Here is a 57,671-nt window from a genome sequence, read left to right as displayed (position 1 = left end):
CAAGCTATTTTCATAAGTTAACCATTCATTTAGGAGCCAAGAAAAATGGCTCCTTTTTTCTTTGGTACGCAATTTGGACATCCTTTTTGTAAACATGTCCAAACCAAGTACTCAGTTTGTCCATACACTGTTATTAGTCAGTAGCTATTGAGGAGTGAAATCAAATGGGATGTATCATTCGAGGACCAGTGGTTATTACAAACAATAGTGGGACAGTCGTACAGTGTGCTAACGTCATTTCTCCCATTTCTGTTAGTAAGACTGTAAGCGGGTCCGGCGGTGGCAATACAGGATCATTCATGATTATCAATAATTTTTATAGCATTGCAAAAGGTGTTAAGTTAGGTAAATAGGTATCATTATTCTTTATACGCAGTTAAACCAATCGTTTATCGATTGGTTTTTTCAATTTCTTCCCGTCTGACGGAACGATTCCTTTATGCCATAATGAAGGAGAATTGATTCGGATCAGAAAGGCGGTAAAGAGTATGGAGAAATTGTTTTATGGTGAAAATGAAAACCAATTCGGTGAGCTACGTCTTCCAGAAGGTGAAGGACCTTTCCCCGTTGCTGTTGTGATACATGGGGGCTTTTGGAGAAAACCGTTCACTCTCGAAATTATGCGTGAAGTAGCGGAGGATTTAACGAAAAGTGGATTTGCTACCTGGAATATTGAATATCGTCGAACCGGACAAGAAGGTGGCGGCTACCCCGGAACACTGACAGACGCTGCACAAGCAACTGACTACATAAGAGAGCTCGCTAAATCTTTCCCGCTTAATCTTGAGAAGGTTGTCACGATTGGGCATTCCGCTGGCGGTCATCTTGCCACATGGCTTGCTGCACGCAACCGAATTGACAAGAATAACGAATTATTTATCAAGAACCCGCTTCCTCTTCACGGAGTGGTTAGCCTAGCAGGTGTGAACGATCTCGAGATGATGTATGGTGTCCACAATTATAGAGATCAAGCTCTTTCTCTTGATCCCAACAATCCAACGGCTGAGCTGATAGGTGGTTCACCAGAAAATTATCCAGAGCGGTACAAAAATGCATCACCCATTGAACTTCTCCCACTCAGTGTGCAACAAATTCTTGTTCACGGTGCATTAGATATAAACGTTCCCATCGGTATTAGCGACTACTATCAGCGGGAAGCTGAAGGTGAAGGTGATTTCGTAAAACTAATTGAGCTTCCTTCCGCAGAACATTTCATGTTAATCGATACAACATCTTTCGCATGGGAAACGATCAAAGAAGAAATAAAGCTATTGGTTGAACACTAAAATACAAACCCCCTGCACGCTTCTAGAGCGCGCAGGGATAAGCATTCATGCAGACTACTCACTATTTAGCTGAAATTATAGATGAGCTAAATCGTTCAGTAGATCTCATTGCTGACGAAGAAGCTGAACAGCTAGCGAACGAAATTCTCGAAGCAAACAAGGTTTTCGTTGCTGGCGGTGGCCGATCTGGCTTCATGGCAAAATCATTTGCTATGCGTATGATGCATATGGGAATTGATGCTTACGTTGTTGGCGAAACGGTCACACCAACCTTTGATGAGGGTGATCTAATCATTATCGGATCAGGTTCTGGTGAAACGAAACAGCTCGTTTCCATTGCCAATAAAGCTTCTAACATTGGTGGAAAGATCGCCGCTGTTACAATTAATCCCGATTCTACAATCGGTGAATTAGCAGACATTATCGTATCATTACCAGGATCACCAAAAGACCAATCTGGTGATTATGAAACGATTCAGCCAATGGGATCTTTATTTGAACAAACTCTTTTACTTTTCTATGATGCAATTATTTTACGATTCATGGAGAAAAAGGGGTTAGATACGAATAAGATGTACGGGAAACATGCAAATCTAGAATAGTTTTTCAGCCTCGAAATCCTTAACAGAGATTTCGAGGTTTTTTTTGTTTAGTCTACCTTTTGGAAAAAATTATCCGTATAATGAAAAAGGTATTTTTTAGAAGAAAGGTGAAGGCAATGAACAGAAACAGAAAACAAACCATTTTACTTACTACTCTACTCATCGCAAGTTTGGCCATTATCATTTTTATTACTAGAGGCATCTTACAAAACGGTTCATTCCAATTAGACGCAGCACTTTCAAAGTATTTCACACGCACCATAACGACTGATTGGCTACACATTCTGGAAACATTAGCACTTTCCGCATCTAAACCTGCAATGATTACGATTTCTCTACTTGTCATCGGAATTCTCTGGATTAAAAAAAGGGATTACGCTGGCATGATTACGGTGTTTGTATTTGTAATGGGTGGAAACATCGTTAATAAGCTCATTAAAAGCTGGACTCAACGCGAACGCCCAACCGGAAACATGTTGGAAGATGGTTTCAGTTTCCCTAGCGGGCATGTGATGGTTGGTTTCATCATGTATGGGCTTATTGTGTATTTCATTTACCATTACACATCTAATGCAATCATTAAAAACACAAGTTTCCTAATCGTATCCTTATTACTTATTTGCATTGGAGTAAGTCGTGTTGCTGCTGGGGAACATTATGCGACTGACGTGATTGCAGGTTACGCCTTTGGTGGGTTTTTTCTGGTTATCGCAATTAAAGTGTATCAGTTAATGACACAAGAACGGAATGCTATCCAACAAGTTCATAGAGATGTTTAATGATGCTTTTTCCAATCATCCCCCAGCAAACCCATGACATTTATCATGGGTTTGTCCTGACGTTTATGTCTTACACTATGACACCACTTCCTCTATCATTAGGCTTAACGTTATATTAACTATGCCTAAAAAAAGGGGTAACCATATGAATGAACAAAAACAAAAACAAAAAGAATTGAAAAAAAGTGTATCAACTTTCGCTAAACCCGACAAGGTCGTAGGGGTACGACAGCTCTTGAACACCCTTCTTCCATTCTTATTGCTATGGTTTCTGGCTTATCAGAGCTTAAGCGTTTCTGCCTGGTTAGCCGTTCCACTTGCGATGATCGCAGGAGGATTTGTTGTTCGAATGTTTATTATTTTTCACGATTGCACACACGGTTCTTTCTTCAAAAGCCAAAAAGCCAACAAAATTGTTGGAACAATTACTGGGATCATCACACTCTTTCCATTTGAAAAGTGGAAACGCGAGCATAATATTCACCACGCTACGAGTGGAAACCTAGATAAGCGAGGAACAGGCGATATATGGGTGATGACGGTTGAAGAGTATGCGGCAGCGACCTTCTGGGGAAGACTCGCTTATCGTCTGTACCGAAATCCCATCGTGATGTTTGGACTTGGTCCAATCTACTTGTTCCTAATTGCTAATCGGTTTAACCGGAAAGACGCGAAACGAAAAGAGCGTATGAACACTTATATTACAAACGCATCAATCGTTGCAATCTATTCCCTATTGATTCTAGCGATTGGATGGGAAGCGTTCCTTATCATTCAACTTCCAATCCTTTACGTTGCAGGCTCACTTGGAATCTGGTTGTTCTACGTACAGCACCAATTCGAGGACTCGTATTATGAAGACGAATCAGAATGGGACTTTGTAAAAGCTGCAGTTGATGGAAGTTCTTACTACAAGCTTCCTAAAATTCTTCAGTGGGTATCAGGAAGCATTGGTTATCACCATGTGCACCACCTGAGCCCAAGAGTACCTAACTATCATCTTGAGAAGGCGCATGAATCAACACCGCCCCTTCATAAGGCAACGACAATTACATTACGATCAAGCCTTGAGTCGATCCGATTCCGCCTTTATGATACAAAGAACAAAACATTTGTTACCTTTAAAGAGGTTAAACCTTATCTTAAAAATCCCAGCAAGTTTGGGATGATAAATACAAAACGTCCAAGTCTCCAAGAAAAATAGCATCACCTGAAAAACCCATTCAGCTTTGAATGGGTTTTTCAAGTGCCATGGCAACCTTTATACTAGAATTGAAACCATTATTTGATATATCCTGTAATCAAAGTCTACTATCAGAAAGGAGATGCGTATGCAGAATTGGTATCATATTATTCCTAAGAATACTGGAATTAGCTCTTATGTTTGGATTATCTTTTGTCTACTCCCCTTCTTCTTTATATTCAGATCATCGTCTGTTATTGAAATTACCGTTGGCATCTTCGTCATTTTATTATTTTTCTTATCTTACCGTCTATCATTTATTTCAAATAGCAAGCTCGTGTATTTATGGGTCAGTATTGAAATGTCTATCAGTATTGTGATGACGATCTTGTTTGGCTACGTATATTTTTCTCTCTTCTTAGCCTTTTTTATAGGAAACATAGCGAATAAAGCAGGGTTCTTGTCGCTATACATTGTTCATCTCACAACTACGATCGCAGCAACGGTAATTATTTTCTTTACGAACAACGAGTCCCTATTTCCACAACTTCCATTTATTTTCGTGTGTGTCCTGGGCGTAGCGCTATTACCTTTCACCATTCGCTATCGTAATAAACAGCATCGTTTAGAAGAACAGCTTGAAAATGCGAATGAGAAAATATCGCAGCTAATGGTAATTGAAGAACGGGAACGAATTGCACGTGACTTACATGACACACTTGGACAAAAGCTGTCGATGATTGGTCTTAAAAGCGATCTTGCTAGAAAGTTAATCCCAGTTAAGCCTGAGGCAGCAATTAATGAAATTCATGACATTCGACAAACCGCTCGAACAGCTTTAAAAGAAGTACGTGAAATGGTTTCTAATATGAGAGGAGCAAAGGTTGAGGACGAATTACTCCGCGTTCAGCAACTATTAAGTGCTGCAGAGATGGAATTTCGTTTCGAAGGAAAGCAAGCTCTTGATCATACACCTTTACTAGTAGAAAACGTTCTTAGTATGTGCCTCAAAGAAGCTGTAACTAATATTGTAAAACATAGCAATGCCACTTGGTGTCGGGTCATTATTAAACAATCTCTTAACGAAGTCTTTATTCAGGTCGAAGATAACGGAGAAGGCATGCCAAAAGGAGCTAGCTCCTTCAAAGGAAATGGACTTCAAGGTATGAGGGAACGTCTAGAATTTGTTAATGGGTCTCTAGAAATACAATCAAACAATGGAACAATATTAAACATTCGTGTACCAAATGTCGTCCAACAAAATGAACAGGAGGGATCGGTGTGATACGCATCGTATTAGCAGAAGATCAACGCATGCTGCTTGGGGCGCTAGGCTCCTTACTTGATCTTGAAGAAGGAATGGAGGTTGTCGGGCAGGCAACAAACGGAGAAGAAGCTTGTTCCCTAGTGAAAAAACTAAAGCCTGATGTTTGCATCATGGACATTGAGATGCCTACAAAAAGCGGACTTGATGCTGCTGAAGAATTAAGTAACGAATCATGTAAAATTATTATCCTAACCACTTTTGCTCGAGCTGGGTACTTCGAAAGAGCACGTAAAGCAGGCGTAAGCGGTTATCTCCTTAAAGACAGTCCAAGTGATGAGCTCGCAAGCTCTATTCGTAAGATCATGGAGGGCCAGCGGATTTTCTCACCTGAACTAGTTGACCTTGCTTTTGGTAATGAAAATCCTCTAACAGAACGTGAGAAGCAAGTTATTCAGCTAATGGCAGACGGCAAGAATACGAAAGATATTTCGAGTGAGCTATATATTACTCCTGGAACTGTTCGAAATTATATCTCCGTTATACTCGATAAGTTAGAGGTCACAAACCGGATTGAAGCCATTTCTAGGTTTAAAGAAAAAGGTTGGTTTAAATAATTTATTGATCATTTAATTGATAGAAGGACTGCTATTCATATAGTAGTCCTTTTATTTGTGAATAATATTAAAATTAACCTATCTTAAATAGAACTAGTCCATCACCTATTCACCAGAGCATTCTCCTTCATACAATAAAGTAGATTCAATGAGAGGAGATGATTATATGAGTTACGGTTATGGATGTGGATATGGAAACCAAGTTGGACCAGCTAACTGCGGCCCGGTTGGTGGCGCAAGATATGGTAACGGGTTTGCATTAATCGTTGTATTGTTTATCCTTCTTATCATTATTGGCGCTTCTTTTATTAAAGGAGAAGATTGCTAATTTTTCATTGCAACCACTGAAGAAGAATCTCCAGTGGTTGTTTTTACATTAGTTTAAGAAATATTTGGAAAAATGACCTACAATAGTCATAGTTTCTGATAAAATACAATTGCTAGTAACTACCATATCAAAGGAGTTCTTATATGAAACATCGTTCCACCTTCTTATCAGTTGGTATTCTTTGCATTACTCTTCTCACCTCATGTGCGAGCAGCGACTACCAAAATGCAATGGGTAAAGGAATTGATAGTATTGGTCAGCAAGATTATCATCAAGCAGCCATTTATTTTGAAGTTGCTTTATCAGAACAAGCAAACAATAAAAAAGCCCTTACTTATTTCGAACAAGCAAGTCAAATGGAAGAAGGTATTGATCTCTATCATCAAGAAAAATACGTTTCTTCTCTAGATGCCTTTAAAGCGATTGCAAATCAAGATGATGGATTAATAACTGTTCAAAAAGAGGCAAGGAAATGGCAAATGACGATTCTAGATGAACAAGAAGAACTTGTTGCTACAGAAGAGACAATAGATACAATTAACCAACTCATTTCAATAGAAGAATATAATCGCGCCCTCGAAGAAATTCAATCCCTTAATATGAAACTTCAGTCTGAAGATGCACTTTCTTATTACAAGGATGAATTAGCGAAGCTTACTAAAAGAGTTCATAAGTCTTTAGATGAGTTGGAAGACGTAAATGTTTCCGCCTCTACAGACCAAACAGAAGGTAAAGCCGCTACTACAAAAAAAGATACTGAGAAAGTTGATGAAGGAATAACTTACACTTCCTACACTAATGAAAGATTCAGATTTAAAATTGAGTACCCATCGTATTTAACAGCGGGATCTCCACCAACAAATGGAGATGGATTAACATTCTATAATGAAGAGTTGGAAATCACAGTTTTTGGTTCTCATAATGTTAGGGATGAAACAATCGAGGATATCTATCAGCAATCGATAGACACTATTTCAGTTCCAATCGCTTATGATCGATTGGCAGATAATTGGTTCGTGCTATCTTATGTAGAAAATGGAATGATTATTTATGATAAGTTTTTCTATGGTAATGACGTATTCAACCGGTTTATTATTACATATCCTGAAAACAAACAGGACGTTTATGGTCCAGTGACGACTCATATTTCAGATACATTTGTTCCATCTGCAAACTAATAAACCCTCTATCGTTTAGGTAATTTACTAAAAAGAATAAATACCCTTCTTGTGGAAACGCTAGTATGGAATACATACTGGGAGCGTGATGTTTTGACTAATCAAGATGGTAGACATATTACCCTTACTTCCTCTGAGCTCGGTGAGCTATGGAAAAATTATATAGGTGAGTCGTTGTTAAACTGTGTATATACGCATTACCTTTCTAATGTAGACGATGAACGCATCAAAGCCATCCTTGAAAAAGCCAGTAATATGACAAAGCAGCATATGATGAAGTTAGAAGATCTATTCAATAAAGAAAGTTTTGCGATTCCAGCAGGCTTCGGAAAAAACGATGTTAATGATCAAGCCCCGGCTGTTTTTACCGATAAATTCTACCTCTTTTACTTAAAGGAAACGTCTAGAATTAACTTACTTCAGTTCTCTAATGCTCTAACCGTATCGTTCAGAGCCGATGTTAGAGAATACTTTTCTCAATGTGTTAAAGATATGAATGATTTATATCAAGAAACGATGGATGCAATGTTAGCAAAAGGGTTAATTATAAGGTCTCCATTTATCCCAGTTCCTACTGAAGTGAAATTCGTTGAATCAAAAGATTTTCTACACAAATTAATTGGTAAACAAAGACCGATGACCTCTACAGAAATAACGAGCATGTATGTGAATTTAGATTCAAATCAATTAGGAAAGTCCCTAATGATGGCATTTAGTCAGGTAGTTCAATCGGAAGATATCAAGAAGTATATATTGCGAGGAAGAGATATATCACATAAAAACATCGTTATTCTTCAAGATTTTCTTACAAAAGATCACTTACCTGCTCCTCAGCTATGGGATCCTGAAGTGTTAGAATCAAAAGTTGCTCCTTTCTCAGAAAAGCTAATGCTTTATCACGTTGCATTAGCTAATGCGGGAAGCTTATTCAATTATGGGATTGGTTTAACATCGACATTCAGATATGATATTTCAGTAGATGTTGCAAGATTAGTTACAGAAATCGCCAAATTCTCAAATGACGGTGTTAAAATGCTGATCGAAAGAAATTGGTTAGAACAACCACCGATGGCTGCTGATCGAGATGAATTAGCAAAGTAAAATCTAATTAAGCATCTGCCCTGCAAATGCTTGTTTTTTCAAATCTGTAAAATAAAATCAATTAAATACAAATTATCAAGACAAAGCAATGGCCCCTTGTATGAATTATACAAGGGGCCATTATTACTCTATTAGAGTGAATCGATCTCGTCCTTAATCGAATTCGTTCCTGTTACTACTTGAAATTCTTTGCCAATCGTCGCATCATTTTCTAAAGTAGCCACAATCACACTCGCCACATCTTCGCGAGGAATTTCATTTCTTTCTACTCTAGATGCGGCATTCACTTTTCCTATACCATCGTCATTTGATAGTGCACCTGGGTGAATGATCGTGTAATCCAAATCAGTCGATTTCAACCATTCATCTGCATAATGCTTTGCTGCTACGTAAGGTGCAAAAGATGACGGTGCTGATTGGATGGCTTCACGCGTCGTATCGAAAGAACTAATCATGACAAAGCGCTTCACGCCAGCCTCTTCTGCTGCCTTCATTGTTTTAACAGCACCATCTAAATCAACTAGAATGGTTTTGTCTGCCCCAGTGTTTGGTCCAGAACCTGCTGTAAAGACAATCGCATCTACTCCCTCAGCCGCTTTCGCTATCGCTTGAACATCTTCCTCCAAATCAACAACCGCGGTTTCTGCACCTAACTCTTTAAAAGAAGCTGCTTGCTCCTCCTTACGTATCATTACTTTCGCTTCTAAATCGTTATGATCTTGAATAAATGAAACAAGGTGCTTTCCTATCTGACCGTTTGCTCCAACAATTAGAACCTTCATTCTCTACATCCTTTCTATACATAATAAGAATCAAACTGAACTACGGCACTCTCGTGTTATACGAATTTTTACGTTTACTGCTACACATTTGTACTATACCCGCTAGTACTTTGATTAAAGCATGATCTACTAACCTATAGATTTCCTATTTGTTTGAACGCTTAAGAATACTCTTGAAGTGCGAGAATGTATCGAAGCTCGCTTTACCATGATAAGCTCCCATTCCACTATTCCCAACACCACCAAATGGTAGATAGTGTGTTGTCATGTGATTAATTGCATCATTAATCGCACCACCACCAAATGAAATCTTCGTCAATACGTCATCTTGTACTTTTTCATTATCAGTGAACAGATAGAGAGCTAATGGCTTAGGGCGCTCCACGATTGCATCAATTGCTTTAGGCAATTCATCGTACACAAGAACAGGTAAAATTGGGCCGAAAATTTCATCTTGCATAATAGAATCTTCCCAAGAAATATGATCTAAGATAGTAGGTTCAATGAATAGGCGAGATCTATCTGAATTACCTCCCACTACGGTCTCCCCATCATTTAAGAATTGGTGTAAACGATCAAAGTGTCGTTCACTTACAACATGTGGGAACTCAAGATTTTCCGAAACGTTTTCTCCGTACGTTGCTGTAATCACTTCCTGCATTTTAGCAATCAACTGATCTTTTACGCTACGGTGTACGAGAAGGTAATCTGGAGCAACACAAGTTTGACCAGCATTCGCAAATTTACTTCGCGCAATTCGGGTTGCGGTCTCATCTAGGTCAGCATCCTCATGGACAATAGCAGGGCTCTTACCGCCTAACTCTAATGTCGTAGGTGTTAAATGTTTTGCTGCCGCTTCCGCAACGATTTTCCCTACGCCTGTACTACCTGTGAAGAAGATGTAGTCAAATTTCTCTTTTAATAGAGCAGTACTCGTTTCCACTTCTCCTTCAACAACACGCAAATATTCTTCAGAGAAATTCTCATTAATCATTTTAGCTAAAAGACTAGATGTGTGAGGTGTTAACTCAGATGGTTTCAATACAGCGCAGTTTCCTGCTGCAATAGCTCCGGCTAATGGAGCGAGGGCAAGTTGAATCGGATAGTTCCATGGTGCAATAACAAGGGCTGATCCATAAGGTTCAGAAATTATAAAACTCGTAGCACCTTCATGAGTAGAAGGAGTTTCTACTTCTTGAGTAGTTGCCCAAGAAGACAAGTTCTCAATCATAAAGTTAATTTCACCGATTACAAGACCAATTTCTGCACGCTTTGTTTCGACTTCTGGTTTATTAAGATCGGCTTTCAAAGCGTCTAGAATTTCTTGCTCATGTGACGTCATTATTTCTTTCAATTTAGTTAATGCATTAAGACGATATTGCACATCTTTGGTTTTCCCGCTCTGGAAAAATGTTTTTTGCTTTGCTGTAAGTTCTTGATAGTTCTCCATTGTGAACTCTCCTTTAATTCGTTAATGTACTTAATATATAGAAATATAATGTTGGAACAATACCTATGCTCCAAATGGTTATAGGTGTATATGATAACTGTAACTAAAAAAAGCACAGTTAAGTGATAAGTCCAAAGATACTTCCCTTGATAAAGATGGTCAATAATTATGCTTCCTAAAGGTCATTCCTTTGAATTACACGACGCTGTCGTTCAGACCTTCCTTCTTTTACTAGGGTGAATCCAACACTTTACCAATATACCTTCTATTCCCGTAAAACCTATTCTTCCAAACATTCGTCCCCTATTTCTACTGAAATCTAGTAGAATGTATAAAGAATATCGAAAAAGAGAGGGTTATTTAACTTGGCTTACAAAATGATTGTATTAGATTTAGACGATACATTGCTGAATAGTGATCAAACGATTTCTGTTCGTACTAAAGAAGCTCTTATGAAGGCTCAACAAGAAGGAAAGAAAGTAGTTCTTGCATCCGGTCGGCCGACATTTGGAATGAATTCATTTGCTGAAGAACTGCTTCTTGCTGACTATGAAAGCTATATCCTTTCATTTAATGGCGGTAAAATTATTAACTGCGAATCCAAAGAGGAATTTTTCAGTTCGACTTTAAGTCTAGAAGCTGTTCAAAGACTGTATGAAATTAGCGTTCAAGAAGACGTTTATATTCACACTTATGTTGGGGATACAATTATTACCACAGAAGAGAATCCATACACAACAATTGAGTCTAATCTTACAGGTCTACCAATCACACTCGTGGATTCATTTGTCGAAGGTGTAACCGAACCAGTTGTGAAAGTGTTAATGGTTGGCGAACCAGAGCATCTTAAAAAGGTAGAAAAGAAACTGCAAGAGAAGTTAGGAGAAGAATTCAGCGTGATGCGCTCCAAGCCCTATTTCCTAGAATTTACTGATAAAGGCATTACAAAAGGGACGAGTATCGAAAAGCTCATTAACGAATGCGGCATCAAACGAGAAGAAGTCATAGCGGTTGGAGACAGCTACAATGATCAAGAAATGATTGAATTTGCTGGACTTGGCGTTGCGATGGGTAATGCTCCAGATGACATCAAAAAGATTTCTGACTACATTGCAGATACAAACAAGAATGATGGAGTTGCAAAAGTAGTTGAAAAGTTTCTATTACAAGATCAGCTCATAACAAAATAATTTTAAGAAAAGAGAGACGGCTTAAACACCGTCTCTCTTTTTCTGTTAATGGATGTGCTCTTAACTGTTTTTTGAAAGAGGTAAACTCGTAATAAAATCGAAAGTATTAATAGTAGGTTGAATGAACCTGAAGCAATTGCGCTTCTTCCCTTTCGAGCCTACCCATATTCATTACTAGTCTGTTATTTAGGCTCTTTTCTAAAAGATTGTTGCTTTTTCATCAGTTTTTCAAAACCACACTTAGCAAATTGGAGCGGAAATTAACTACTATCTAATATCAAAAATGCCTACGAAAAGAGCTATTGCTTAAAAGAGTTACATTTTATTAGTTGTAACCCCCCTATCCAACGAGGTTTTGAAATTATTTTGCAAAAATTAGTGCATAACTCTTCCAAAATGATTATTAATTTATTATAATTATAATCTAATAGAGGTTATAATTTATTTTCTTAATTTCGAAAGGAGATTTTAAATATGGATAAAAACGAAATGCACGATAGCCAAGCTGGAAAGTGCCCTGTCTCTCATGGAAAAACGAAAGAAGAGAGTGCTATCACCACTACTAAAGTTGGCACAACAAATAAAGACTGGTGGCCAAACCAGTTAAATTTGAATCTTCTTCAACAACACGATAGAAAAAGCAATCCAATGGGTGAAGACTTTAACTACGCAGAAGAATTTAAAAAACTAGATTATTACGAATTGAAGCAGGATCTTCGTACATTAATGACAGATAGCCAGGACTGGTGGCCTGCTGATTACGGACACTATGGTCCACTTTTCATTCGTATGTCATGGCACGCGGCTGGTACATATCGTACTGGTGATGGACGCGGCGGCGGTGCAACTGGATCGCAACGCTTTGCTCCACTTAACAGCTGGCCAGATAACGCAAGTCTTGATAAAGCACGCCGTCTCCTATGGCCAATTAAGCAAAAGCACGGAAATAAGATTTCTTGGGCAGACTTACTGGTTATCACTGGTAATGTCGCACTGGAATCAATGGGCTTAAAGACATTTGGTTTTGGCGGAGGACGCGAAGATGTTTGGCATCCAGAAGAAGATATCTACTGGGGTACTGAGAAAGAATGGCTAGGCGATAACCGTTACTCAGGCGACCGCGAGCTTGAAAGTCCGCTTGCTGCTGTTCAAATGGGACTTATCTATGTTAATCCAGAAGGACCAAATGGAGAACCAGATCCTCTAGGCAGTGCACGCGATATTCGTGAAACATTTGCTCGCATGGGAATGAACGATGAAGAAACGGTTGCCCTTATTGCCGGCGGTCATACGTTTGGGAAAGCACACGGCGCTGGAGATGCTGAAGCACATGTTGGAGCAGCTCCCGAAGCGGCTGATATTGAAGAGCAAGGATTAGGTTGGAAAAATACGCACGGAAGCGGTAAAGGCCGTGATACGATTACAAGTGGCATAGAAGGCGCTTGGACTGCGAACCCAACGAAGTGGGACAACGGTTACTATGATTTACTATTCGGTTATGAATGGGAACTAACAAAGAGTCCTGCAGGTGCTCACCAATGGAAGCCTGTGAATCCTACAGAAGACCATCTTGCTCCAGATGCTGAAGATGCATCAATAAAAGTCGAAACTATGATGACAACAGCGGATATGGCTCTTCGTGAAGATGAGATCTATGAAAAAATTTCACGTCGCTTCCACGAGGATATCGAATACTTCGCTGACCAATTTGCACGTGCATGGTTTAAATTACTTCACCGTGACATGGGTCCTAAAGAAAGATACCTTGGTCCTGAAGTGCCACAAGAAGATTTGATCTGGCAAGATCCTATCCCGAACGTGGACTATGAACTAACTGCTGCTGAAGTAGAAAACATTAAGGCAAAAATTCTTAACTCTGGGTTAAGCATTAGCGAGCTTGTTACAACTGCATGGGCTTCTGCAAGTACATTCCGCAGCTCTGATAATCGTGGTGGTGCTAATGGCGCTCGCATTCGCTTAGAGCCACAAAAGAATTGGGATGTAAACGAACCTGAGCAGCTTTCACGAGTACTATCCGTTTACGAAAAGATCCAAAACGAGCTTGATAAAACAGTTAGCCTAGCTGATTTGATTGTTCTTGGCGGTAGTGCAGCTGTTGAAAAAGCAGCAAAAGATGCTGGTGTTGAGATCACAGTCCCATTTGCTCCTGGACGTGGTGATGCAACGGAAGAGCAAACAGATGTAGAAAGCTTTGACGTTTTAGAGCCAATGGCTGACGGATTCCGTAACTATCAGAAGAAGGAATACACGCTTAGCCCCGAGGAATTACTGGTAGACAAATCACAGCTTCTTGGTCTTACTGCACCTGAAATGACCGTTCTAATTGGCGGCATGCGCGTGCTTGGGACAAACCATAACGGCACGAAGCATGGTGTGTTTACTGACCGCGTTGGTACACTTACGAACGATTTCTTTGTGAACCTACTCGACATGGGTGTTGAATGGAAACCAGCTGACTTCAATGAATACGAAGGACGCGACCGCAAAACTGGAGAACTAGTACGTACCGCATCACGTGTTGACCTTGTATTCGGTTCAAACTCCATCCTCCGTTCTTATGCAGAAGTATATGCACAAGAGGACAACAAAGAGAAATTTGTACGCGACTTCGTATCCGCATGGGTTAAGATTATGAACGCTGACCGTTTTGATCTTAAAACAAGTAAGGATAAGATGACGACGAACGCGTAATAATGAAAAAAAGCACCTTACCATTCGCTTCAAGGGCGTCTGGTGAGGTGCTTTTTTTATATTATTAAATTATCTACTTCTTTTTTAAGCAGGTTACACACTCCACGCGTGCTGAGTAGACAGCTTGAACAAATCAAATAAAAAGGAATAGCACTTGCGTCTTTTTTGTCAAAAAACGAAACTTTTATGGTAATATAATCCTTAAGAATTACTAGTGAGGGGGATTACATGTCTATTTTGGAAATGTTACCTGTTATTCCATCTAATCGAAATTATTGGTTAGTAAGAACTAATAGTGGAAAATTTTACGAGAATTTCATTAAGGGTAGCTATATAGGAATTGGTTGGAACAAAATTAAAGCTGAAGATATCTTCATTAATTTTAAGAAAGACAAAAAATCATTAAAGCCCATTGAAAGTATTGCTGAAAAAGTACATGAATTATATCCAGATACACAACAAAACAAGCATTTAGCCAATCAACTAGCTAAATTTTCTACTGAAATTAAACAGGGAGATATTGTATTAATACCTAGTAAAAACTCAGATATCATCACTTTCGGGGAAGTTGAAAGCGATACTATTTATACAGAAGAAGTCTCCGAAAAGGAAATTGTTTGTGAAAAAAGAAAGGAAGTAAAGTGGTTAAAAAGAGTAAGCAAAGCATCTCTTGACCCATACCTCTATAAATTAATTTATTCTCATCATACAATAACTAATGCAAATGAATATGCCACATTTATTGACAGAACTATTAACGACTTTTTCGTTAAAAATGGCGAGGCTCATTTGATATTAGAAGTTACTACAGACAAAAAAATCAATGCAAATGATTTATTCGGCTTAGGTAATAACCTTCTCAATTCAATTGAGGATTTTAATAAAGTGATGAATGCCAACCTAGACTCGGGCAATATTGAAGTAAAATTAAATCTTAACTCACCTGGTAAAATAGAGCTTATCGGGAAAGTGAAAACAATTGGTGTAGTTGCACTTTTAATCGTTCTTATTAATGGTGGGGGATTTACGGTAGGGTATCAAGATTTTAATGTAGATCTGCACACCGACGGTATCATAAAGAATGTAATCGAGTATCAGAATAATCATCAAGAGAGAGAACTAAAAGAAGCATTAACTAAAAAGTTAGATAACATGAAAGTCCTTTCACCTGACGAATTAGTAAAGCTTATGGATGCATCTACAAGAAGTACAACTGGTAATGCAGAAGAACCTAACGATCCAGATTCTAAAAAGTAAAGAAGTTAATTATTATCAAAACGGATGTTACACTGTATATTATTTCTTCAACGTGGAACAATTTAATTTTCCTTTTATTAAATAGAGATAATTTTCCGATGGTTATTTTTTGTAAAAGAAATAATAAGCAAAATGCCAATATTATGGATGAAGAATATGAAATTAATGCGGAAAAATCGCTTATCATTTTGCTCTCCTCCAACAATAATTTATTAATGTCTATTTTAATATATGCGTAAGAAAAAGGAAAGTGATTCTTATTGTCAGTAAATCACTTTCCTTTTTATATTTTTATATGTAGAAGTGCCAATATTATACCACAAGACTATTTATGTGCCTTGATTAAAAAATACTGTTCGTATAAAACGTCTTTATGGTTTTGCACACAAATGGGTAATGAAGTTCAGTACATACTGTTTACTGAACTAAAGAACCTAGAAAAAGAACTTGAAAAGCCGAATAATCAAATCAACACTTTACTACTCTTACACTCTTAAGGTGCAATTACATCTGAACAGTTTAAACTTCAGAATGAACGTCTCACAGATAGCTTACAGATATTAACCACTAAAAAAGGTGAGCTTCAAGCTAATTTGGAGATAAAAAATAATACTGCAAAGCAATTGAAAGAATTAAAGCGTGATATTGACCGCCTTGCAGCATTAGATATCGATGATGACAAAGTGTCAAAACAAGTTATTCATCGACTTGTAAAATCAATAGAAGAAGAGATTAAAATCCACTATAACCTCTCTCCATCAAGAATTTTAATTAATACATTTGCTTAAACTATGTCCTTTTTTTAAGTAACACTGTACACTCAACGTGCGTCGTATGTGGGAACATATCAACCGGTTGAACTTCCTTCGTTTTAAATCCACCATCTTCTAAGATCCGTAAATCCCGTGCAAGTGTCGCAGGGTTACATGATACATAGACAACTTTCTCTGGCTTCATATCAATAATCGTTTGTAGAAGGGATTCTTCACAGCCTTTACGTGGCGGATCAACGACGATGACGTCTGGCTTGATACCTTGCTCTTTCCACGCTGGAATAACATTCTCTGCTTCACCAACAGCAAACTCCGCGTTTGTGATGCCGTTTAACTCGGCATTACGCTTCGCATCTTCAATCGCTTCTGGTACAATTTCTACGCCGTACACTTGCTTCGCTTTTTGGGCAAGGAAAAGGGAGATCGTTCCGATACCGCAATACGCGTCGATAACCGTTTCATTACCTGTGAGTCCAGCATATTCGAGTGCCTGGTCATAAAGCACCTTTGTTTGATCTGGGTTTACTTGATAGAACGAGCGCGCTGAAATCGCGAATTTAATGTCGCCAATTGTGTCGTAAATGTATGGAGATCCCCATAGGACACGTGTTTCGTCACCGAAGATCACGTTAGTGCGTTTGGGATTTACATTCTGGACGATTGATTTCACTTTCGGAAGTTTCTCTGTGATGTCATTTATGATATGTTTTCGATTCGGTAAGTCTTTGTTCTTTGTGACAATAACGACCATGATGTCGTCTGTTTGCTTACCGTATTTCGCAACAACGTGTCTTAGCGTTCCACGATGAGAGCGTTCGTCGTATGCGCGGATGCCGTATTTTTCAGCGATCTCTTTTACGACGCGAAGAACTTCGTCGTTCTCCTGCTCCTGAATGAGACACTGGTCCATGTCGATAATCTGGTGACTGCGCTGCTGGTAGAAGCCGGCAACAATCTTGCCATTCTCTTCTCCAACAGGAACCTGTGCTTTGTTACGGTAGCGCCATGGGTCTTCCATACCTAGGACAGGGTGAACAGGTACATCTATCTTCGCGATGCGCTCCATCACGTCTTGAACCTGCTTGTGCTTGAACCTCAGTTGGCTATCGTACGTAATGTGCTGTGTTTGGCAGCCTCCACACTGATAGAAGATCGGACACGGAGGCGTATTGCGATCTTCACTCTCAACTTTGACATCAACGAGTTTGCCGAAACCAAATCCTTTTTTCGTTTTAATTACTTTTACATCAGCTGTTTCGCCTGGTATACCATAGGGCACGAACAAGGTGTAGCCGTCTACTTTAGCGACACCAGCGCCGTCATGTGAGATATCAACAAACTCCACTTCCACAACATCGTTCTTTTTTACAGGTATATCTTGAATACTCATTTGATTTCCGTCCTTTTCCGTTCGATTTCATGTACAAAAATTGTACCACAGTGTGATTCGATCGCGAAATATAACAACATCACTTCAAAATCGGGAGACTTTTAACGCCTTGGTGAGGTGAAAGTCATTTTATTGTCCAAATTTCTACTATATTGGCTAAATTCTCGATATATTGTCCAAATCAAAGATTTATTAGCTAAATTTTCATTATATTAGCCAAAAGCGATCAGCAATAGAAAAAGCCAGAGATCAAAAAATCTCCGGCTTCTCTCAACGTTACTACTCACCAGAAGCAGCACGCTGCGCTGCTTCTTCTTCGTTTGTATGTTTCTCGCTCGTTTCTTTTGGAACGATCATCGTAATATGGCGATATAAGTTCGTAAACTCCGCAGGAAGTGGACCACCGTACTCACCGTCAAGGTTAAGTTGCATTTTATCAACTGATTCTACTCGAATGTGACTTGCTTTCTTGTAAATAACGTTCGGATCCTTAATATGATCACCGCGTAGAGCACTGCTTGCAATGCGAATGAATTCAGCGATATTGGTTTTTTTCAATATCATAAGATCGAATAGTCCATCATTCAATGAAGCATGTGGTGCTAGCTTCTCAAATCCACCGATTGAGTTCGAGTTTGAGACGAGGAAAAGCATGATCTCATCTTCAAAAAGTTTTCCATCATATTCAATTCGTGTCTTAGTAGGCCGAATGGATGGCAGCATCTCGATTCCTTTCATATAGTAAGCAAGTTGGCCAAGCATTGTTTTAAGCTTGCTTGGTACTTCATACGTTAATTCAGTCAACCGTCCGCCACCTGCAATATTGATAAAGTAATGTTCATTTACCCGACCAATATCAATTGGCATTTCAAGGCCATTGCACAGGACATCCATTGCACCTTCAACAGTGCGTGGAACACCAATCGCACGCGCGAAATCATTCGTTGTTCCAACTGGAATAATTCCCATTTTGGGGCGATACGGCTGCTCAGCAATTCCGTTAATCACTTCATAAATGGTTCCGTCTCCCCCAGCAGCAATAACGAGATCAAACTTTCGCTCAACGGCAATACGAGCCGCCTCTGTTGCATCCCCTTCACACGTAGTCGCATGAGCTGACGTTTCGTATCCATTTACCTCAAGACGTTCAAGAATATAAGGCAGTGACCTCTTTACCTGTTCTCTTCCGGACGTTGGATTATAGATCAGTCTTGCACGTTTCATCCTTCATCATCCTATCTTCTCTATCCGATTCTATGCTTCTTATCATCTGTTATTAATTGGTTGTAAAGACATCATCATTAGTAAATTATATGATAGTCACAAACAAAAAACGCCCACATTCTCGTGACCGTTTTCCACCGCGTGACCTTCTGTTATGATTATAGGCTTTTCCCTAAAAAAAAGCAAAATGAAAAAGAAAACGTTACATGATATTTATGGAATTGTGAACAAAGCTCCACTACCAACATACAGAAAAACCCCTCCATCTAGGAGGGGTCACTTCTTATCGCTTATCCATTTCTTCTACAATTAGCTTGTTAACCATTGGTGGATTCGCTTTACCTTTAGTTGCTTTCATTACCTGACCTACTAGGAAGCCGAGAGCTCGGTCTTTCCCGTTCTTGTAGTCTTCGATGGACTGTTCGTTCTCGTCCAGAATTCCTGAAACGATTGAACGAAGCTCACCTTCGTCAGAAATTTGAACAAGACCTTTGTCTTTCACGATCTGTTCAGGATCGCCGCCTTTTTCGATAAGATCTTTGAATACTTTCTTCGCGATTTTAGAAGAAATTGTTCCCTTTTCAATAAGAGAGATGAGTTTCCCTAGTCCTTCTGGTGTTAGGGCCACTTCATCAATTTCTTTGTAGTTCGCATTCAAGTAGGCCGATACTTCACCCATTAACCAGTTCGATGCCTGCTTCGGATCAGCACCTTGACCAAGCGCTACTTCGAAGAAATCAGACATTTTCTTGGATTGAGTAAGAACCATCGCATCATATTCAGGAAGATCGTATTCCTTCACATAACGCTCACGACGAGCATCTGGAAGTTCAGGAATATCAGCGCGGACGCGATCCATCCACTCACTATTGATTGCAAGACGAACGAGATCCGGTTCAGGGAAGTAACGGTAGTCGTCAGATCCTTCTTTCACACGCATCAGAATCGTTTTCTTACCAGCTTCGTCGTAACGACGTGTTTCCTGACCAATTACGTTTCCAGCAAGAAGCTCTTTTTCCTGACGTACTTCTTCGAATTGAAGACCTTTTTGGACATTTGCAAATGAGTTCAAGTTCTTCAGCTCTGTTTTGGTACCAAACTCTTCTTGACCATATGGACGAAGAGAAAGGTTCGCATCACAGCGAAGTGATCCTTCTTCCATTTTGCAATCAGAAACTTCGGTATATTGAAGAATCGCTTTTAGCTTCTCAAGGTAAGCATATGCCTCTTCAGGTGTACGGATATCCGGCTCAGATACGATCTCAACAAGAGGTGTTCCCTGACGGTTGAAGTCGACAAGAGAGTGGTTCTCTCCATCAACGTGCGTGAGCTTACCAGCATCTTCTTCAAGGTGAAGACGCGTAATACCAATACGCTTTGTTTTGCCGTCTACTTCAATATCAATCCAGCCATTCTCACCGATCGGCTTATCATACTGAGAAATCTGATAAGCTTTCGGGTTATCCGGATAGAAATAGTTCTTACGGTCAAATTTCGTATCTTCAGCAATTTCACAGTTCAACGCCATTGCAGCGCGCATCGCATAATCAACAGCTTGTTCGTTCATCACTGGTAGCACCCCAGGGTGACCGAGACAAATCGGGCACACGTTCGTGTTAGGTGGTGCACCGAAATTCGTTGAACAATTACAGAAAATCTTCGTGTTTGTCTTTAGTTCTGAGTGAACTTCCAGACCGATAATAGTTTCAAAATTCATTTTCAGTAGTCACCCCTTACAGCTCTGGCTTAGCCTTATGATGATCCGTAGCTTGCTCAAACGCATGAGCAACACGGTAAACAGTTCTCTCATCAAAGTGCTTTCCGATTATTTGTAGTCCGACAGGTAGGCCATTCGATAATCCACATGGAACCGAAATGGCAGGCACGCCTGCAAGGTTAACAGGAATTGTTAGGATATCGTTCGCATACATCGTAAGCGGGTTGTCAATCTTCTCGCCTACTTTAAATGCTGGTGTTGGTGTTGTTGGTCCAATAATAACATCGTAGTCTTCGAACACTTTCTCAAAATCATTCTTAATAAGCGTACGAACTTTTTGTGCTTTCTTATAATAAGCATCGTAGTAACCTGAGCTAAGCGCAAATGTTCCTAGCATGATACGTCGCTTTACTTCGTCACCAAAGCCTTCGCTTCTTGTTTTCTTATAAAGATCAAGAAGGTTCTCTGCTTCCGCACGTACGCCGTAACGCACGCCATCAAAGCGAGCAAGGTTAGCAGATGCTTCAGAAGAAGAAAGAAGATAGTACGTAGCTACAGCATATTTCGAGTGAGGAAGAGATACTTCTTCCCAAGATGCGCCAAGCTCTTCAAGCTTCTTAAGTGCCTGAAGGACGTTGTTCTTCACATCCTCGTCAACACCTTCAGCAAGATACTCTTTCGGTACAGCAATACGTAGACCTTTCACATCACCAGTCAAGCTTGAAAGGTAATCTGGTAGATCAACATTCGCAGACGTTGAATCCATCTTGTCATAACCAGCAATTGACTGAAGAAGATAAGCGTTATCTTCTACTGTGTTCGTAATTGGGCCAATCTGATCAAGGGATGATGCGAAAGCAATTAGCCCAAAACGAGAAACAAGTCCGTACGTTGGCTTTAATCCAACAACGCCACAAAATGCTGCCGGTTGACGGATTGAACCACCTGTATCAGAGCCTAATGAGAAGAATACTTCTCCAGCAGCAACAGATGCTGCAGATCCACCGCTCGAACCACCGGGAACATAATCAGTATTCCATGGATTGCGTGTGCTGTAGAAACCTGAGTTTTCATTTGAAGAACCCATTGCGAACTCATCCATATTTAATTTACCAACTGTGATTGTTTCCGCTGCATTTAAGCGCTCGACCACTGTTGCATTATGTAATGGTTCAAAATTCCCTAGAAGCTGACTTGAAGCGGTTGTGCGAAGACCTTTCGTTACGATGTTATCCTTCACACCGACAGGAAGACCAAAGAGAAGGCCTCTCGCTTCTTCTGTTCCGAGCTTTCCATCAAGTGCTTTTGCAGCTTGCATAGCTCCTTCTTCATTTAACGTCATGAACGCTTTTACCTTGTCATCAACTGTATTGATGCGATCGAATGACGACTGAACAAGTTCACTGACGGATAATTCTTTTTTATGAAGCAAGCTGTGAAGCTCACTAATACTTTTATCAAACAAGGACGTTGCCTCCTTTACTCAAAAATTGATGGAACTTTAACCTGACCGTTTGCATGATCTGGTGCATTCTTCAACGCTTCTTCACGAGAAAGCCATGGTTGTGCTTTATCTTTACGAAGAACATTCTTCAAATCAAGAACGTGGGTTGTTGGTTCAACGTTCTCTGTATCTAATTCATTCAACTGTTCTGCCATTGAAATAATGTCATCAAGCTGAGTAGTGAATTTCTCCACTTCTGCCTCATCCATTTCTAGTCTTGCCAGGTTCGCTACGTGCTTTACCTGTTCTTTGGTAATTCTGGACATCTCTTTCACCTCCACAAAATTCGAACAACCTGCAATATATAGATGATACCAAAAAGAGACTTCATTAAGCAACAGAACGCCGTCTGTTCCATTTTTAAACAAACGTTTATTTAAGCATGATTAATCAAACGTTTGTTTAACTTCTTTCCGATATTTCTGTACCCGTCGACATTGTTACGATAAGTGTTGCTTTTTTATGTAAGCCTCTTTTCGTAGACATTGTTGCTATAAGAGTGGGTTAAATTCCGCTTCAGGTGCTCGCTTTCCGCGGGGCGGGCACCTGAAGCTCCAATTAGCTAAGTGAGGCTTTAATATATTAAATTATTTCAAAAGTAACAATCTTTTAGAAAAGAGCCTTATATAAACCCTTTAATAAGATCTATCAGAAAAAAGGCTCACCCATTGATGGGTGAGCCTTTAACTTATCAACTTAGAATTTAGAAACTTTTGCTTCTTCAAATTCTGCTTCAATCTCTTCACCTGGCGCATTACCCACAAAGCTGAATGCCATTACAGCAATCCAAGCTAGGATAAAGCCTGGGATGAGTTCATAAAGATCAAATAGTCCACCGGACATTTGAGCCCAGAAAATAACGACTGCTGCACCTGTGATAATACCACCAATTGCGCCATTACGAGTCATTCGTTTCCAGAATAGACTCAGTATAATAACTGGTCCAAACGCGGCACCAAATCCTGCCCAGGCATAACTTACCAGGTTAAGAACACTGCTATCAGGGTTATAAGCAAGTAGGATCGCAAGTAATGCAATTCCTAGTACTGCGATACGGCCAACCCATACAAGTTCAGTCTGGCTAGCATTCTTGCGAAGGATCGCTTTATAGAAATCTTCCGCTACAGCACTTGATGATACAAGTAGCTGAGAATCAATTGTACTCATAATTGCAGATAGGATCGCAGCAAGCAAGAAGCCGGATACCCATGGGTTAAAGAGTACTTGTGTAAATTCGATAAAGACTGTTTCTGAGTTCTCAAGTCCTGCATTGAAGTAAGCAATACCGATAAAGCCAGTAAAGATAGCACCAAACAGGGAAAGAACCATCCAAGACATACCAACAAGACGAGCTTTAGGAATCTCTTTTGAAGACTTAACAGCCATAAATCGTGTGATGATATGAGGCTGTCCAAAGTAACCTAGTCCCCAACCAAGTAGGGAAAGAATACCCATAAAGCTCATACCTGTAAAGATATCAAGATAAGTAGTATCTGTTGCACCAACTTGGTTAACTGTTTCGTTCCAGCCACCCATTTCATTTAAAGCAACAAGTGGTACGACAACAAGAGCAAGGAACATTAGTATTCCTTGGAAGAAATCTGTCCAGCTTACTGCTAAGAAACCACCTAGGAACGTGTAAGAAATAATTACAATTGCACCGATCCATAATGCCGTTTCATAGCTCATTCCGAACGAGCTTTCAAAAAGGATTGCGCCCCCAACAAGACCTGAAGACGTATAGAACGTGAAGAATACAAGAATGACAATCGCTGAGATAACACGAAGTGCTTTCGAGCTATCACGGAAACGGTTTTCGAGGTAATCCGGTACCGTAATTGAGTCATTCGCCACTTCTGTATAACGGCGAAGACGCGAAGCGACAAACTGCCAGTTCAAGTAAGCTCCGATTGCGAGCCCAATCCCAATCCAAATTTGACTCATACCGCCAGCATACATTGCACCAGGCAGTCCTAGTAAGAGCCAACTACTCATATCTGATGCACCAGCACTTAATGCCGCAACAGATCCACCTAATCTTCTTCCTCCAAGAACGTAATCGGACAAGTTACTTGTCATTTTGTATGCAACTAATCCGATTGCAAGCATACCAACAAGATAAACAATAAACGTGACTAGCGTAGGCGTCTCAATACTCATTTAGCACTATTCTCTCCTTTCTGTAAAAAAAGTTATTATTGATAATACGACTAATAAAGGCATTGGTATAAGAAGCCAGAACCATGTTGCTGTAGTTAAGGTATATTCCACGCTTTCACCCCCTCCAAAGTCATTATTCACAGGTATGCATTTTAACCTGCGGATCCAAAATATAGATATAGACCATAAGTCCTTTACAAACCAATAATTACTATATCACAAAATAATATTCGGAACAATCTAAATATTATAAGACGAACTTTTATATGCATAAATATTCATAGATGTTAACCATTTCCTTTAATTAGCAACGTTATCATCATAAGTATTCAACAAAACTTATTTAAATAAATTGACGATTATGTGAAACAGCGACACACTCTAGTAACATTTACCCACCAATCTGTAATGTTAATCGTCAAATTGAAATATTTTTTTATAGAATGCGTCTTTCTCTCCCAATTCATACTCACTTTGGAATAAATTTTCCTGTACTAAAAGTCTGTTTCTAACCTTACAATAGAACCAGAGTGATCATAAATCGTAGTGATTACTGTTTGCAAGATGTAATGGCTACGATATAATAAATAACATTAAGCATATGCGAAGGGAAAATCACAATGATAAAAAAATCTTTTAAAGTAATGGCGCTTTTATCCATCACTTCTTTATTACTTATGGCGTGTTCGCCTAAAGACTCCAATTCAGAAAATGGAGACACAATTGACATCTATACAACCCTTTACCCTCTTGAATATTTTGCAGAACGCATTGGTGGAAATGATGTTAATGCCGAATCGATCATCCCACCAGGAAGCGATGCACATAGCTTTGAACCTACAACAAAAACAATGACTAAGCTTGCTGAGTCAGACATTTTCATCTATAACGGTGCTGGCATGGAAGGTTTTGCGGAAGCCGTCAAAGAAACACTTCAGAAAGAAGATGTGACTGTATTAGAAACTGCAGAAGGCATTCATTTTGATGAAACTGAAGAAGAACACGAAGTTCATGCTGATGAAGAAAGCCATGATGGACACGAACATGGGGATATTAATCCACACCTATGGATTGATCCTATTCTTTCTATTCAGCTTGCTGAAAACATTAAGAATACACTAGTTGATACTGCTCCTGAAAAAAAAGAAACGTTTGAAGAGAATTTCACAGCGTTAAAGGATGATCTTCTTGCTCTTGATGAGTCTTTCAAAGATATGGCATCTAATGCACCAAAGAAAGAATTCCTTATTTCTCATGATGCATATAGTTATTGGGAAAGTCGCTATGGGCTTAACCAACTAAGTGTTTCTGGACTATCACCTTCACAAGAACCAACACAAAAGCAATTGGAGGACATTATCGAAAAGGCTGAGAGTTACAACATCTCTTATATGCTATTCGAACAGAACGCTACTCCAAAGCCTGCGAAAGCCGTACAACAAGAACTAGGTCTAGAAACGCTTAGTATTCATAACTTATCTGTCCTAAGTGAAAAAGATATTGAGAACAATGAAACGTATCTAACGCTTATGGAGAAGAATATTGAGACAATGAAAAAAGCATTAGCTGAGTAAGATTAGCCGATCACATAAAAAAAGGCCCACTCTGAAGTAATAGCAGAGTGGGCCTTTCTTATGCTTTATTGATAAATATGAACAAATGGTTCTTCCTCATTAGGATCTTTCACGATCATACTTTCCGGTTCATCATTATTCGTTATATAAATGGAGACCGGCAAATCCTGAGGAAATGTATCATTTCTTTTTTTGACTAGCCCATTAACAAACTGTGTAAATGAAATAACTTCTGCTTTACTGTAGAACTGGATTGGAATTTCAACCTTCATTTGACTTAGTTCATCCTGCTTGTAGAAGCCTGTACCAATCACGCCTACGAAATTTGGAAAGAAGTCCTGAATTTCGCGTGTGAAATCAGCAAATTTTTCTGACTCTGCTGGATATTCTGTCTCCGCAGCTGATGATGGAAATGCTACGTATTTCTCGTTCAAATCTTTCCATGAACCTGGTTTAGATTCTCCTTCATCCACAAAAGCACTAGCAACAAAGTTACCTGGAACGACCGATTGTCTTGGTTGTTCCATGAATAGCGAGAACATTATTGGAACATCGTGCTCAGCCCTTATCTTCTTAATAATCGGGATAATCGACTCTTTAGCCTTTGCTATAACTTCTTTCTTGTCCAACTTGACGGACCCTGTGTATTTCAAACCATTCTCATCTAGTACGGAATATGGATATTCAGAATAAAGCGAAAGGGCAATTGAAATACCGCCAAGCTGTAGTTCTTCATCTTTATTTTGAACATAATAATCCTGCTCATGGATATACGATAGAAATTTGGGGTTTTTCTTCTCAGCTGCAATAATCTGTTCATATTGAGAAGGGTCTTCTTCTACACCAAGAGCCGGATTAAGACCTTCATTTACTTCTTTATCTTTATCCTTTTCAGCTTCTTCTTTCGTTATACCGTTGTCTCGGTAGAGCCAATTATGAATTTGCTCGGATTCAAAGAGTTGGCCTTCTTTAAAGAAATACTGATCCGGATCATAATGCTCCTGCGAAAGGCGAATTAAACCCATCTCAAGTGAATCAACGTCGAGACGATTATCAACACCTGCTGTTACTAATCCTCGTACCTTAGACGTATCAAGAGAATTCTTTTCCCCATCTTTCTCAAGAACGGAACGATAATATCTTTCTGATGTTTTAATATCGTCACTTACTATCATTTCTTCACTTTCACCTTCGGAATTCGGTGCCTTCACTGTTTCATCCTGATTGTTCTTCATAAAACTAGGAACACAACCAGATAAGACGAGCGAAATGGCCATCAGGCTAACGATGAACGTTTGTTTCTTTCGCATTACTTCTCTCTCCTCATTCGTTTAACTCTTCAAGAAACCTATTCTCGCTCCATACTTCTACACCTAGTGATTCTGCTTTCTCAAGCTTCGAACCTGCTTCTTCCCCAGCAATTACAAGATCAGTGCTCTTGCTTACACTTCCGGTCACCTTTGCACCTTGCTGTTCAAGTATCTTTTTCGCATCTCCGCGACTCATTTGTTCGAGCTTACCAGTTAACACGACTGTTTTTCCTGCAAATACGGAATCAATGTCTTCTACCGCAACTGGCTTTGGCCCTTTATAGATCGTATTAACTCCGGCTCCCTTTAACTCTTCTATGAGTTCATGCACTTCTTCATTTTGAAAATAGCGCACAACAGAATCAGCCATTTTTTGTCCTACTTCATTAATTGCTTCAAGATCTTCTATACTAGCTTCCATTATACTATCCATGGATCCGAATTGTTGAGCGAGCGTACGTGCGGCTTTAGCACCTACGTGTCGAATGCCAAGTCCAAACAGTAGCTTCTCAAGCGAGTTCTCTTTTGACGTTTGGATCGCTTCAAGAAGATTAGTAACTGACTTTTCGCCCATTCGTTCAAGCTCAATAAGCTGTTCATGTGTAAGCTTGTATATATCAGCTACATCATGAATCAATTTTTCACGAAACAACTGTGTTATGACCCGTTCACCTAGTCCATCAATGTTCATGGCGTTACGTGAAACAAAATGGATAAGACCTTCTCTGAGCTGTGCTGGGCATTTAGGATTAATACATCTGAGAGCAACTTCTTCTTCAAGTCTAACAAGATCACTCTCACACTCAGGACATTTCTCTGGCATCGAGAAGGATTCTTCATTACCTGTTCGGCGATCTTCGATGACAGAAACCACTTCTGGAATAATATCTCCAGCTTTCTTAACAACAACATAGTCGCCAATTTTGATGTCTTTCTCTCGAATCAAATCTTCATTATGAAGCGAAGCACGCTGAACGGTTGTTCCTGCGACAAGAACGGGCTCCAGAACAGCAGTAGGCGTTACCACTCCCGTTCTACCTACATTGAGTTCAATCGAGAGAAGCTTGGTTACCACTTCTTCAGCTGGGAATTTATAAGCTATTGCCCATCTAGGGCTCTTAGCTGTGAAACCTAACTCTTCTTGATGCTCTAGTTCATCTACTTTAACGACGATTCCGTCGATCTCATACGAAAGATCTGGTCGCTTTTCGATCCATCCACCAATAAACTTGATAACATCTTCAATGGTTTCGCAACGCTTCCATTCTGGATTTGTTTTAAAACCGAGTTCATTTAAGAAATCAAGTCCATCAGAGTGCGAATCAATTTCTCTACCTTCAACAGTACCTACACCATATACAAAAACAGATAGATTACGGCTTGCTGCAATTTTAGGATCTAGTTGACGAAGTGAACCAGCTGCAGCGTTCCTTGGGTTAGCAAATACATCCTGCTCATTTTTCTCACGAGCTTCGTTTAACTTAAGGAACGATGGTTTTGGCATGTACGCTTCACCGCGTACCTCCATACTCACATTCTCACTTAACCGAAGTGGAATAGCCGGTATGGTTTTTAAATTCTGTGTAATATCTTCTCCAACTGTACCATCTCCACGGGTCGCCCCGCGAACTAGCACACCATCTTCATAAATAAGTGAAACAGCGAGACCGTCTATTTTCAATTCGCATACATAAGAAAAGTTTTCGCCAATTCGCTCCCGTACACGTCGGTCGAAATCTTTCAATTCGTCTTCTCCGAATGCATTTCCTAGACTTAACATCGGGACGCGATGTTCAACTTTCTGGAATCCAGAAAGAGGTGGTCCCCCTACACGCTGAGTAGGGGAATCCTGTGTTTTAAGCTCTGGATTTTCTTCTTCAAGAGTAAGAAGCTCATTCATCATCCGATCGTATTCTGCATCAGGAACGGTTGGTTGATCAAGTACGTGGTACTCATAATTATAGTGGTTTAAGAGCTGACGAAGCTCTTCGACGCGTTTAGCTTCTTCTTTCATCGTCAAACCTCACCTTCTAATATGGCTATTGCTTCTCTATTGGGGCAAACTTTGCCAGAAGACGCTTAATACCTACCGGATTTGGAAACGCAATATCTAGCTCCGTAGAGTCTCCTTCTCCTTTTACGCTAACTACCGTTCCAACACCCCATTTACGGTGGCTTGCTTTATCCCCAACCTTCCAGTCAAGGGAGTCGCCTCCTGTAGATGTTAGTTGTGGACGACGCGGCGTCTTAGGCGTAGCTGGCCTTGAAGAACGAGGATTTGATCCTCCTGAGAATGGTGAAGCCGGTTTCTCCTGTCCTTCTTTTTCAAGTAACTCCTCAGGAATTTCGCCAATAAAGCGAGAAACCGGGTTAGAGTTCGTTTTACCATATAGCGTACGAAGACGAGCATTTGTTAAGAAAAGTTCTTCTTCAGCTCTGGTTATTCCAACATAAGCTAGACGACGTTCTTCTTCCATTTCTTCTTCCTCAAATAGCGAACGACTATGTGGGAAGACGCCTTCCTCCATGCCTATCAAAAAGACCACAGGAAACTCAAGACCCTTTGCAGAGTGTAGCGTCATTAGAGTAACTGCTTCTTTATCTTCATTCTCATCTTCATCAAGTTTATCGATATCAGCTACAAGCGCAAGATCTGTAAGGAATGCGATTAAGCTTTTATCTTCACTTGCTTTCTCAAACTCTTGTGTAACAGACAGGAATTCATCAATATTCTCTAACCTTGTTTGTGCTTCAATCGTATTCTCGTTTCTCAACGAATCACGGTATCCTGATTTATCGATCACTTCTTCAACAAGCTCAGACACAGCTAAATATTCTTGCATCTGCGTCCAATTTGCCATTTGATTCCCAAATGTTTTAAGTGATTTCGTAAATCGAGCGCTAAGACCAATCTGTTCTACTTCTTGAAGAGCCGTGAAGATCGAAATATCTTGGTTCGCAGCATATTGCGCCACCTTGTCCATTGTGGATGCGCCTACGCCTCGTTTCGGTACGTTTACAATCCGAAGTAAGCTAATGTCATCGTCTGGATTAGCAATTAACCTAAGGTATGCTAGAACGTCTTTAATCTCTTTACGATCGTAGAACTTTGTACCGCCAACAATGTTATACGTAATGTTAGACTTATTTAGAATTTCCTCAATAACTCGAGACTGAGCATTTGTTCGGTAGAGAATCGCAATTTGTGAATTTGTACGTTTTCCGCTATTCACCATATCTAGGATCTTTCCGGTCACAAAGCGACTTTCATCGTGTTCGTCATTGCCCTGATAGTACGTAATATGCGGTCCATCCTGGTTATCCGTCCACAGTTTCTTTGGTTTACGATTCATATTATTTTCAATCACGACATTCGCTGCTTGAAGAATCTTCTTCGTTGAACGGTAGTTCTGTTCAAGGAAGATTGCGCGTGCACTCGGATAATCTTTTTCAAATGAAAGGATATTCTGAATATCGGCGCCGCGCCAGCGGTAGATGGACTGATCAGAATCACCTACAACACAAAGGTTCTGGTACTTTTCAGCCATCAGTTTAACGAGTACATATTGGGCTTTGTTTGTATCCTGATACTCATCAACGTGAATATACTGAAACTTACGCTGATAGAATTCAAGAACCTCAGGTACTTTCTTGAAAAGCGTTATCGTGCGCATGATGAGGTCGTCGAAATCAAGCGCCTGATTTTTGCGAAGCTGTTTCTGATACTGCTCGTACGCATCAGAGACAACACTTTCATATGGTCCCTTTGCATTGGCCTTGTAATCCTCGGGTGATTGCAGTTCATTCTTTGCGGAACTAATACTACCGAGTATCCCTCGAGGCTCGAATTTCTTAGGATCGACGTTTTGTTCCTTCAAAATCTTTTTAATGACCGTTAGTTGATCTCCTGAATCAAGAATCGTAAAATTCCGGTTAATGCCAATTCGATCGCCATCTCTTCGTAAAATACGTACGCACATGGAGTGGAATGTGGAGATCCAAATGTCCTCTGACACAGGACCAGTAATGGAATTTACCCGCTCTCTCATCTCTCGTGCTGCTTTATTCGTAAATGTGATGGCAAGTATGTTCCACGGGGAAACCTGCTTTTCGACAAGTAAGTATGCAATGCGGTGTGTTAACACTCGCGTCTTACCACTTCCTGCCCCTGCCATAATTAAGAGGGGTCCGTCTGTATGCTTGACCGCTTCCTGCTGTTCGGGGTTCAATCCGTTTAATAATTTATCAACTATTCGCTGCATATTCTGAGCACTCCTTACAAACGTATGTTCTTATTTCTTATTTTACCTGATCGACAGGAGAGAATCAATTTCCTTTAACTGCAGCAACTGTTTTAATCGCCTGCTTAATATTGTCATATATACTATTCCCAACTATAACGGTATCAGCATAAGCTGCCATCTCTTTTGCTTTTTCTGGTGAGTCAATTCCTCCACCATAGAAAAGCATCGTCTCATCAAGGACGTTGCTGACCTTCTCAACTAATTCAGCATCGCCATACGTACCGCTATATTCTACATAAAAAATTGGCAGCTTGAACATCTTTTCTGCCATTCGTGCATATGCAAGTACATCATCTTCATCAATCGTTGTATGAGCTGATGTGAGATTCGCGACTTTGGATTCACTGTTTAGAATACAATACCCTTCCATCACAATTTCATCCCAGTTCATAATCTCCCCAAATTCTTTAACCGCTTCATGATGCAATCCCGTCACCCAGCGACTATCTTCCGTATTTAACACTGTAGGTATGAAATAGAAATCAAATCCGGGCGTCACAGCCTCAACCGTTGAGACCTCCAGTGCACATGGTACCGCGTACCTGCGAATACGCGCAAGCAAATCCAGCGTCCGATCAAGAGTCACACCATCACTACCCCCAACAATAACCGCATCCGTTCCAGACTCACATATAGCCTCAAGATCATAATCCTCAATTTCCTTATTCGGATCAAGCTTAAATACATGCTTCCACTCTCGAAAATCAAACATCCTAAACCTTCCTCTCACTTTTCCTCATACGTTGGATTATATCAAAGAATACACGAAAAGCGGAAGCCTCCGTTTAGACCCGACAGGCACTGGAGCTATTCAACTTGAACACGCCCTTTGTGTTCCAGTTGGATAGCGAAGTGACCGAGGGTCTGGAGGCTGCAGCTAGATCACGAAAAGCGGAAGTGGGCGTTTAGACTCGTCAGGCACTGGAGCCCTAGAATTTGAACACGCCTTTTGTGTTCAGAGTCTAGGGTGAAGTGACCGAGAGTCTGCCCACTGCAGCTGGATCAACGAAAAGCGAAGCGATCGTTCAGCCCCCGCCAAGAACCAGAGCCCCAAAATCACATCATATCCGCGATTTTCCGAATATATCCGCGATAATATAATTTTATCCGCGAAATCAAAGGTTATATCCGCGAAAATAGAAATATATCCGCGAAATGTCAAAAGTGACAGATGATCAGCACTTTTCTCCACAAAAAAATGAGCCGGTTTCCGGCTCATTCTATCTACTCGTTATTATGAACACGATCAAGTGTCATTTGATAGCCATCGTTTCCGTAATTCAGGCTACGTTTAACTCTTGAAATGGTTGCAGTACTCGCTCCCGTTTCCGTCTCAATTTTATGATACGTAAACCCTTCTCTCAGCATACGAGCCACTTCTAGGCGCTGTGCAAGAGATTGAATTTCGTTCACTGTTGCTAAATCATCAAAGAATAAATAGCATTCTTCAAGATCTTTAAGTGAAAGAATTGCTTCAAAAAGCTGATCTAGTGTTTTACCTCTAAGTTTATCAATTTGCATTGTTAGTTCACTCTCCTTACTCAAAATATGTACCATTCTATTTCAATCGTTCTGTATGAAAAGAGTTTTACTTTCATTCTTTCAATTTACAGCCCTTTTACCATTCTAGCCGTAATCATCATTCCTTTATTCCGTTAAGTGTTTACTTTGTTATAGTTTAACGCATTATCGAAGGAAAAAGTACCATTTTTCGCTTCACATCATAAATTCCTTGCTGCGTCAATCGAATAAAAGGTAAATGCGTAGAAGAGAAAAACAGAAGGCTATAGATAGGATCTCCAAATGAGTACCCTCTTTCTTCTAGCTCTGTAATAATCCGTTTTTCTGCTTTCATCACGTCTTCTAAAGGTAAAGTAGACATTTTACCCATAAGTGGCAGTTGAATCTCAGCAATCACTTCTTCGTCCTCTACAAGCGCAATTCCACCACCAATTTGTCTGACGCGATTAAAGGCAGCAATCATATCAGATTTCTTTTTGCCGATAATGATAAAATCACCTGTATTAGAAAAGCTGCTAGCAAATCCCTGTACGTTCGTTGCAAAACCTTTAATGATCGTATTTACACGCCACTCACCTTCACGACTTAGAAGCATAATGAAACTTTCATCTGAACCGGCTGGCAACTCATCACCAGATGTTTCGATCGATAAATTGTATGGCTTTGTAATCACAGCATTTATCATTTCAACACCAGCTGGTCCCGAGAACGTTAAGTCATTCGGTTTAAGCTCCCACTTTTCTTCAACAGCAGTAAGTCCGTGGCCTTCCCAGTCAAAGGACCAATCCTGCTCTACTTCTTCCCCATCCCGTTTCAGCCATTTCCCACGCGCAAGGACCGATAGTGGAAGAGGCTTGTTACTTGATTCAAGAATGTTAATATGAGCAAGTCTACCAGGTGCTATCATACCATGTGTATCAGCTATACCGTAGTGGTTTGCGACATTATATGACACCATTGAATATGCATCTTCAGTAGGCACGCCTGCTTCTAGTGCGATGGAAATTAACTTGTCTGTCAGCCCCTGTTCAAGAAAAGATGGGGTTGAGCCATCGGTGTTCATCAGAATCCGATCAAAAGATGTTACGCCTTTCTCAAGAAGAGACTCTAAGATCACTGGTAAATCTGGTCTTATAGAAGAATAGCGAAGCGATGTGACCATACCCATCTCTAACCTACGAAGTGCTTCCTCTCCAGTCATTGCTTCGTGGTCACAAGAGACCCCAAGGAGCCCCATCTTCGTTAAAGTTGATAGCGATGCACCAGGAAGATGCCCCTCAACCGGCTTACCAAGCCTTCTTGTTTCCTGCATCCACTCTAATATTTCATCATCTCCACTTAATACATCAGGCCAGGCAGTAAGCTCTCCTCCTTGAATAACGAGCGGATGGGAAAGCCATTCCTTCATATGCTTATTCGTTATCGCATCTTCATCAAGAAGCTTTGTCTGAGCATCATATCGCGCCCACCAAAACATCGAAACAGGAAATTGATCAAGGTCTCCTATCAATGTAAGCGCTTTCTCGTGAGGTAAACCGAGAAGGAAAAGCATGTTGTCGTTCATCAATGTTGTTGTTCCCCGGTTAGATGCATAGCGCGCAAACGTAAGGGGATTATATAGTTGAAATGGGTGCGCATGTGGTTCAATGTAACCAGGCACAAGGCATTTCCCTTTGCAGTCAATCCATTCAGTGGAATGATGGTCTTCAGGAAGATCATCTCCAACGTAGACGATGCGATCTTCATATACCCATATATTCGATGTAACCCATTTTTTGATTCCGTTGTTTAAGTAGGTTGCATTATAAAAAACAATTGATGGTGGCAACTCGCCTGAGACTACTTGCACGTGTTGTCGTAACTGCTGCTTGGTCCATAAATTTTTTCGTTTCGCCATAACCATCACCCGATTCAAGAAGTTTTCTTTATTTTAACATAATTTCGAAACGTTGCTACTTTAGATTTGTAAATGATGAAAGGAGTTTTTTCCATGAAGCCAAATATTAGTATGATGAATGCTTTTATCCGCCTTACTGCAGGCTTTGCTTTGCTCTCCTGGTCAACAGCTAAACTGTGTAAAGACGACAATAGCACGACTGCCTTATTCATGGCAACAATAGGTGCTATGAAAGTCGCAGAAGGTCACACTCGGTATTGCCCAGTTGTCGATTTGATGACACAAGACGAGAACCGCGATCCAGATGAAACCGCATTAGAGAAAGTCATCAACCCTTCCTAGAAAAATAATCACAAAAAAACTTCCCTGTCGCCAGGGAAGTTTCATTAAAAGGAGGTACGAATATGCTCGAATATATTACAGATACATGGTTAATTTATACGATGGTTATAGGCAGTATTGTCGCGATTGCTTTCGCTTATATTAAGAAGAAACGTGCGAGATAGCTCGATATCCGATATCCGTACGATAAAAGCCATCCTTAACGTTAACATGCTCTAATTCTTTATAAACGGAGCGACTTGCTTGTTTCAAATCTTCCCCTTTGGAAGCTACAAGTAAAACGCGTCCACCACTTGTTACAAGTTGGTGTTCTGTGTTTTTCGTTCCTGCATGAAAAACAAGCGCCTCAGAGCTTACCTCATCTAAACCTGTAATTGGCTTACCTTTCTCGTAACTGCCCGGGTAACCACCAGATGCAACGACAACGCCAATCACCGCTTCATCACTCCACGTTAACTCAGGTGCCTTGCCATTTAGAATGGTAAGCACAGCTTGAACAAAGTCAGATGTCATCCTTGGCAATACTACTTGTGTCTCGGGATCACCGAATCGTGCATTAAATTCAATGACTTTCGGCCCTTCCTTTGTCAGTATTAAACCTGCATAAAGGATGCCTGTGAATGAACGTCCATCTGCTTTTAGGCCTCTCGCAGCCGGTCGCAAAATTGACGCTACCGCATGGTCAACTATATCCTCGGATATTTGTGGAACAGGCGAATAAGCTCCCATACCACCAGTATTAGGTCCTTGATCACCATTAAATACTCGTTTATGGTCCTGGGAGATAACGAGCGGGTAGACGTGTTCACCTTCTACTAAAGCCATTAACGAAAACTCTTCACCATCCAGAAACTCTTCTACAACCACTTTCTCGCTCGCAGCTCCGAACTGATTGTTCTCCATCATGTCATGAAGGCTTTCAAGTGCTTCATGAAGTGTCGTGGCAACGACCACACCTTTACCAGCTGCAAGACCGTCTGCTTTTAGAACAATAGGTGCACCCATTTCCTCTACATAAGCCTTCGCTTCTTTGTAATCAGTAAATGACTTTGAAAAGGCGGCAGGAATTCCGTTGGCTACCATTAACTCTTTAGCAAACGTTTTACTCCCTTCAATTAGAGCCGCTTCCTGTGTTGGTCCAAATACACGCAGACCCGCTTCTTGAAATCGATTAACAATGCCATCGAGGAGAGGCTGTTCCGGACCAACGAGTGTTAATTCGATGTTTTCCCTTTTTGCAAAGGCGACGAGTCCATCATGGTCGCTTTCTTCAATTGGAACAAGTTTAGCTTCTGTCATCCCTGCGTTACCAGGTGCTACGTATACTTGATCAACAAGGGTACTCTGTGCCGCCTTCCATGCCATCACGTGCTCACGCCCACCGCGCCCAATCACCAAAACCTTCACAGGTAAAACCTCCTCTTAATGTTTAAAATGACGAACACTAGTGAAGACCATTGTCATTCCGTATTCATTGGCTTTCTTAATCGAATCCTCATCTCGAATTGAGCCACCAGGCTGAATAATAGCCGTAACACCAGCGCGTCCGGCTGCTTCAACGGTGTCATCCATTGGGAAGAAAGCGTCTGATCCCATTACAGATCCCTTGCTTTTCTCACCAGCTTGCTCAATAGCAATATTGGCAGCACCTACACGATTCATTTGTCCTGCTCCAATCCCTATTGTCTGATCATTTTTAGTAAGAACAATCGCATTGGATTTCACATGCTTAACGACTTTCCACGCAAGCTTCAGTGCTTCCCACTCTTCATCTGTCGGTTCGCGGTCAGTAGGTACTGAAATATCTGCTTCATCAAATCCGTAACGATCACGTTCTTGCAGAAGTAGGCCACCATTTACAGATGTAAGTTGATGTTCAATAGCAGGAGAGGCAGAAACATTGAGCTTCAATAGACGAAGATTCTTTTTCTTCGTAAGAACAGCAAGAGCTTCTTCGGTAAACGCAGGTGCCATAATAATCTCCAGGAATATTTCTTTAAGCTTCAGTGCTGTTGCTTCATCTACTTCACGGTTAATTGCAACAATCCCGCCGAAAATAGAAGTTGAATCTGCTTCATACGCCTTTTGGTATGCTTCAACAATCGTTTCGCCTGTACCAACACCACAAGGATTCATATGTTTAACAGCAACAACTGCTGGGTGTTCGAATTCCTTAACGATGTTAAGGGCAGCATTCGCGTCATTAATATTATTATAAGAAAGCTCTTTACCATTTAGTTGTTCAGCTGAAGCAAGGGATGCTCCTTTGTAGAGAGGCTTACGGTAGAAAACCGCTTTCTGATGAGGATTCTCACCATATCTTAGCGTTTGTTTACGCTCAAAAGTAACCGTTAGCGATTCAGGTTCTTCTTCCCCTGATTGGGCTGTTAAGTACTCTGAGATGACTGCGTCGTAGGAAGCAGTATGTCGGAATACCTTTGCAGCAAGTTCCCTACGAAGGATTTGAGTCGTATCTCCGTTCTCCTCTACCTGACGCAGTACACGATTGTAGTCGGTAGGATCAACAACAACCGTCACATCACGATGGTTTTTCGCTGCAGAGCGAAGCATTGTAGGTCCACCAATATCAATGTTCTCAATTGCTTCTTCATATGTCACATCAGGATTAGCGATTGACTCTTGAAATGGATATAGATTTACAACAACGAGATCAATTGGCTTGATGTTCAATTCATCGAGCTGCTTCTGATGGTCTTCATTGTCTCGAACAGCGAGCAAACCACTGTGTACATGTGGATGTAGTGTTTTAACTCGTCCATCAAGTATTTCAGGGAATCCAGTGACATCAGAAATCCCCATCACGTTAACACCAGCTTCTTCGAGGGCACGTTTAGTTCCACCGGTAGAGATCACCTCTACACCTTTGTCTGCAAGTCCTTTTGCAAATGCTGTAATGTCTGTTTTATCAGAAACACTGATTAGCGCTCGCTTAATAGCCATACTACTTCCTCCCATTTACCTTTTGATTTTCTCTTGAAGAAGGGAACGAATGACGGCAGGATACAAGACGTGCTCGACTGCCTGAATTTTTCGTCCTAAATTCTCTTTTGTGTCATTTTCATCAATTCGAACGTAATCCTGTTCGATGATTTTTCCAGTATCCATTCCCTCGTCCACGAAATGAACCGTTACTCCAGTAAGTTTAACTCCTGCTTCGAAAGCCTGTCCGATCGCGTCTTTTCCAGGAAAAGACGGAAGGAGTGACGGGTGAATGTTTACAATTCTTCCTTCGAATCCTTGCAGGAGTGTCGGTCCGATCAATCTCATATAGCCCGCTAGCATAATCCATTCAATACCTGCTTCATTCAACTGTTGAAGAATAAATGTTTCGAAATCAGCTTTTGATTCATAAGATTTTGGATAGAAAGAAAGGACAGGAATGCCGAATGCCTCTGCCCTTTTTTCTACTTTTGCACCAGGACGGTCACAAACGACAAGCGAAATGCTCGCATCAAGTTCACCGTTCTCTATAGCACTAGCAATCGCTTCAAAGTTCGAGCCGCTTCCGGAAGCGAATACGGCTAGCTTCGTCATGATAAGTCACCGCCACCGAATTCAATTCCCTCACCTTTAACCACACGTCCAATCATAAAGGCCTTTTCGCCATCGGCTTCAAGCTGTTTCATCACATTAACAGCCTCATCACCAGGAACCGCCAGTACCATCCCGATACCCATATTAAATGTTGTAAACATTTCTTTTCGAGCAAGACTCCCCATTGACTCAATTAGATCAAAAATAGCTGGAATCGGCCATGAACCATAATCAATTTGAGCCGCAAGTCCTTCAGGAAGCATACGTGGGATATTCTCTTCGAATCCTCCACCCGTAATATGTGCAATGCCATGAATCGTTTGAGTCTTAAGCACGTTAAGAACAGGTTTAACATAGATGCGAGTTGGAGCAAGCAAGGCTTCGCCAAGCGTCGTTCCAAGAGCTTCATAAGAGGTTTGTAGATCCAAGTCGTTTTCCTTTAACAAGACTTTACGAACAAGCGAGAAGCCATTACTGTGAATGCCATTTGAAACTAGACCAACAAGAACGTCGCCTTCCTTCACATTGTCAGATGTGATCAATTGCGACTTTTCGACTGCACCAACGGTAAATCCAGCGAGATCATAATCATTTTCTTTATACATGTCAGGCATTTCTGCTGTCTCTCCGCCAATTAGCGCACATCCCGCTTGTGAACAACCTTCAGCAACACCTTTGACAATTGCTTCAATTCGCTCTGGAGCAAGCTTTCCAGTTGCAATATAATCTAGAAAATATAGCGGTTCTGCTCCCTGTGCGACAACATCATTCACACACATTGCTACGCAATCGATTCCGATTGTATCATGCTGATCCATTTGAATCGCAAGCATTAGCTTCGTTCCTACACCATCTGTGCCAGAAACAAGGACTGGTTTTTCGTATGGGAGTTCTGATAAATCAAACATGCCGCCAAACCCACCGAGTCCTCCCATTACACCTGGACGCATCGTCTTCTTAACGTGGGGCTTGATTCGATCTACAGCTTCATAACCTGCTTCAATATTTACGCCTGCCTGCTTGTATGCTTCTGCCATAATGGCCTCCTTCGGTTAGACTTTTTCGTAAGGATGAACCGTGTCGGGATATATTTCAGTAGGGTAGTTTCCAGTAAAGCAACCAAGGCACTGTCCGCGATTGGAGCCACTGTCTTCTCTCCCAATCGCAGTTGTCATACCTTCTGTTGTTAGAAATGTTAGTGAGTCAGCACCAATCTCTTCACACATTTCATCAACACTCATCTTAGCTGCAATCAACTCTCCTGAATTGGATGTATCAATTCCGTAATAACATGGGCTAACAATTGGAGGCGCACTTATGCGAACGTGTACTTCTTTTGCACCAGCTTCCCTAAGCATGGTGACAATTCTCCTACTCGTTGTTCCACGTACAATCGAATCATCAACTATGACGACTCGCTTTCCTTCAACAACGCCACGAACTGGTGAAAGCTTCATCTTCACTCCACGTTCTCTTAGCTCCTGTGAAGGTTGGATAAATGTTCTTCCCACATAACGGTTTTTGATTAGGCCCATTTCATAAGGAATGCCAGATTCTTCAGCATAGCCAATCGCCGCAGAGATACTTGAATCCGGTACACCTGTTACGATATCGGCTTCAATTGGCGCCTCTTTTGCAAGCTGTTTACCTAGCTTCTTGCGGGCTGTATGCACGTTAATGTTCTCAATATTACTATCAGGTCTTGAGAAATAGATATATTCCATTGAACAAATGGCTCGTGAAATGGAAGATGAGAATCGTTCTGATTCCAGACCATTTTCGCTAATAATAAGAAGTTCTCCAGGCTGTACATCACGAATGTACTCAGCACCAATGAGGTCAAATGCACATGTTTCTGATGCAACAACGTACGCACCTTCAAGGATTCCAAGTGATAAAGGTCTTAGACCGTGCGGATCAAGAGCAACCATCATTTCTTTTTCTGTCATCATAATAAAGGCGTACGCACCTTTTACCATTGTAAGAGCATTTTTGACTTTCTCACGCTGACTTAAATATCCGCTTCTTTTAATTAAATGTGCAAGCACTTCTGTGTCTGAAGTCGTTTGAAAAATGCTGCCCTGCCCTTCAAGCTGATGCTTGAGCGCATTAGCGTTCACGAGGTTTCCGTTATGCGCAAGTGCTAGGCCGCCGTTCTGTGAGCGGAAAACAAGTGGTTGAACATTCTCGTAACCACCGCCACCAGCTGTTGAGTACCTAACATGACCAATCGCTCCGTTACCTTCAAGCTGATCAAGATCACCTGGTCCAAACACATCATTCACAAGACCAAGTCCTTTATGATTATAGAGGCGGTCCCCATCTGTTGAAACAATACCCGCTCCTTCTTGCCCACGATGTTGCAAGCTGTGAAGTCCATAATACGTAAGTGAAGCAGCATCCGGGTGACCCCAGATGCCGAATACTCCACACTCTTCATTTAAGCCTTTGATTTCACCAAACATGGAATAGCTCCTTTCCAGGCTGCTTCAAGTTCTTGAACAGGAGCATCGAAGATATGCGTTTCATCTTCATGCATAACAGTTAATACGCCAGTACCAGTGACCTCACCGATTAAAGTCGCTCCCGTTCGTTGCTCAAATGCCTGCTGGTGTTCTCCCTTGATGGTTACAAGAAAACGGGATTGTGTTTCACTGAAAAGGTCTGTCGTTACATCACCATCGATGCGAACATTGGCACCGAAATCCGTGCCAATTAATGATTCTGCAAGAGCGACGCTAAGTCCACCTTCTGCAAGATCATGTGCTGATTCTACAAGTCCATCCTGAATGGCTGTTAACAGTTGGTTCTGAAGTTCTTTCTCAACTTCCAGATTTAAAGTAGGAGCCTGACCTGAAATTTGACCATCCAAATATTTTTGAAGCTCACTTCCACCGAAATCTTCGCCAGTTTCTCCAAGCATGTAAATCAAGTTTCCTTCTTCTTTAAATGCTTGCGTAGTCACGTGATCAAGATCATGAACAAGTCCGACCATACCGACTACCGGCGTTGGATAGACTGCGACGCCGTTCGTTTCATTATAAAGAGATACATTTCCACCGATTACTGGAGCGTTCAGCATGCGACATGCTTCACTCATGCCGTCCGTTGCTTTTTCAATCTGCCAGAAGATTTCAGGCTTCTCAGGGTTTCCGAAGTTCAGACAATCTGTAATTGCTAGTGGTTCTCCACCGGAACAAACAATATTACGCGCCGCTTCCGCAACCGCAATTTGCCCTCCAACTTCTGGATCAAGGTACAAATAGCGAGAGTTGCAATCCGTAGTCATAGCCAATGCTTTTCTTGTGCCGCGGACGCGGACAACAGCAGCGTCAGACCCAGGTGCAACAACGGTATTCGTTCGAACCATGTAATCGTATTGATCGAAAACCCATTCCTTACTCGAAATAGTCGGCTGACTAAGAAGGGTATAAAGCATCTCCTTTGCATCTTCGACAACTGGAATTGGTCTATGAATCTGCTGATTCTCAATATAGTAATCTGGAATGCGGGATGGTTTATGGTATACAGGTGCTTCCTCAGCGAGTGCATCAACTGGAACATCTGCTACAACTTCGCCTTTATGAAGAAGTCTGAATCTCTTGTCTTCCGTCACTACACCAACTTCTTTACACAAAAGTCCCCAGCGATCAGTGATTTCTTTAATTTCTGCTTCATGACCCTTTTTCACGACAACAAGCATACGCTCCTGCGATTCAGAAAGCATCATTTCATAAGGTGTCATGCCTTTTTCCCGCTGTGGAACTTTATCAAGATTCATCTCAAGTCCCATACCTGCCTTACTTGCCATTTCTGATGCTGATGATGTTAACCCTGCTGCTCCCATATCTTGAATACCAACAAGTGAATCACAATGAACAAGCTCCAAACACGCTTCAAGGAGCAATTTCTCCATAAACGGATCTCCAACCTGAACAGCTGGGCGCTTTTCGTCAGAAGCATCAGTCAATTCTTCAGAGGCGAAAGTTGCGCCGTGAATTCCGTCACGTCCCGTGCTTGCTCCAACGTACATCACCGTGTTACCAGCGCCAGATGCAATACCCTTTTGAATATCCTTATGATCGATTAGACCAACACACATTGCATTAACAAGTGGGTTACCATCGTAAGAAGCATCAAACTGTACCTCTCCGCCGACTGTTGGAATTCCAATACAATTACCGTAACCAGCAATCCCTGCCACTACTTCTTCAAAAAGGTACTTCACTTTCGGATTGCTAAGTTCACCGAACCGAAGGGAATTAAGAAGCGCAATCGGGCGAGCACCCATGGAGAAAACGTCACGGATAATGCCACCAACTCCAGTAGCCGCTCCCTGATAGGGTTCAATCGCTGAAGGGTGATTGTGACTTTCAATCTTAAAAACAACTGCCTGCTCATCTCCAATGTCTACAATGCCCGCTCCTTCACCAGGTCCTTGGAGAACGCGCTCACCTGTAATCGGAAACTTCTTTAGCACAGGCTTTGAATTCTTGTAACTACAGTGCTCTGACCACATCACGGAGAAAAGACCTGTTTCCGTATAGTTAGGTGTACGGCCAAGAATCTTTTCAACCATACCGAACTCGTCATCTGTTAAACCCATTTGACTATAGACCTTTTGATCTTTGATCATCTCAGGTGTTGGTTCATGCATGTGTGACATGGGATTCCCTCCAGTTGCGTAGTATTGATTTAAACAGTTTCAATCCGTCCGCGCTTCCTAGTAATTCATCTACTGCTCGTTCAGGGTGTGGCATCATGCCAAGTACATTGCCTTCTTCATTCACGATCCCTGCAATATCTTCGACTGAACCGTTAGGGTTATCTGCATAGCTAAATGCAATACGGTTGTCTTTCTTAAGCTGCGCTAGCGTATCTTCATCACAATAGTAGTTCCCTTCACCATGAGCAATCGGCACTGTAATTTCTTCACCGTTCTCATATGCTGAAGTAAACATCGTTTCATTATTTTGAACTCGTAAAGTCACGGGGCGGCACATGAACTTCAGATTCTTATTTCGTTTCATGGCCCCCGGTAATAGACCTGCTTCCAAGAGAATTTGGAATCCGTTGCACACGCCTAATACTGGCTTACCAGCTTCAGCAGCCTTTATGACTTCAGGCATGATCGGTGCAAAGCGGGCAATCGCACCGCCACGTAAATAATCTCCATATGAGAACCCACCAGGTAGAAGAATCGCATCATAGTTTGCTAGATTCTGCTCATCGTACCGGACATAAACCGCTTCTTCTCCAAGCTCATCTTTGATGGCATGATACATATCCACATCGCAGTTTGAACCCGGGAACACAATCACTGCAAATTTCACTGTGCGACTCCCTCCTCGATTTCATAGGTGTAATCTTCAATCACTGTATTCGCAAGAAGCTTCTCGCAAATCTCTTTAATGCGCTGATCAAGGTTTTCCGTATGTTTAACGGTAAGTTCCATGTATTTTCCGATTCGTACATCTTCTACTTCATTGTAAGAAAGACTGTGGAGTGAATTCTTAACAGCACTCCCCTGTGGATCTAGTACACTTTCTTTTAACGTTACATAGACTTTTACTTTATACATGATTCGGATCCCCCTAAACGAGCTAGAATTTGTTCGTACGCTTCTGTCAGATTACCAATGTCTCTTCGAAACACATCTTTATCCAGTTTTTCATTTGTATTGCTGTCCCACAATCTACATGTATCAGGCGATATTTCATCAGCAAGCATGATCGTTCCTTCTGCTGTCATACCGAATTCAAGTTTAAAATCCACTAGTTTCACTTCACGCTCTAAGAAATACTCTCGTAAAAGCGTATTAATGTATAACGCACGTTCTTTTAGATCGTTAACCGTCTCTTCTGTCGCAAGTTCAAGTTCAAGCACATGATCAAGCGTTAGAAGAGGATCACCAAGGTCATCATTCTTGTAGTAGAATTCAACGATCGGCTGTTTTAGAAGCTCACCTTCATCAACACCGGTCCGTTTGGAAAAGCTCCCAGCGGCGATGTTCCGAACAACCACTTCGAGTGGTATGATCGTAACCCGCTTCACAAGCTGCTCTGTAGAAGACAATTTTTCAATAAAATGGCTCTCAACGCCCGCACTCTTCAAATAATCAAAGAGCAAACTTGTGATCTCATTGTTCAGTCTTCCTTTACCTGAGATTGTCGCTTTCTTCTCACCGTTATAAGCTGTTGCTGAATCTTTATACTCGACCCAAACAACCTCTGCTTCGTCCGTAGCATAAATTCTCTTCGCTTTTCCTTCGTACAACAATCCTTGCTTTTCCATGGTGATCCCCTCCGATGCTTAATTAAAGTCCGAGACGTTCAAATATCATATCCACTGGCTTAAGGTGGTAGTTGTAATCAAAGCAATCATCAATTTCGGATTCATTTAGTTGATCGGTAATTTTAGGATCCGCTTCTACTAATTCTCTAAACTGAATACCGCGCTCCCATGCATCCATTGTTTTCGGCTGAACAAGGTCATATGCTTCTTCGCGTGACATCCCTTTATCAATAAGAGATAGAAGAACACGCTGGCTGTAGATTAATCCGTATGTTCTTGTCATATTACGCTTCATGTTTTCAGGGAAAACAGTAAGCTTTGAAACAATACCTGCGAAACGATTAAGCATGTAGTTAAGCGCGATCGTTGCATCTGGCAAAATCACACGTTCTGCAGAAGAATGAGAGATATCGCGCTCGTGCCAAAGTGCTACATTCTCGTATGCTGTTGTCATGTAGCCGCGAATCACGCGTGCCATACCCGTCATGTTCTCAGAGCCGATTGGGTTACGTTTATGCGGCATTGCGGATGAGCCTTTTTGGCCTTTCGCAAAGAATTCTTCCACCTCACGCGTTTCACTTTTCTGTAGTCCACGGATTTCAACTGCAAACTTCTCGATAGACGTCGCAACAAGCGCAAGTGAGGACATATAGTGCGCATGACGATCGCGCTGAAGTGTTTGTGTCGAAATTGGTGCTGGTTGAAGACCAATTTTTTCACACACATACTGCTCAATAAACGGATCAATGTTCGCATATGTTCCAACGGCTCCAGATAGCTTACCGAATCGAACATTTTCAGAAGCTGTTTTGAAGCGATCAAGGTTACGCTTCATCTCTTCATACCAAAGCGCCATTTTAAGACCAAACGTTGTTGGTTCTGCATGAACACCATGCGTTCTTCCCATCATGACCGTGTATTTATGTTCCTGTGCTTTTGCTTTTAGAACTTCGATGAATTTCTCAATATCCTTAATCAAAAGATCGTTCGCTTGCTTTAACTGGTAAGACAAAGCAGTGTCAACCACATCTGTTGACGTTAAACCATAATGAACCCACTTCCGCTCTTCTCCTAGCGTTTCTGAAACGGCTCTAGTAAAAGCAACGACGTCGTGACGTGTTTCTTCTTCAATCGCATGAATGCGATCCACATTAAATCCTGCGTTTTCACGGATTTTCTGTACATCTTCTTTCGGAATAATTCCTAACTCTGCCCAAGCTTCACATGCAAGAATTTCTACCTCTAACCACGCATTGTAGCGATTTTCCTCTGTCCAAATAGCTCCCATCTCCGGGCGCGTATAACGTTCAATCATTGTAAGTCCTCCTGGTCTGTTGTCTTTACTGCCATAATTTCCATTGCGTCATCCGCTTAATCGCATCGTCAGTTGATGATGCTAGAAAGTTAACATGACCCATTTTGCGATTATGCTTCGCTTCGTCTTTTCCATATAAATGAAGCTTTGCGCTACCAAGTTCCGATACACTTTCCATTAGAGGTGACACATGCTGGCCGAGCAAATTCCCCATTACAACCGGCTGTACTTGTTTCGTGCTTCCAAGTGGCAAGCCACATATCGCTCGGATATGTTGTTCAAATTGAGAAGTTTCACATGCTTCCATCGTATAATGCCCTGAATTGTGTGGCCTTGGTGCAAGTTCATTCACATATAGCTCATTATCTTTTAAGAAAAGTTCAACTGCAAGTGTTCCAACAAGGTTCAGATCATTGGCAAGCTGTTTTCCAATCTCACTGGCCGCGTTCTTTACTGTGTCGTTCACTCGCGCTGGAACGATTGTTTGATGAAGAATATTGTTAACGTGAAGGTTCTCCCCTACAGGAAAAGTTGTAGTTTCTCCCATTACGCTCCGTGTAACAATAACTGAGAGTTCCTTTTGGAACGGCACCCAACTTTCAAGGATGCAAGGTACACCTGGAAACGAAAGAGAATCCACGGCCTCCTGATTTCTCAACACCCACTGACCTTTACCATCGTAACCACCAGTCCGTGTTTTAAGAACGGAAGGTAAGCCGATCTTCTTTATGGCATAATATAGATCTTGTTTAGAATCCACTGCTTCAAAAGGCGCCACTTGAAGGTCCGATTTCTGAATGGTTGTTTTCTCAACGTAACGATCTTGTGTGATGCGAAGAAGCTCACCACCCTGTGGCATATAAGCATTCTCCGTAAGCCACTTGGCAGTTTCATGAGTGATATTCTCAAATTCATAAGTAATCACATCACTAAGGTCCGCAAGCTCTCTTGCTCCATCCAGATCATCATACCCACTCACAACTTCATGATCCGCTACTTGACCACACGGTGAACCACTTTTCGGCTCAAGTACTGCAATGCGATAGCCCATCTCTCTTGCCTTCAAGGCCATCATTCTACCAAGCTGACCGCCACCTAGAATTCCTATTGTGCTTCCAGGTAAAATCGTTCTACTCATAAAGTGTCACTACTTTCAAGTACCGCTTCTTTCATCTTCGTTCGATAATCACTAAGCTTCGTTTCAATTTCTTTATCATTCGTGCTCAAAATTTGTGCTGCGAGAAGTCCTGCGTTCTTCGCTCCTGCTTTCCCGATCGCCACAGTTGCGACTGGAACTCCTCCAGGCATCTGAACAATGGAAAGCAACGAATCCAGACCATTTAATGTTTTCGATTGAACGGGAACCCCTATGACAGGAAGTGTTGTCTTAGCTGCAACCATTCCTGGCAAATGCGCGGCACCGCCAGCACCTGCAATAATTACTTTAAGGCCACGTTCTCTTGCTGATTCTGCATACTCAAACATTAATTCAGGTGTTCTGTGAGCTGAAACAACCTTTTTCTCAAATGGAATATTAAGTTCTTCTAGTATGTCACAGGCATGCTTCATCGTTTCCCAATCTGATGTGCTACCCATAATGACGCCGATTTTCGCTATCATGCTATTCCTCCTTAAGTGAAGGTACTAATTAATCAAAATAGGTGATAATAAAAGAAAAGCCCGAGATAGAATTCTTCTATTTACTTAGAAGAAGCTTCTACCTCGGGCGAAAACACATCCATCCTGTCCTGCACGTACGCAGAACACGACTTTCCCCCTCATAGTCCGACGATTAATGGTCGTCAGGTAGAAACTTATGGGCCTTATTCCCAAGATTATATGAGGTATCCTATTTACTCCTCTTACATAGTAACAAGAGCTACGTTCAACTGTCAACGCAAAATCGAACGATGTGTTTTATTTTATGTCTAATGTTCGGTTTTTACTTCAACTTTCCTTCGAAAACAATTCTCTGTCCACAATGCTCAGGTTCTTTGGAACCTTTGCGTTCTTTAAAGACAGGCTCCTCACGGCGTCTGACTGGCATATAACCTTCGTCATCCATTCGTTTTAAGCAGTCTGAAAGAGATTCATTTTCTTGAACTTCAAACTTCTTTTTCTTAGGCTTCTTTTCCATACATTACCTCCGGATTTTTCTAACCCAGAATCCTCCCTGGAAGGTACGGGGTTCATAGGAGATGACAAATGCCTTTGGATCGAGCTCTTCGATTGCCTGATAGAGCTTTCGTTCAGACTTACGTGATGTTAGAACCTGCATCACAAGGCGTTCTCCCTGACGTCCATGCGCTAAATAATGAGTTACACCATAGCCAACGTCTCTTAATTTATTCGGAATATCATCTTCAAGCTTCGTTGTAATTGCATTAACTGTAATATAACCAAGTGCAAGGTATTCTTCAATTTTCATACCTACTATAATACCCACACCAAAACCAAGGGCATAAGCAATAACGTTCTGGATCTGCCCTAAGTTATCGAGGACGAGACCAAGTCCAATAACATAAATCGCAATTTCAATTGTCCCAGTAATTGCTGCAAGGTATCGCTGCCCTTTAAGCGTTAGAATCGTACGCATCGTTAGAAACGATACATAAACGATATTAATAGCAAAAATGGTAGCAACCATGCCAAGACCACTATTAAGCATGTCCATCCTCCTTCATCCTTATCGCTAAAATTCGAACTTTCCCTAGCATAACACGATCAAACATGGAACCGCATGCGTTAATTACCGATTCCATCCAAAAATTTTCAATAGTCTAGTTCAATCAGTACCTTCCGTTGTACCTTACACTTTACTGATCGTTTTAAACTCAGTTCATAAGGCTCTTTTAGTTAACGTTGTTACTATATGAGTGGGTTAATTTCCGCTCCAATTAGCGAAGTGTGGTTTTTTTATCCAAATTCTTTCAATAGAATTTGGATCTGAGCCTTTAGAAAAATGCTTTAACAAAGAGATACTGTGCGCATATACTGAAAAAAAGCCCAGGAGGGGAAGTCATGGGAGATTACTGGAGTCAAATGTACGACTGGAAAAATAAAATGAACAAATTCATGGGAGATGATTTCTGGACCGATTTTCAGGATATGTTCGTATCAAACGGCCCTCTCGTCAATCTCTACGAAGCTGGCAATGAACTGATCTGCACCGTCTATCTCCCAGGTGTTAAAAAAGTGGAGGATGTTGATGTCTATGTTCATTATCGTACTCTTAAAGTAAAAGGTCAGACAAATATGTCTCTAAAAGGCTATCGAAATGTTCAGGAAGAATACAAGCACGGCCCTTTTGAACGAATAGTAGAACTTCCTTTTCCGGTACGCGAAAAACCAATTGATGCCAGCTACAAACGAGGCATTCTGCTGATCCACCTCCACCGGTTGATTGAATCGAAAGAAGAACGGAACCGATTGAAGATTACCGATAATGAGTCAGGAGAATAACAAAAGAAGCGATTGCATTCAATCGCTTCTCTTTGTAATTAGAAAGGAAATAATCCACCCGTTACCCCAATTTCATAAATATAAAAGAAACCAAAACCAACGGAGAGTATGCCTGTAAGTTGTGTGAGTCGTTTGTTCAGACTTAATTGTCGCTTTGTAGCTATGAATGGAATTCCGAGAACCGTCGTGAAGCAAAGCATGCCAGCACATGTGCCAAATCCGAAAATTAGAATATAAACAACACCTTGCCATAACGTTTCTACCGTACTCATCGTTAATAGAATCATCGCAGCACTTCCTGCTAGTCCATGTACAAAGCCGATAAAACCTGACTGTATGTAGGTTCTATTCCCTTTCATTTCGGTTTTTTGCTTTTTCATTACTAAAGTCTTTATCCCGAGAAAAATAAGCATACACCCAACAATCAGTTCAAGTGACATTGCCCATTGATTGGTTATTGTCGTGTTGAATAGCAATAAAAGTGTACCACCTAATACTAACGTGGCTGTATGTCCGATTCCCCAGTAAACCCCCGCTAGTGAAGATTTCCATAAACTACGCGTTCTACTTGCGATTGTTGACACCGCGATCACATGATCCGGCTCAATAGCATGCTTAATACCTAGAAGAAATCCAATAACTAATAGTGATAGTAAACTCGCATCCATCTTCTATCCTCCTTGTGTCTACCGCTATTTCCGCCAGGATATAGCGCTCCTGTTGTATATGGTGCTGTGAATAAATTCTTCAACTGCTGCAAATATTTTCTCTATTAAGGAAGTTCTTTTCGCCAGAATTCTTAGGCAAACACCAGGAATCTGCAATAGCGATACTCCGTATTGATCGTCACAGAAAGAAGCAAGATAGTCTCTTAATTTCTGAATCCATTCAACCGTTACTTCTGAATGAATAAAAAACAACGAACCAACGTGTGTGTTCCCTTCCAACTGAAGCAATTGCATCAGATCTTCATCTGGCTTCAGCCTCAAATGATCAAAGATTACGAGCCTACCGTTCTGGTAAACTTTTAATTTTGATGTGATGCACGTAAAAGGAAAGAGGGTTCCTTCTTTCGACCAACCAGGTGTCACGCTATCGGTAAAAAAGAAAGAAGCACTTTGATCCATGTGCACTTCAGTTTCCTGAGTGAAGCGCGCATCTTTATATGCGATAAGTGGGTCCTGTTTCATATGTAATTCTGTATTCGCCTCTAACTTATAGAGAGCTCTTTGCATGACTTGTTTATGAGGCGTTTTGTACACCTTTGTGGAGGCTTGAGTGGTAACAGCTAACTTAGCCATATTTTTTACATGGATCTCTGTTAAATAAGTATCACCATCAACGTAACCTCCACCCACATGAATCAGTTGCACAAGAGGTAAATTTTCATCTGTATAAGTTGGACGTGAAATTTTAAATACGCCATTGTAATAGGCATCTGATAGTACGGATTTTCCGTAACGCTCAGATGCTTCTAACTGAAGGTGACCTGTATAAGTCACTGCTCTAGTCCTACAAAAAAGGCCTGTTCTTTAATCCAGTTCACAACATTAGTCACGCCAGTCTCATCTTTTAGGTTTGTGAAGAAAAATGGACGATTGCCCCTTGATTTCAGCGTATCCTCACGCATCACATCCAAGTTGGCGCCTACATATGGAGCAAGGTCTGTTTTATTAATCAGAAAAAGATCAGATTTAATCATTCCCTGCCCACCTTTACGAGGGATTTTCTCCCCTTGGGCAACATCGATAATGTAAATCGAGAAATCAACAAGTTCTGGACTAAACGTAGCAGCGAGATTATCGCCCCCGCTCTCTACAAAGATGAGGTCAAGATCATCATGACGTTCGTTTAACTCATCGATCGCCGCAAAGTTCATTGATGCATCTTCTCGAATTGCAGTATGTGGACAACCTCCTGTCTCAACCCCAATGATTCGATCCGTAGGGAGAATCCCGTTCTTATTTAGAAACAGTGCATCTTCTTTTGTATAAATATCGTTTGTAATAACCGCCATACTAAATTCATCCTTCATTGCTCGTGTTAAACGATCGACTAATAAGGTTTTGCCGGCTCCCACAGGGCCTCCGATGCCTATTCTTATTGGTTCACTCAACATCTCTCATCCTTTCTATCATTAACTCATAAATAATCGAACATCAATCGCCTCATGCTGCATTTGAGCAATTTCTAAACCAGGTGCTCCAATGCCAAACTCCGTTTCATCGAGTAGCATGATTCGGTTCACGATATCGGTTAAAAGTGGCTGTATATCAACAAGAATTTTTTGTCCTTCTGTTTGACCGAGCGGAACACCTCTTACAGCATTTTGCACAAGCGAAGATGCTGTCGCAAATCCGTAGCTTGAAATAGCTGTTTCACGTTCAATTCCAAGGTGTTTAGAAACAATTGCGAATACAAGCGCACTATGCCCGAACACATTTTTATTTTTCAGTTCCATATTGTACTGATCAAACACTTGGTTCGGATACAGCGTAGATACAATTTTCACAAAACGATCACCAATCCTCCGATTTCCTTCCCTTGTTTCACGTGCCATACCAAGGGCATACAAAGACTGATCCAATTGCCACAGTTGCTCAAGATTACCAATTTCAAGCCCCTCATAAGCTAAGCGACAGGCCAATCCATCTGTGTAAACAAATTGATTCGCTAGAAAAATCTCAAGAACTTTTCTGAATGAAGCACTACTATTAATCGTTCCATTTGAAATATATGTTTCTAATCCAAATGAATGGGAGAAAGCCCCCGAGGGAAACTGCGAATCACTTAGTTGTAGGATAGGAAATAACGCATTAGTCATGGCCAATATATTTAAAAGCCTCTTTCATTTTTCTCTTCTCAATGACATATGACACATTTCCTTCTGTTAACAATCGAACAACTAGATAATCATGTTGAACGATCATCTCTTCCCCATCGAACTGTGCGGGCAAATGACGATTGCCGAGCATATGAGCAACTTCACCCATTTGCTTAATGGAATTAGGACGAATCGCAATAACTTCATCCTCTATCACACTTACAACGATGACATTGTCTTCTGAACGATAAAGAATATCGCCATCGACTAAATCTTTCGGTTTCAATAGCTTAATCCCAAGCTCATTCCCATGATTCGTTGTCACACGCTGTATTCGTTTAACAAGATCATCACTTCTCAGGTAGACCCTTTCAATGTGAGGTGCCACGGTATTCTCATCGCGAATATTTCCTTGAACTTCATTAATAATCATTTCTTTATCACCTCAAAATAAAAAGTATCGTTGTGCAAGTGGTACACTAGTAGCCGGTTCACATGTGATTAATTCTCCATCAACTAGTACCTCGTACGTTTGTGGATCAACTTGAATGTCCGGCGTTTCGCCGTTATATTTCATATCCTTCTTTGTAAGGTTCCGGATATTATGAACAGATTTGATGATTTTTTGTAGACCCAACTTCTCATGAACGCCTCTTTCAATAGCTGCTTGTGATAAAAAGGTAACTGCCGTTTGAGATTTTGCTTTCCCATACTGTCCAAACATCGGTCTGTATAAAGCTGGTTGTGGCGTCGGTATTGATGCATTGGGGTCTCCCATCACACTCCATGCAATCATCCCACCTTTTACAACCTGCTCTGGCTTCACCCCAAAAAAGGCCGGTTTCCATAACACCAAATCTGCTAATTTCCCTACTTCTATCGATCCTACTTCTTCTGAAATCCCATGAGCAATTGCTGGATTAATTGTGTATTTAGCAATATATCTTTTCACTCGTTCATTGTCATTCTGAGCATGCTCCGGTAAAGGTCCACGCTGCTTCTTCATTTTATCAGCGGTCTGCCACGTTCTTGAAATGACTTCTCCAACACGTCCCATTGCCTGAGAATCCGAGCTAATAATACTGAATACTCCCATGTCATGCAGGATATCTTCCGCCGCTATCGTCTCTTTGCGTATTCGTGAGTCTGCAAAAGCCACATCTTCAGGAACTGAGGAATCAAGGTGATGACAAACCATCAGCATATCTAAATGCTCTGCAATCGTATTCGTCGTAAAAGGTCTTGTTGGGTTCGTAGAAGATGGTAGGATGTGCGAATAGGAAGCAGCTTTAATAATATCTGGTGCATGTCCACCACCAGCACCTTCTGTATGATAGGTATGGATCACGCGACCATCAATGGCGTTAAGAGTATCTTCCACAAACCCGCCTTCGTTTAATGTATCCGTATGAATCGCAACCTGAACATCATATTGATCTGCAACAGTTAAAGCAGTATCAATAGAAGCTGCCGTGGTCCCCCAATCCTCGTGAAGCTTCAAACCAATTGCCCCGGCCTCGATTTGCTCATTCAATGCTTCTTGTGAAGACGCATTCCCTTTACCAAGAAAACCAAGGTTAACGGGAAACGCCTCTGCCGATTCAAGCATCCGATGAATATTCCACTCACCCGGCGTACATGTCGTAGCGTTTGTACCTGTTGCTGGACCTGTCCCACCACCTAACATGGTTGTAATACCTGATTCAATAGCTGTTTGGATAAGTTGCGGACAGATAAAGTGAATATGCGAGTCGATACCACCAGCCGTTACAATCATGCCCTCTGCTGCAATGACTTCAGTAGAAGCACCAATAACAATATCAATATTGTCCATCAAATAAGGGTTTCCTGCTTTCCCTATTGATGCTATCCGACCATCCCTCACTCCAATATCTGCCTTATATATCCCTGTATAATCTACGATTAGCGCATTCGTTACTACAAGATCAACTGAATCTTTTCGAGTTGCAAGTGGGTGCTGGCCCATTCCATCTCTGATAACCTTACCGCCGCCAAACTTAACTTCATCACCATATGTTGAGTGATCTCTTTCAACTTCAATAAATAAATCTGTATCAGCTAATCGCACTTGGTCTCCAACAGTTGGCCCAAACATGTCAGAATACGCTTTTCTAGAAAGTTCAAAACTCATCGTCCAACCTCCACATCCAACTGGCCATTCATTTTGTTATTCAGTCCATATACTTTCCGTTCTCCTGAGAACGGAACAAGCTTCACTTCCTTTGGATCACCTGGTTCAAATCGTACCGCTGTTCCTGCAGCAATATTCAAGTGCATTCCCAACGCAAGCTCTCGATTAAATTGCAATGATTCATTTGCTTCAAAGAAATGAAAGTGAGAGCCGATTTGTACAGGTCGATCCCCCACATTTGTTACCTCAATTTCAATTGCTTCTTTTCCCTCGTTGCATACGATTGGGTTCGAATGAAGCTTATATTCACCTGGAATCAAATCCTTCCCCCCTTTCATATGATTGGATCATGAACTGTAACAAGTTTTGTACCATCTTGAAAGGTTGCCTCTACTTGAATATCCGGAATCATTTCAGATATACCATCCATGACGTCTTCTCTTTTTAAAATGGTTCTCCCAAATTGCATTAATTCTGGTACGCTCTTGCCATCTCGGGCACCTTCTATTACTTCATATGTAATAATGGCAATAGCTTCAGGATAATTAAGTTTTAATCCTCTATCCTGCCTCCTACGCGCTAAATCAGCAGCCACAACAATCATCAGTTTTTCTTGTTCTCTCGCCATCAACTTCAAGTGAAAATCCCCTCCCAGTACACCGAATATTACGATAATTCACATTATACATAATTTAGAAGATGAAGAAATGAGTTTGAGCTATTTTTTCTATTGAGGGAAAGTGAGAATATTTTCTTTAATGAAGCATTAGATGTTGAAATGAGTGGAATGTAAGCGCATTCGAAAAATGACATTCTCTCTAAAAAAAGTATGGTAGATAAACTCACAACACACAAAAAGAAGAAGCGTTGTGCTTCTTCTTTTTTGTTAGCTCATATTGTTGATTTCTCGATTATTGGCTCATTCGAGTGAAAACTCAGTTTCACTCGCCTTTCAGCTCTTCTGAAAGGTCGCCACAGGGCGTAATTGAGCCAAAAATCAACGCTGTTCATTAACATAGCCTTTTTATAAGTTATTTATGAAATTTCACTCGTTCTTCTACAGGTTGGAACTCTTTATCTCCAGGAGGAGCAGTCTGATTACCAAAAGGCATTTGTGCAATTAACTCCCAACTATCAGGAATCGTCCACTCTTCTTTTACTTGTTCATCAATAAGTGGATTATAATGCTGAAGAGAGGCACCTAGACCTTCTTGCTTTAGAGCTGTCCAGACCACAAATTGAAGCATACCTGAAGAATGCTGTGACCATTTCGGAAAATTATCCGCAAACGTTGGAAGCTTTTCCTGAAGCCCTGTTATCACATCCTGATCTTCAAAGAAAAGTACAGTACCATACCCTTGTGCAAAACCATTCATTTTGTCTTCTGTAGAACTAAACTGATCTGCAGGAACAATGCCACGAAGAGTTTCTTTTGTAATCTCATTCCACAACTTAGTATGATTAGCGTCTAGCAGCACAACTACTCTAGCGCTCTGCGAGTTAAACGCTGACGGTGTATGGAGGACAGCATGTTCAATCACTTCTTGTAGTTTCTCATCTGAGATTGTTCGCTCTTTACCAATACCGTATATTGATCTTCTTTCTTTGACTGCTTCAAAGAAATCCTTACTACCTCCAAGCTTCGTTGAACCATTTCCAAAGATTTTTTCTTTCATACCCATGTGTATAACCACCTTTATATTTATTTTTTGTAATAAAGGTGAGTGATATTCCATGAGTGGACTTTTATTGTAATTTTTTATAGTTGTTTAAGACAGGTTGAGGCTCTGGCGGTGGTCTGGGGTGAACCTTATTGACCATTTATCCGCGATTTCTTTTGAAAGGAGCGTTTGTTAGTTAAAACCATACAAAAAAAGCCAGAGACCATTTGATCTCTGACTTATCAGATTGCCCAGCGACGTCCTACTCTTGCAGGGGGAGATCCCCCAACTACCATCGGCGCTGAAGAGCTTAACTTCCGTGTTCGGCATGGGAACGGGTGTGACCTCTTCGCCATCATCACTAGACTAATCAATGGTTGATCCACTAGAAAGTGTTTAACCAAGGACAAGATATATCTTACTATACTTCTTTATGAAGTTCAAGGAAAATTTTATTCCCTGAAAACTATTTTCGATATATCCCCGTTTTTCTGGATATATCCGCGATTTTGAGATTATATCCGCGATCTCTTTTGAAAAGAGCGTTTATTATTTATAACCATAAAAAAAAGCCAAAGATCATTTGATCTCTGACTTTTCATCATTGCCCAGCGACGTCCTACTCTTGCAGGGGGAGATCCCCCAACTACCATCGGCGCGAGAGCTTAACTTCCGTGTTCTCACACGGGGCGCGATAAGCGGCGAACTTCTTCGTCAGCTGCGCGATGCCAGATCCTCATGGATCTCCCGAATATCCACTCCGGTCTGACATCACTTGCTTCCTCGAATTTCTTGCTTCTCCCACCCCTACGTAGCTTTCGAAGATGCTTTTCTTGATTATTCATGAAGAAAGATTAGCTAAAACCATACAAAAAAAAGCCAGAGACCGTTTGATCTCTGACTTCTCAGATTGCCCAGCGACGTCCTACTCTTGCAGGGGGAGATCCCCCAACTACCATCGGC

Annotated in this window: 56 protein-coding genes, 1 rRNA gene and 1 riboswitch (1 of these 58 running past the window's edge); of the genes, 19 read left to right on the top strand and 38 right to left on the bottom strand. The window is 41.1% G+C overall.

Annotated features, from left to right (window positions below):
- The 11 genes from AB986_RS20345 to AB986_RS20300 form a co-directional block, all read left to right on the top strand.
- Positions 1–21, top strand: partial view of a lactate permease LctP family transporter gene (locus AB986_RS20345; RefSeq protein ID WP_048313485.1) — the 3' portion only. It extends 1,632 nt beyond the left edge of the window; 21 of the gene's 1,653 nt are visible here — the last part of the coding sequence; the start codon falls outside the window, past its left edge; its stop codon occupies positions 19–21.
- A gap of 143 nt (positions 22–164) precedes the next feature.
- Positions 165–353 (top strand): spore germination protein, encoded by a 189-nt coding sequence (locus AB986_RS20340; RefSeq protein WP_048313484.1) that lies wholly within the window; start codon positions 165–167, stop codon positions 351–353.
- A gap of 135 nt (positions 354–488) precedes the next feature.
- Complete coding sequence (locus AB986_RS20335) at positions 489–1,286, top strand: alpha/beta hydrolase (RefSeq protein WP_048313483.1); 798 nt, start codon at positions 489–491, stop codon at positions 1,284–1,286.
- Positions 1,287–1,333: 47 nt separating this feature from the next.
- Positions 1,334–1,888, top strand: coding sequence for a 6-phospho-3-hexuloisomerase (gene hxlB / locus AB986_RS20330; protein ID WP_048313482.1), 555 nt, complete (start codon positions 1,334–1,336; stop codon positions 1,886–1,888).
- A 116-nt stretch (positions 1,889–2,004) separates the two neighbouring features.
- On the top strand, positions 2,005–2,667 hold the full coding sequence (locus AB986_RS22945; RefSeq protein WP_053216280.1) for a phosphatase PAP2 family protein: 663 nt from the start codon (positions 2,005–2,007) through the stop codon (positions 2,665–2,667).
- Positions 2,668–2,812: 145 nt separating this feature from the next.
- The gene (desA, locus tag AB986_RS20320; protein ID WP_048313481.1) at positions 2,813–3,871 is read left to right on the top strand and encodes a Delta(5) desaturase DesA; all 1,059 of its coding nucleotides are present in this window, start codon (positions 2,813–2,815) and stop codon (positions 3,869–3,871) included.
- Positions 3,872–3,998: 127 nt separating this feature from the next.
- Positions 3,999–5,135 (top strand): sensor histidine kinase, encoded by a 1,137-nt coding sequence (locus AB986_RS20315; protein WP_048313480.1) that lies wholly within the window; start codon positions 3,999–4,001, stop codon positions 5,133–5,135.
- Positions 5,132–5,731, top strand: coding sequence for a response regulator transcription factor (locus AB986_RS20310; protein ID WP_048313479.1), 600 nt, complete (start codon positions 5,132–5,134; stop codon positions 5,729–5,731). The genes AB986_RS20315 and AB986_RS20310 overlap by 4 nt, the downstream gene beginning before the upstream one ends.
- Before the next feature lie 166 nt (positions 5,732–5,897).
- Positions 5,898–6,059: a YjcZ family sporulation protein gene (locus AB986_RS21935; RefSeq protein WP_084006673.1), complete on the top strand. Its 162-nt coding sequence runs from the start codon at positions 5,898–5,900 to the stop codon at positions 6,057–6,059.
- Between the two features lie 143 nt (positions 6,060–6,202).
- Positions 6,203–7,237, top strand: coding sequence for a hypothetical protein (locus tag AB986_RS20305; RefSeq protein WP_048313478.1), 1,035 nt, complete (start codon positions 6,203–6,205; stop codon positions 7,235–7,237).
- A gap of 93 nt (positions 7,238–7,330) precedes the next feature.
- Positions 7,331–8,338, top strand: a complete 1,008-nt coding sequence (locus AB986_RS20300) for a DUF3231 family protein (RefSeq protein WP_048313477.1) — start codon at positions 7,331–7,333, stop codon at positions 8,336–8,338.
- Positions 8,339–8,469: 131 nt separating this feature from the next.
- On the opposite strand, the gene AB986_RS20295 is transcribed toward AB986_RS20300, so the two are convergent.
- Positions 8,470–9,120: an SDR family oxidoreductase gene (locus AB986_RS20295; RefSeq protein WP_048313476.1), complete on the bottom strand. Its 651-nt coding sequence runs from the start codon at positions 9,118–9,120 to the stop codon at positions 8,470–8,472.
- Between the two features lie 145 nt (positions 9,121–9,265).
- On the bottom strand, positions 9,266–10,570 hold the full coding sequence (locus AB986_RS20290) for an aldehyde dehydrogenase (protein WP_048313475.1): 1,305 nt from the start codon (positions 10,568–10,570) through the stop codon (positions 9,266–9,268).
- 365 nt (positions 10,571–10,935) lie between these two features.
- On the opposite strand from AB986_RS20290, the gene AB986_RS20285 reads away from it, so the two are divergent.
- The 4 genes from AB986_RS20285 (at position 10,936) to AB986_RS20265 (ending at position 16,517) form a co-directional block, all read left to right on the top strand.
- On the top strand, positions 10,936–11,760 hold the full coding sequence (locus tag AB986_RS20285; protein WP_048313474.1) for a Cof-type HAD-IIB family hydrolase: 825 nt from the start codon (positions 10,936–10,938) through the stop codon (positions 11,758–11,760).
- A gap of 474 nt (positions 11,761–12,234) precedes the next feature.
- Entirely contained in the window at positions 12,235–14,472 is a 2,238-nt protein-coding gene (katG, locus tag AB986_RS20280; RefSeq protein ID WP_048313473.1) for a catalase/peroxidase HPI, read from the top strand.
- A gap of 228 nt (positions 14,473–14,700) precedes the next feature.
- On the top strand, positions 14,701–15,729 hold the full coding sequence (locus AB986_RS20275) for a hypothetical protein (RefSeq protein WP_048313472.1): 1,029 nt from the start codon (positions 14,701–14,703) through the stop codon (positions 15,727–15,729).
- Between the two features lie 593 nt (positions 15,730–16,322).
- Entirely contained in the window at positions 16,323–16,517 is a 195-nt protein-coding gene (locus AB986_RS20265) for a hypothetical protein (protein WP_048313470.1), read from the top strand.
- Position 16,518: 1 nt separating this feature from the next.
- On the opposite strand, the gene rlmD is transcribed toward AB986_RS20265, so the two are convergent.
- From rlmD to putP, 6 genes are all read right to left on the bottom strand, one after another.
- The gene (rlmD, locus tag AB986_RS20260) at positions 16,519–17,892 is read right to left on the bottom strand and encodes a 23S rRNA (uracil(1939)-C(5))-methyltransferase RlmD (RefSeq protein WP_048313469.1); all 1,374 of its coding nucleotides are present in this window, start codon (positions 17,890–17,892) and stop codon (positions 16,519–16,521) included.
- 279 nt (positions 17,893–18,171) lie between these two features.
- Complete coding sequence (locus AB986_RS20255; RefSeq protein ID WP_048313468.1) at positions 18,172–19,116, bottom strand: diacylglycerol kinase; 945 nt, start codon at positions 19,114–19,116, stop codon at positions 18,172–18,174.
- A gap of 283 nt (positions 19,117–19,399) precedes the next feature.
- Positions 19,400–20,833: an Asp-tRNA(Asn)/Glu-tRNA(Gln) amidotransferase subunit GatB gene (gatB, locus tag AB986_RS20250; RefSeq protein ID WP_048313467.1), complete on the bottom strand. Its 1,434-nt coding sequence runs from the start codon at positions 20,831–20,833 to the stop codon at positions 19,400–19,402.
- A gap of 16 nt (positions 20,834–20,849) precedes the next feature.
- Complete coding sequence (gatA, locus tag AB986_RS20245) at positions 20,850–22,298, bottom strand: Asp-tRNA(Asn)/Glu-tRNA(Gln) amidotransferase subunit GatA (RefSeq protein WP_048313466.1); 1,449 nt, start codon at positions 22,296–22,298, stop codon at positions 20,850–20,852.
- A gap of 14 nt (positions 22,299–22,312) precedes the next feature.
- Positions 22,313–22,603, bottom strand: coding sequence for an Asp-tRNA(Asn)/Glu-tRNA(Gln) amidotransferase subunit GatC (gene gatC / locus AB986_RS20240; RefSeq protein WP_048313465.1), 291 nt, complete (start codon positions 22,601–22,603; stop codon positions 22,313–22,315).
- Between the two features lie 430 nt (positions 22,604–23,033).
- Positions 23,034–24,497, bottom strand: coding sequence for a sodium/proline symporter PutP (gene putP / locus AB986_RS20235; protein WP_048313464.1), 1,464 nt, complete (start codon positions 24,495–24,497; stop codon positions 23,034–23,036).
- 620 nt (positions 24,498–25,117) lie between these two features.
- Between putP and AB986_RS20230 the strand changes: the two genes are divergently transcribed.
- Entirely contained in the window at positions 25,118–26,071 is a 954-nt protein-coding gene (locus AB986_RS20230) for a metal ABC transporter solute-binding protein, Zn/Mn family (protein ID WP_053216279.1), read from the top strand.
- A 65-nt stretch (positions 26,072–26,136) separates the two neighbouring features.
- Here the strand turns inward: AB986_RS20230 and AB986_RS20225 are convergent, their stop codons facing one another.
- From AB986_RS20225 to AB986_RS20200, 6 genes are all read right to left on the bottom strand, one after another.
- The gene (locus tag AB986_RS20225) at positions 26,137–27,381 is read right to left on the bottom strand and encodes a CamS family sex pheromone protein (protein WP_048313463.1); all 1,245 of its coding nucleotides are present in this window, start codon (positions 27,379–27,381) and stop codon (positions 26,137–26,139) included.
- Positions 27,382–27,394: 13 nt separating this feature from the next.
- The gene (ligA, locus tag AB986_RS20220; protein ID WP_152671050.1) at positions 27,395–29,395 is read right to left on the bottom strand and encodes an NAD-dependent DNA ligase LigA; all 2,001 of its coding nucleotides are present in this window, start codon (positions 29,393–29,395) and stop codon (positions 27,395–27,397) included.
- A gap of 25 nt (positions 29,396–29,420) precedes the next feature.
- Entirely contained in the window at positions 29,421–31,643 is a 2,223-nt protein-coding gene (gene pcrA, locus AB986_RS20215) for a DNA helicase PcrA (protein WP_048313461.1), read from the bottom strand.
- A gap of 64 nt (positions 31,644–31,707) precedes the next feature.
- Positions 31,708–32,397 (bottom strand): heptaprenylglyceryl phosphate synthase, encoded by a 690-nt coding sequence (gene pcrB, locus AB986_RS20210; RefSeq protein WP_048313460.1) that lies wholly within the window; start codon positions 32,395–32,397, stop codon positions 31,708–31,710.
- 512 nt (positions 32,398–32,909) lie between these two features.
- Positions 32,910–33,206 carry a YerC/YecD family TrpR-related protein gene (locus tag AB986_RS20205; RefSeq protein WP_048313459.1) on the bottom strand — a complete coding sequence of 99 codons (297 nt, stop codon included), beginning with the start codon at positions 33,204–33,206 and terminating at the stop codon, positions 32,910–32,912.
- Positions 33,207–33,363: 157 nt separating this feature from the next.
- Positions 33,364–35,103 carry an adenine deaminase C-terminal domain-containing protein gene (locus tag AB986_RS20200; RefSeq protein ID WP_048313458.1) on the bottom strand — a complete coding sequence of 580 codons (1,740 nt, stop codon included), beginning with the start codon at positions 35,101–35,103 and terminating at the stop codon, positions 33,364–33,366.
- Positions 35,104–35,196: 93 nt separating this feature from the next.
- Between AB986_RS20200 and AB986_RS20195 the strand changes: the two genes are divergently transcribed.
- Positions 35,197–35,445 carry a YgaP family membrane protein gene (locus AB986_RS20195; protein WP_048313457.1) on the top strand — a complete coding sequence of 83 codons (249 nt, stop codon included), beginning with the start codon at positions 35,197–35,199 and terminating at the stop codon, positions 35,443–35,445.
- Positions 35,446–35,507: 62 nt separating this feature from the next.
- Entirely contained in the window at positions 35,508–35,609 is a 102-nt protein-coding gene (locus tag AB986_RS22940) for an EYxxD motif small membrane protein (RefSeq protein WP_330218555.1), read from the top strand.
- Here AB986_RS22940 and purD read toward each other — a convergent pair.
- From purD to AB986_RS20125, 14 genes are all read right to left on the bottom strand, one after another.
- A complete protein-coding gene (purD, locus tag AB986_RS20190) occupies positions 35,587–36,852 on the bottom strand; it encodes a phosphoribosylamine--glycine ligase (RefSeq protein WP_048313456.1) in 1,266 nt (421 codons plus the stop codon). The two genes, AB986_RS22940 and purD, sit on opposite strands and share 23 nt — an antisense overlap.
- A gap of 15 nt (positions 36,853–36,867) precedes the next feature.
- Positions 36,868–38,406 (bottom strand): bifunctional phosphoribosylaminoimidazolecarboxamide formyltransferase/IMP cyclohydrolase, encoded by a 1,539-nt coding sequence (purH, locus tag AB986_RS20185; RefSeq protein ID WP_048313455.1) that lies wholly within the window; start codon positions 38,404–38,406, stop codon positions 36,868–36,870.
- 15 nt (positions 38,407–38,421) lie between these two features.
- Entirely contained in the window at positions 38,422–39,000 is a 579-nt protein-coding gene (gene purN, locus AB986_RS20180; protein WP_048313454.1) for a phosphoribosylglycinamide formyltransferase, read from the bottom strand.
- A complete protein-coding gene (gene purM / locus AB986_RS20175) occupies positions 38,997–40,037 on the bottom strand; it encodes a phosphoribosylformylglycinamidine cyclo-ligase (protein WP_048313453.1) in 1,041 nt (346 codons plus the stop codon). The genes purN and purM overlap by 4 nt, the downstream gene beginning before the upstream one ends.
- A gap of 15 nt (positions 40,038–40,052) precedes the next feature.
- Positions 40,053–41,465, bottom strand: a complete 1,413-nt coding sequence (gene purF, locus AB986_RS20170; protein ID WP_048313663.1) for an amidophosphoribosyltransferase — start codon at positions 41,463–41,465, stop codon at positions 40,053–40,055.
- Positions 41,441–43,666 (bottom strand): phosphoribosylformylglycinamidine synthase subunit PurL, encoded by a 2,226-nt coding sequence (gene purL / locus AB986_RS20165; RefSeq protein WP_048313452.1) that lies wholly within the window; start codon positions 43,664–43,666, stop codon positions 41,441–41,443. The genes purF and purL overlap by 25 nt, the downstream gene beginning before the upstream one ends.
- Positions 43,650–44,333, bottom strand: a complete 684-nt coding sequence (purQ, locus tag AB986_RS20160) for a phosphoribosylformylglycinamidine synthase subunit PurQ (protein WP_048313451.1) — start codon at positions 44,331–44,333, stop codon at positions 43,650–43,652. Before purQ ends, purL begins: the two co-directional genes overlap by 17 nt.
- Positions 44,330–44,581, bottom strand: a complete 252-nt coding sequence (purS, locus tag AB986_RS20155; protein ID WP_048313450.1) for a phosphoribosylformylglycinamidine synthase subunit PurS — start codon at positions 44,579–44,581, stop codon at positions 44,330–44,332. The genes purQ and purS overlap by 4 nt, the downstream gene beginning before the upstream one ends.
- Positions 44,569–45,294, bottom strand: coding sequence for a phosphoribosylaminoimidazolesuccinocarboxamide synthase (gene purC / locus AB986_RS20150; protein WP_048313449.1), 726 nt, complete (start codon positions 45,292–45,294; stop codon positions 44,569–44,571). Before purC ends, purS begins: the two co-directional genes overlap by 13 nt.
- A 22-nt stretch (positions 45,295–45,316) precedes the next feature.
- On the bottom strand, positions 45,317–46,609 hold the full coding sequence (gene purB, locus AB986_RS20145) for an adenylosuccinate lyase (protein WP_048313448.1): 1,293 nt from the start codon (positions 46,607–46,609) through the stop codon (positions 45,317–45,319).
- 25 nt (positions 46,610–46,634) lie between these two features.
- Positions 46,635–47,747 (bottom strand): 5-(carboxyamino)imidazole ribonucleotide synthase, encoded by a 1,113-nt coding sequence (gene purK, locus AB986_RS20140; protein ID WP_048313447.1) that lies wholly within the window; start codon positions 47,745–47,747, stop codon positions 46,635–46,637.
- Positions 47,744–48,229 carry a 5-(carboxyamino)imidazole ribonucleotide mutase gene (purE, locus tag AB986_RS20135; RefSeq protein WP_048313446.1) on the bottom strand — a complete coding sequence of 162 codons (486 nt, stop codon included), beginning with the start codon at positions 48,227–48,229 and terminating at the stop codon, positions 47,744–47,746. The genes purK and purE overlap by 4 nt, the downstream gene beginning before the upstream one ends.
- Positions 48,230–48,370: 141 nt before the next feature.
- A riboswitch (purine riboswitch) is annotated at positions 48,371–48,472 on the bottom strand.
- A 79-nt stretch (positions 48,473–48,551) separates the two neighbouring features.
- A complete protein-coding gene (locus tag AB986_RS20130) occupies positions 48,552–48,746 on the bottom strand; it encodes an NETI motif-containing protein (protein WP_048313445.1) in 195 nt (64 codons plus the stop codon).
- A 3-nt stretch (positions 48,747–48,749) separates the two neighbouring features.
- Positions 48,750–49,277, bottom strand: a complete 528-nt coding sequence (locus AB986_RS20125) for a DUF2179 domain-containing protein (RefSeq protein WP_048313444.1) — start codon at positions 49,275–49,277, stop codon at positions 48,750–48,752.
- Positions 49,278–49,630: 353 nt separating this feature from the next.
- Here AB986_RS20125 and AB986_RS20120 point away from each other — a divergent pair, with 353 nt between their 5' ends.
- On the top strand, positions 49,631–50,071 hold the full coding sequence (locus AB986_RS20120) for an Hsp20/alpha crystallin family protein (RefSeq protein ID WP_048313443.1): 441 nt from the start codon (positions 49,631–49,633) through the stop codon (positions 50,069–50,071).
- Positions 50,072–50,109: 38 nt separating this feature from the next.
- Here AB986_RS20120 and AB986_RS20115 read toward each other — a convergent pair whose 3' ends face one another.
- From AB986_RS20115 to rrf, 10 genes are all read right to left on the bottom strand, one after another.
- The gene (locus AB986_RS20115; RefSeq protein ID WP_048313442.1) at positions 50,110–50,739 is read right to left on the bottom strand and encodes a HoxN/HupN/NixA family nickel/cobalt transporter; all 630 of its coding nucleotides are present in this window, start codon (positions 50,737–50,739) and stop codon (positions 50,110–50,112) included.
- 24 nt (positions 50,740–50,763) lie between these two features.
- Complete coding sequence (locus tag AB986_RS20110) at positions 50,764–51,573, bottom strand: urease accessory protein UreD (RefSeq protein WP_048313441.1); 810 nt, start codon at positions 51,571–51,573, stop codon at positions 50,764–50,766.
- Positions 51,570–52,190 carry an urease accessory protein UreG gene (gene ureG, locus AB986_RS20105; RefSeq protein WP_048313440.1) on the bottom strand — a complete coding sequence of 207 codons (621 nt, stop codon included), beginning with the start codon at positions 52,188–52,190 and terminating at the stop codon, positions 51,570–51,572. Before ureG ends, AB986_RS20110 begins: the two co-directional genes overlap by 4 nt.
- Before the next feature lie 18 nt (positions 52,191–52,208).
- Positions 52,209–52,895, bottom strand: a complete 687-nt coding sequence (locus AB986_RS20100) for an urease accessory protein UreF (RefSeq protein WP_048313439.1) — start codon at positions 52,893–52,895, stop codon at positions 52,209–52,211.
- Complete coding sequence (locus tag AB986_RS20095) at positions 52,888–53,328, bottom strand: urease accessory protein UreE (protein WP_048313438.1); 441 nt, start codon at positions 53,326–53,328, stop codon at positions 52,888–52,890. The genes AB986_RS20100 and AB986_RS20095 overlap by 8 nt, the downstream gene beginning before the upstream one ends.
- Before the next feature lie 12 nt (positions 53,329–53,340).
- The gene (ureC, locus tag AB986_RS20090; RefSeq protein ID WP_048313437.1) at positions 53,341–55,047 is read right to left on the bottom strand and encodes an urease subunit alpha; all 1,707 of its coding nucleotides are present in this window, start codon (positions 55,045–55,047) and stop codon (positions 53,341–53,343) included.
- Positions 55,044–55,367 (bottom strand): urease subunit beta, encoded by a 324-nt coding sequence (locus AB986_RS20085; protein WP_048313436.1) that lies wholly within the window; start codon positions 55,365–55,367, stop codon positions 55,044–55,046. The genes ureC and AB986_RS20085 overlap by 4 nt, the downstream gene beginning before the upstream one ends.
- A gap of 14 nt (positions 55,368–55,381) precedes the next feature.
- Positions 55,382–55,684: an urease subunit gamma gene (locus AB986_RS20080; protein WP_048313435.1), complete on the bottom strand. Its 303-nt coding sequence runs from the start codon at positions 55,682–55,684 to the stop codon at positions 55,382–55,384.
- Positions 55,685–56,078: 394 nt separating this feature from the next.
- The gene (locus tag AB986_RS20075) at positions 56,079–56,723 is read right to left on the bottom strand and encodes a nitroreductase family protein (protein ID WP_048313661.1); all 645 of its coding nucleotides are present in this window, start codon (positions 56,721–56,723) and stop codon (positions 56,079–56,081) included.
- Between the two features lie 234 nt (positions 56,724–56,957).
- Positions 56,958–57,074, bottom strand: a 5S ribosomal RNA gene (rrf, locus tag AB986_RS20070).
- Between the last annotated feature and the right edge of the window lie 597 nt (positions 57,075–57,671).

Origin of the sequence: Guptibacillus hwajinpoensis (assembly GCF_001039475.1) — a bacterium.
Taxonomy (GTDB): Bacteria; Bacillota; Bacilli; order Bacillales; family Guptibacillaceae; genus Guptibacillus; species Guptibacillus hwajinpoensis.
This window is presented reverse-complemented; position numbering and strand designations above follow the sequence as displayed.

Coding starts and splice junctions, on each gene's coding strand:
- AB986_RS20340 (WP_048313484.1), top strand. CDS start 165: ATGGGATGTATCATTCGAGGACCAGTGGTTATTACAAACAATAGTGGG.
- AB986_RS20335 (WP_048313483.1), top strand. CDS start 489: ATGGAGAAATTGTTTTATGGTGAAAATGAAAACCAATTCGGTGAGCTA.
- hxlB (WP_048313482.1), top strand. CDS start 1,334: ATGCAGACTACTCACTATTTAGCTGAAATTATAGATGAGCTAAATCGT.
- AB986_RS22945 (WP_053216280.1), top strand. CDS start 2,005: ATGAACAGAAACAGAAAACAAACCATTTTACTTACTACTCTACTCATC.
- desA (WP_048313481.1), top strand. CDS start 2,813: ATGAATGAACAAAAACAAAAACAAAAAGAATTGAAAAAAAGTGTATCA.
- AB986_RS20315 (WP_048313480.1), top strand. CDS start 3,999: ATGCAGAATTGGTATCATATTATTCCTAAGAATACTGGAATTAGCTCT.
- AB986_RS21935 (WP_084006673.1), top strand. CDS start 5,898: ATGAGTTACGGTTATGGATGTGGATATGGAAACCAAGTTGGACCAGCT.
- AB986_RS20305 (WP_048313478.1), top strand. CDS start 6,203: ATGAAACATCGTTCCACCTTCTTATCAGTTGGTATTCTTTGCATTACT.
- AB986_RS20295 (WP_048313476.1), bottom strand. CDS start 9,120: ATGAAGGTTCTAATTGTTGGAGCAAACGGTCAGATAGGAAAGCACCTT.
- AB986_RS20290 (WP_048313475.1), bottom strand. CDS start 10,570: ATGGAGAACTATCAAGAACTTACAGCAAAGCAAAAAACATTTTTCCAG.
- katG (WP_048313473.1), top strand. CDS start 12,235: ATGGATAAAAACGAAATGCACGATAGCCAAGCTGGAAAGTGCCCTGTC.
- AB986_RS20275 (WP_048313472.1), top strand. CDS start 14,701: ATGTCTATTTTGGAAATGTTACCTGTTATTCCATCTAATCGAAATTAT.
- rlmD (WP_048313469.1), bottom strand. CDS start 17,892: ATGAGTATTCAAGATATACCTGTAAAAAAGAACGATGTTGTGGAAGTG.
- AB986_RS20255 (WP_048313468.1), bottom strand. CDS start 19,116: ATGAAACGTGCAAGACTGATCTATAATCCAACGTCCGGAAGAGAACAG.
- gatB (WP_048313467.1), bottom strand. CDS start 20,833: ATGAATTTTGAAACTATTATCGGTCTGGAAGTTCACTCAGAACTAAAG.
- gatC (WP_048313465.1), bottom strand. CDS start 22,603: ATGTCCAGAATTACCAAAGAACAGGTAAAGCACGTAGCGAACCTGGCA.
- putP (WP_048313464.1), bottom strand. CDS start 24,497: ATGAGTATTGAGACGCCTACGCTAGTCACGTTTATTGTTTATCTTGTT.
- AB986_RS20230 (WP_053216279.1), top strand. CDS start 25,118: ATGATAAAAAAATCTTTTAAAGTAATGGCGCTTTTATCCATCACTTCT.
- AB986_RS20225 (WP_048313463.1), bottom strand. CDS start 27,381: ATGCGAAAGAAACAAACGTTCATCGTTAGCCTGATGGCCATTTCGCTC.
- ligA (WP_152671050.1), bottom strand. CDS start 29,395: ATGAAAGAAGAAGCTAAACGCGTCGAAGAGCTTCGTCAGCTCTTAAAC.
- pcrA (WP_048313461.1), bottom strand. CDS start 31,643: ATGCAGCGAATAGTTGATAAATTATTAAACGGATTGAACCCCGAACAG.
- pcrB (WP_048313460.1), bottom strand. CDS start 32,397: ATGTTTGATTTTCGAGAGTGGAAGCATGTATTTAAGCTTGATCCGAAT.
- AB986_RS20205 (WP_048313459.1), bottom strand. CDS start 33,206: ATGCAAATTGATAAACTTAGAGGTAAAACACTAGATCAGCTTTTTGAA.
- AB986_RS20200 (WP_048313458.1), bottom strand. CDS start 35,103: ATGGCGAAACGAAAAAATTTATGGACCAAGCAGCAGTTACGACAACAC.
- AB986_RS20195 (WP_048313457.1), top strand. CDS start 35,197: ATGAAGCCAAATATTAGTATGATGAATGCTTTTATCCGCCTTACTGCA.
- AB986_RS22940 (WP_330218555.1), top strand. CDS start 35,508: ATGCTCGAATATATTACAGATACATGGTTAATTTATACGATGGTTATA.
- purH (WP_048313455.1), bottom strand. CDS start 38,406: ATGGCTATTAAGCGAGCGCTAATCAGTGTTTCTGATAAAACAGACATT.
- purN (WP_048313454.1), bottom strand. CDS start 39,000: ATGACGAAGCTAGCCGTATTCGCTTCCGGAAGCGGCTCGAACTTTGAA.
- purM (WP_048313453.1), bottom strand. CDS start 40,037: ATGGCAGAAGCATACAAGCAGGCAGGCGTAAATATTGAAGCAGGTTAT.
- purF (WP_048313663.1), bottom strand. CDS start 41,465: ATGTTTGGTGAAATCAAAGGCTTAAATGAAGAGTGTGGAGTATTCGGC.
- purL (WP_048313452.1), bottom strand. CDS start 43,666: ATGTCACACATGCATGAACCAACACCTGAGATGATCAAAGATCAAAAG.
- purS (WP_048313450.1), bottom strand. CDS start 44,581: ATGTATAAAGTAAAAGTCTATGTAACGTTAAAAGAAAGTGTACTAGAT.
- purC (WP_048313449.1), bottom strand. CDS start 45,294: ATGGAAAAGCAAGGATTGTTGTACGAAGGAAAAGCGAAGAGAATTTAT.
- purB (WP_048313448.1), bottom strand. CDS start 46,609: ATGATTGAACGTTATACGCGCCCGGAGATGGGAGCTATTTGGACAGAG.
- purK (WP_048313447.1), bottom strand. CDS start 47,747: ATGAGTAGAACGATTTTACCTGGAAGCACAATAGGAATTCTAGGTGGC.
- purE (WP_048313446.1), bottom strand. CDS start 48,229: ATGATAGCGAAAATCGGCGTCATTATGGGTAGCACATCAGATTGGGAA.
- AB986_RS20130 (WP_048313445.1), bottom strand. CDS start 48,746: ATGGAAAAGAAGCCTAAGAAAAAGAAGTTTGAAGTTCAAGAAAATGAA.
- AB986_RS20125 (WP_048313444.1), bottom strand. CDS start 49,277: ATGCTTAATAGTGGTCTTGGCATGGTTGCTACCATTTTTGCTATTAAT.
- AB986_RS20120 (WP_048313443.1), top strand. CDS start 49,631: ATGGGAGATTACTGGAGTCAAATGTACGACTGGAAAAATAAAATGAAC.
- AB986_RS20115 (WP_048313442.1), bottom strand. CDS start 50,739: ATGGATGCGAGTTTACTATCACTATTAGTTATTGGATTTCTTCTAGGT.
- ureG (WP_048313440.1), bottom strand. CDS start 52,190: ATGTTGAGTGAACCAATAAGAATAGGCATCGGAGGCCCTGTGGGAGCC.
- AB986_RS20100 (WP_048313439.1), bottom strand. CDS start 52,895: ATGACTAATGCGTTATTTCCTATCCTACAACTAAGTGATTCGCAGTTT.
- AB986_RS20095 (WP_048313438.1), bottom strand. CDS start 53,328: ATGATTATTAATGAAGTTCAAGGAAATATTCGCGATGAGAATACCGTG.
- ureC (WP_048313437.1), bottom strand. CDS start 55,047: ATGAGTTTTGAACTTTCTAGAAAAGCGTATTCTGACATGTTTGGGCCA.
- AB986_RS20075 (WP_048313661.1), bottom strand. CDS start 56,723: ATGAAAGAAAAAATCTTTGGAAATGGTTCAACGAAGCTTGGAGGTAGT.